49 protein-coding genes and 1 tRNA gene (2 of these 50 only partly in view) are annotated in these 55,887 nt (G+C 69.4%); 23 read left to right on the forward strand and 27 right to left on the reverse strand.

The window, feature by feature from the left end; translation table 11 throughout:
• Nucleotides 1–154, forward strand: the 3' portion of a protein-coding gene (locus tag AC3WOE_RS00520) for a sterol desaturase family protein (protein WP_492687543.1). It extends 722 nt beyond the left edge of the window; the window shows 154 of its 876 coding nt (coding positions 723–876); the start codon falls outside the window, past its left edge; its stop codon occupies nt 152–154.
• Here AC3WOE_RS00520 and AC3WOE_RS00525 read toward each other — a convergent pair.
• The 3 genes from AC3WOE_RS00525 to AC3WOE_RS00535 all read right to left on the reverse strand — a co-directional run bounded on the left by AC3WOE_RS00525 (nt 144) and on the right by AC3WOE_RS00535 (nt 3,535).
• Nucleotides 144–824, reverse strand: coding sequence for a glutathione S-transferase (locus tag AC3WOE_RS00525; protein WP_492688466.1), 681 nt, complete (start codon nt 822–824; stop codon nt 144–146). The two genes, AC3WOE_RS00520 and AC3WOE_RS00525, sit on opposite strands and share 11 nt — an antisense overlap.
• A gap of 57 nt (nt 825–881) precedes the next feature.
• A complete protein-coding gene (locus AC3WOE_RS00530; protein WP_492687544.1) occupies nt 882–1,364 on the reverse strand; it encodes a GreA/GreB family elongation factor in 483 nt (160 codons plus the stop codon).
• 161 nt (nt 1,365–1,525) lie between these two features.
• Entirely contained in the window at nt 1,526–3,535 is a 2,010-nt protein-coding gene (locus tag AC3WOE_RS00535) for a S9 family peptidase (RefSeq protein ID WP_492687545.1), read from the reverse strand.
• Nucleotides 3,536–3,654: 119 nt separating this feature from the next.
• Between AC3WOE_RS00535 and nadB the strand changes: the two genes are divergently transcribed.
• Nucleotides 3,655–5,256, forward strand: coding sequence for an L-aspartate oxidase (nadB, locus tag AC3WOE_RS00540; protein WP_492687546.1), 1,602 nt, complete (start codon nt 3,655–3,657; stop codon nt 5,254–5,256).
• Nucleotides 5,257–5,261: 5 nt separating this feature from the next.
• Here nadB and AC3WOE_RS00545 read toward each other — a convergent pair whose 3' ends face one another.
• Nucleotides 5,262–6,071: an AraC family transcriptional regulator gene (locus AC3WOE_RS00545; RefSeq protein ID WP_492687547.1), complete on the reverse strand. Its 810-nt coding sequence runs from the start codon at nt 6,069–6,071 to the stop codon at nt 5,262–5,264.
• Between the two features lie 69 nt (nt 6,072–6,140).
• On the opposite strand from AC3WOE_RS00545, the gene AC3WOE_RS00550 reads away from it, so the two are divergent.
• The 5 genes from AC3WOE_RS00550 (at nt 6,141) to AC3WOE_RS00570 (ending at nt 10,387) form a co-directional block, all read left to right on the forward strand.
• Nucleotides 6,141–7,400, forward strand: coding sequence for an MFS transporter (locus AC3WOE_RS00550; RefSeq protein WP_492687548.1), 1,260 nt, complete (start codon nt 6,141–6,143; stop codon nt 7,398–7,400).
• Nucleotides 7,401–7,464: 64 nt separating this feature from the next.
• Nucleotides 7,465–7,920 (forward strand): group II truncated hemoglobin, encoded by a 456-nt coding sequence (locus AC3WOE_RS00555; RefSeq protein WP_492687549.1) that lies wholly within the window; start codon nt 7,465–7,467, stop codon nt 7,918–7,920.
• 49 nt (nt 7,921–7,969) lie between these two features.
• On the forward strand, nt 7,970–8,383 hold the full coding sequence (locus AC3WOE_RS00560) for a hypothetical protein (RefSeq protein WP_492687550.1): 414 nt from the start codon (nt 7,970–7,972) through the stop codon (nt 8,381–8,383).
• Between the two features lie 56 nt (nt 8,384–8,439).
• A complete protein-coding gene (locus AC3WOE_RS00565; protein WP_492687551.1) occupies nt 8,440–10,179 on the forward strand; it encodes a thiamine pyrophosphate-binding protein in 1,740 nt (579 codons plus the stop codon).
• Nucleotides 10,172–10,387: an RNA-binding S4 domain-containing protein gene (locus AC3WOE_RS00570; protein WP_492687552.1), complete on the forward strand. Its 216-nt coding sequence runs from the start codon at nt 10,172–10,174 to the stop codon at nt 10,385–10,387. Before AC3WOE_RS00565 ends, AC3WOE_RS00570 begins: the two co-directional genes overlap by 8 nt.
• Nucleotides 10,388–10,439: 52 nt before the next feature.
• Here AC3WOE_RS00570 and AC3WOE_RS00575 read toward each other — a convergent pair whose 3' ends face one another.
• The 3 genes from AC3WOE_RS00575 to mfd are packed head-to-tail and all read right to left on the reverse strand — an operon-like array spanning nt 10,440 to nt 15,396.
• Nucleotides 10,440–11,174, reverse strand: a complete 735-nt coding sequence (locus tag AC3WOE_RS00575; protein WP_492687553.1) for a substrate-binding periplasmic protein — start codon at nt 11,172–11,174, stop codon at nt 10,440–10,442.
• Nucleotides 11,171–11,881, reverse strand: a complete 711-nt coding sequence (gene serB, locus AC3WOE_RS00580; protein ID WP_492687554.1) for a phosphoserine phosphatase SerB — start codon at nt 11,879–11,881, stop codon at nt 11,171–11,173. Before serB ends, AC3WOE_RS00575 begins: the two co-directional genes overlap by 4 nt.
• A gap of 56 nt (nt 11,882–11,937) precedes the next feature.
• Nucleotides 11,938–15,396, reverse strand: a complete 3,459-nt coding sequence (mfd, locus tag AC3WOE_RS00585; RefSeq protein ID WP_492687555.1) for a transcription-repair coupling factor — start codon at nt 15,394–15,396, stop codon at nt 11,938–11,940.
• A 122-nt stretch (nt 15,397–15,518) separates the two neighbouring features.
• Here mfd and AC3WOE_RS00590 point away from each other — a divergent pair, with 122 nt between their 5' ends.
• The 5 genes from AC3WOE_RS00590 to AC3WOE_RS00610 all read left to right on the forward strand — a co-directional run bounded on the left by AC3WOE_RS00590 (nt 15,519) and on the right by AC3WOE_RS00610 (nt 22,659).
• On the forward strand, nt 15,519–17,291 hold the full coding sequence (locus tag AC3WOE_RS00590; protein ID WP_492687556.1) for a DUF885 domain-containing protein: 1,773 nt from the start codon (nt 15,519–15,521) through the stop codon (nt 17,289–17,291).
• Nucleotides 17,292–17,414: 123 nt separating this feature from the next.
• Nucleotides 17,415–17,921 carry a hypothetical protein gene (locus AC3WOE_RS00595; protein WP_492687557.1) on the forward strand — a complete coding sequence of 169 codons (507 nt, stop codon included), beginning with the start codon at nt 17,415–17,417 and terminating at the stop codon, nt 17,919–17,921.
• A 236-nt stretch (nt 17,922–18,157) separates the two neighbouring features.
• Complete coding sequence (locus AC3WOE_RS00600; RefSeq protein WP_492687558.1) at nt 18,158–19,504, forward strand: MFS transporter; 1,347 nt, start codon at nt 18,158–18,160, stop codon at nt 19,502–19,504.
• Nucleotides 19,482–21,311 carry an ATP-binding protein gene (locus AC3WOE_RS00605; RefSeq protein WP_492687559.1) on the forward strand — a complete coding sequence of 610 codons (1,830 nt, stop codon included), beginning with the start codon at nt 19,482–19,484 and terminating at the stop codon, nt 21,309–21,311. The genes AC3WOE_RS00600 and AC3WOE_RS00605 overlap by 23 nt, the downstream gene beginning before the upstream one ends.
• On the forward strand, nt 21,298–22,659 hold the full coding sequence (locus tag AC3WOE_RS00610) for a sigma-54-dependent transcriptional regulator (protein WP_492687560.1): 1,362 nt from the start codon (nt 21,298–21,300) through the stop codon (nt 22,657–22,659). The genes AC3WOE_RS00605 and AC3WOE_RS00610 overlap by 14 nt, the downstream gene beginning before the upstream one ends.
• Nucleotides 22,660–22,690: 31 nt before the next feature.
• On the opposite strand, the gene AC3WOE_RS00615 is transcribed toward AC3WOE_RS00610, so the two are convergent.
• From AC3WOE_RS00615 to AC3WOE_RS00655, 9 genes are all read right to left on the reverse strand, one after another.
• Nucleotides 22,691–24,445 (reverse strand): sensor domain-containing protein, encoded by a 1,755-nt coding sequence (locus AC3WOE_RS00615; protein WP_492687561.1) that lies wholly within the window; start codon nt 24,443–24,445, stop codon nt 22,691–22,693.
• Entirely contained in the window at nt 24,445–25,062 is a 618-nt protein-coding gene (locus AC3WOE_RS00620; RefSeq protein WP_492687562.1) for a chemotaxis protein CheX, read from the reverse strand. The genes AC3WOE_RS00615 and AC3WOE_RS00620 overlap by 1 nt, the downstream gene beginning before the upstream one ends.
• A gap of 9 nt (nt 25,063–25,071) precedes the next feature.
• Nucleotides 25,072–25,452: a response regulator transcription factor gene (locus AC3WOE_RS00625; protein WP_492687563.1), complete on the reverse strand. Its 381-nt coding sequence runs from the start codon at nt 25,450–25,452 to the stop codon at nt 25,072–25,074.
• Between the two features lie 40 nt (nt 25,453–25,492).
• The gene (locus AC3WOE_RS00630) at nt 25,493–28,666 is read right to left on the reverse strand and encodes a CusA/CzcA family heavy metal efflux RND transporter (RefSeq protein WP_492687564.1); all 3,174 of its coding nucleotides are present in this window, start codon (nt 28,664–28,666) and stop codon (nt 25,493–25,495) included.
• A gap of 13 nt (nt 28,667–28,679) precedes the next feature.
• Entirely contained in the window at nt 28,680–29,843 is a 1,164-nt protein-coding gene (locus AC3WOE_RS00635) for an efflux RND transporter periplasmic adaptor subunit (protein ID WP_492687565.1), read from the reverse strand.
• A gap of 11 nt (nt 29,844–29,854) precedes the next feature.
• Nucleotides 29,855–31,075 (reverse strand): TolC family protein, encoded by a 1,221-nt coding sequence (locus AC3WOE_RS00640; protein WP_492687566.1) that lies wholly within the window; start codon nt 31,073–31,075, stop codon nt 29,855–29,857.
• A gap of 74 nt (nt 31,076–31,149) precedes the next feature.
• Nucleotides 31,150–31,503 (reverse strand): cation efflux protein, CzcI family, encoded by a 354-nt coding sequence (czcI, locus tag AC3WOE_RS00645; RefSeq protein WP_492687567.1) that lies wholly within the window; start codon nt 31,501–31,503, stop codon nt 31,150–31,152.
• Between the two features lie 87 nt (nt 31,504–31,590).
• Nucleotides 31,591–32,190, reverse strand: a complete 600-nt coding sequence (locus AC3WOE_RS00650; RefSeq protein WP_492687568.1) for a chalcone isomerase family protein — start codon at nt 32,188–32,190, stop codon at nt 31,591–31,593.
• Nucleotides 32,191–32,287: 97 nt separating this feature from the next.
• Nucleotides 32,288–33,325 (reverse strand): RNA methyltransferase, encoded by a 1,038-nt coding sequence (locus AC3WOE_RS00655; RefSeq protein ID WP_492687569.1) that lies wholly within the window; start codon nt 33,323–33,325, stop codon nt 32,288–32,290.
• Nucleotides 33,326–33,397: 72 nt separating this feature from the next.
• Between AC3WOE_RS00655 and AC3WOE_RS00660 the strand changes: the two genes are divergently transcribed.
• Genes AC3WOE_RS00660 through ispD form a run of 4 tightly spaced genes read left to right on the forward strand, consistent with a single transcriptional unit; the run spans nt 33,398 to nt 36,657 of the window.
• Nucleotides 33,398–34,147, forward strand: a complete 750-nt coding sequence (locus AC3WOE_RS00660; RefSeq protein WP_492687570.1) for a class II aldolase/adducin family protein — start codon at nt 33,398–33,400, stop codon at nt 34,145–34,147.
• Entirely contained in the window at nt 34,144–35,019 is an 876-nt protein-coding gene (locus tag AC3WOE_RS00665; RefSeq protein WP_492687571.1) for an alpha/beta fold hydrolase, read from the forward strand. Before AC3WOE_RS00660 ends, AC3WOE_RS00665 begins: the two co-directional genes overlap by 4 nt.
• The gene (locus AC3WOE_RS00670; RefSeq protein ID WP_492687572.1) at nt 35,016–35,957 is read left to right on the forward strand and encodes a bestrophin family protein; all 942 of its coding nucleotides are present in this window, start codon (nt 35,016–35,018) and stop codon (nt 35,955–35,957) included. The genes AC3WOE_RS00665 and AC3WOE_RS00670 overlap by 4 nt, the downstream gene beginning before the upstream one ends.
• 7 nt (nt 35,958–35,964) lie before the next feature.
• Nucleotides 35,965–36,657, forward strand: a complete 693-nt coding sequence (gene ispD, locus AC3WOE_RS00675; protein ID WP_492687573.1) for a 2-C-methyl-D-erythritol 4-phosphate cytidylyltransferase — start codon at nt 35,965–35,967, stop codon at nt 36,655–36,657.
• A gap of 39 nt (nt 36,658–36,696) precedes the next feature.
• Here the strand turns inward: ispD and AC3WOE_RS00680 are convergent, their stop codons facing one another.
• From AC3WOE_RS00680 to AC3WOE_RS00710, 7 genes are all read right to left on the reverse strand, one after another.
• Nucleotides 36,697–39,723, reverse strand: coding sequence for an MSCRAMM family protein (locus AC3WOE_RS00680; protein ID WP_492687574.1), 3,027 nt, complete (start codon nt 39,721–39,723; stop codon nt 36,697–36,699).
• Between the two features lie 20 nt (nt 39,724–39,743).
• Complete coding sequence (locus AC3WOE_RS00685; RefSeq protein ID WP_492687575.1) at nt 39,744–40,580, reverse strand: fimbrial biogenesis chaperone; 837 nt, start codon at nt 40,578–40,580, stop codon at nt 39,744–39,746.
• A gap of 68 nt (nt 40,581–40,648) precedes the next feature.
• Complete coding sequence (locus tag AC3WOE_RS00690; RefSeq protein ID WP_492687576.1) at nt 40,649–41,098, reverse strand: DUF4402 domain-containing protein; 450 nt, start codon at nt 41,096–41,098, stop codon at nt 40,649–40,651.
• A gap of 1 nt (nt 41,099) precedes the next feature.
• Nucleotides 41,100–41,534 carry a hypothetical protein gene (locus AC3WOE_RS00695; RefSeq protein ID WP_492687577.1) on the reverse strand — a complete coding sequence of 145 codons (435 nt, stop codon included), beginning with the start codon at nt 41,532–41,534 and terminating at the stop codon, nt 41,100–41,102.
• A gap of 23 nt (nt 41,535–41,557) precedes the next feature.
• Complete coding sequence (locus tag AC3WOE_RS00700; RefSeq protein ID WP_492687578.1) at nt 41,558–42,130, reverse strand: DUF4402 domain-containing protein; 573 nt, start codon at nt 42,128–42,130, stop codon at nt 41,558–41,560.
• 96 nt (nt 42,131–42,226) lie between these two features.
• The gene (locus AC3WOE_RS00705; RefSeq protein ID WP_492687579.1) at nt 42,227–44,431 is read right to left on the reverse strand and encodes a patatin-like phospholipase family protein; all 2,205 of its coding nucleotides are present in this window, start codon (nt 44,429–44,431) and stop codon (nt 42,227–42,229) included.
• 22 nt (nt 44,432–44,453) lie between these two features.
• Entirely contained in the window at nt 44,454–45,164 is a 711-nt protein-coding gene (locus AC3WOE_RS00710; RefSeq protein WP_492687580.1) for a substrate-binding periplasmic protein, read from the reverse strand.
• A 66-nt stretch (nt 45,165–45,230) separates the two neighbouring features.
• On the opposite strand from AC3WOE_RS00710, the gene ispF reads away from it, so the two are divergent.
• From ispF to AC3WOE_RS00725, 3 genes are all read left to right on the forward strand, one after another.
• Complete coding sequence (gene ispF / locus AC3WOE_RS00715) at nt 45,231–45,734, forward strand: 2-C-methyl-D-erythritol 2,4-cyclodiphosphate synthase (protein WP_492687581.1); 504 nt, start codon at nt 45,231–45,233, stop codon at nt 45,732–45,734.
• A gap of 112 nt (nt 45,735–45,846) precedes the next feature.
• Complete coding sequence (locus AC3WOE_RS00720; RefSeq protein WP_492687582.1) at nt 45,847–47,379, forward strand: Dyp-type peroxidase; 1,533 nt, start codon at nt 45,847–45,849, stop codon at nt 47,377–47,379.
• Nucleotides 47,380–47,459: 80 nt separating this feature from the next.
• On the forward strand, nt 47,460–48,128 hold the full coding sequence (locus tag AC3WOE_RS00725) for a hypothetical protein (RefSeq protein ID WP_492687583.1): 669 nt from the start codon (nt 47,460–47,462) through the stop codon (nt 48,126–48,128).
• Between the two features lie 59 nt (nt 48,129–48,187).
• On the opposite strand, the gene AC3WOE_RS00730 is transcribed toward AC3WOE_RS00725, so the two are convergent.
• Nucleotides 48,188–49,507 (reverse strand): ATP-binding protein, encoded by a 1,320-nt coding sequence (locus AC3WOE_RS00730; protein WP_492687584.1) that lies wholly within the window; start codon nt 49,505–49,507, stop codon nt 48,188–48,190.
• A 160-nt stretch (nt 49,508–49,667) separates the two neighbouring features.
• Nucleotides 49,668–50,402, reverse strand: coding sequence for an osmolarity response regulator transcription factor OmpR (gene ompR, locus AC3WOE_RS00735; RefSeq protein WP_492687585.1), 735 nt, complete (start codon nt 50,400–50,402; stop codon nt 49,668–49,670).
• Between the two features lie 139 nt (nt 50,403–50,541).
• Between ompR and AC3WOE_RS00740 the strand changes: the two genes are divergently transcribed.
• Nucleotides 50,542–51,234, forward strand: a complete 693-nt coding sequence (locus tag AC3WOE_RS00740) for an SIMPL domain-containing protein (RefSeq protein ID WP_492687586.1) — start codon at nt 50,542–50,544, stop codon at nt 51,232–51,234.
• Here the strand turns inward: AC3WOE_RS00740 and AC3WOE_RS00745 are convergent, their stop codons facing one another.
• A complete protein-coding gene (locus AC3WOE_RS00745; RefSeq protein WP_492687587.1) occupies nt 51,235–52,005 on the reverse strand; it encodes a 3-hydroxybutyrate dehydrogenase in 771 nt (256 codons plus the stop codon).
• Nucleotides 52,006–52,050: 45 nt separating this feature from the next.
• Here AC3WOE_RS00745 and AC3WOE_RS00750 point away from each other — a divergent pair, with 45 nt between their 5' ends.
• From AC3WOE_RS00750 to AC3WOE_RS00760, 3 genes are all read left to right on the forward strand, one after another.
• Nucleotides 52,051–52,932: an alpha/beta fold hydrolase gene (locus AC3WOE_RS00750; RefSeq protein ID WP_492687588.1), complete on the forward strand. Its 882-nt coding sequence runs from the start codon at nt 52,051–52,053 to the stop codon at nt 52,930–52,932.
• Nucleotides 52,929–55,193, forward strand: a complete 2,265-nt coding sequence (locus AC3WOE_RS00755) for a RelA/SpoT family protein (RefSeq protein ID WP_492687589.1) — start codon at nt 52,929–52,931, stop codon at nt 55,191–55,193. Before AC3WOE_RS00750 ends, AC3WOE_RS00755 begins: the two co-directional genes overlap by 4 nt.
• A 45-nt stretch (nt 55,194–55,238) precedes the next feature.
• Nucleotides 55,239–55,315 (forward strand) — tRNA-Val (locus tag AC3WOE_RS00760).
• A 110-nt stretch (nt 55,316–55,425) separates the two neighbouring features.
• Here the strand turns inward: AC3WOE_RS00760 and AC3WOE_RS00765 are convergent.
• A protein-coding gene (locus AC3WOE_RS00765; RefSeq protein WP_492687590.1) for a hypothetical protein crosses the window boundary here: on the reverse strand, nt 55,426–55,887 show its final stretch. 534 nt of this gene lie beyond the right edge of the window; 462 of the gene's 996 nt are visible here — the last part of the coding sequence; the start codon falls outside the window, past its right edge; it ends in the stop codon at nt 55,426–55,428.

Below are 55,887 nucleotides of genomic sequence, written 5' to 3' on the forward strand. Positions count from 1 at the left end.
CCCCTTCTACACACACAACCTGTTCTGGCTGAACGCCCACGAATGGCGCGCCATGTTCCACGACATGGCCCAGGAAAAGACCTGGGGCCTGCGCCTGGCGCACCTGTGGAAGCCGCCGGAGTGGCGGCGGCATTACAACGGGTTCAAGGGCTAGTTCGGTCCGGGAAGCGATGGATGCCTTCTGCAGGCAACTTGACCATGCAGGCAGCGAATAGCGGGTCGGCGAGCCAGCCATTCAGCCAGAACCGCAGCGACGGCAAGTCCAGCGTGGCAAACCACTCCGGGTCCACGCAGGCGAACTGACGTACGAAGGGCATCAGGGCCAGATCGGTGGCGCAGGGCGTGGCACCTCCTAGGTAGGGCGCGCTGTGCAGCCTTGCCTCCAGCGGTCGCAGCAGCACATGCAGCGCCCCGTCGCGGTGTGCGTCTGGCTTGAGAGTCTCACTTGCGTAGCGCTGGGGGTACTTCCAACGGTCCAGGTGGTGCTTGAAGTCGCCGTCGTTTCGCTGCAGCAGGTCAAGGTTCGCAGGCGACTGCGCTCGCGCCCACCAGCCCTGCGTATCGGGCGCGGCCAGTGCCCAGCGCATGATGTCCCAACTCTCTTCGATCACGCTGCCATCGGGCAGTTGCAGCACGGGTACCGTCGCCTTGGGCGACAAGGCCAGCAAGCTTGCCGGCTTGTCGCGCAAGCTGACCTCCACTGCCTCGAAGACCCGCCCGGCTTGCAGCAGCGCCATCCGTGCGCGCATTGCGTAGGGGCAGCGGCGAAAGGTGTAAAGCCTCGGCAACTGTGGAGCTGGCGGCAAGGGCGGTGCCTGCGGCATCAGTGTTGATGCATGCATGGGTCAGGTCTGTGCAGCCAACGTGAACTCGCTCGCGGCCTATTGAACCCGCAGCACCTCAAACTGCAGGCGGGTGGGAGCGATCAGTACCGACACCTCATCACCCTCGTGTTTGCCCAGCATGGCCCTGCCCAACGGGGCCTGGCTGCTGATGACCTGAACGAGCTCGGCGCCGCTGACCAACTTCATGCTGCCCCCGTCAGGGCCGAGAAAGAGCTGTTGCTGCTTGTCGTTGGCGTCGACCAGGCAGACCAGCGCGCCGAGTTGTATCCCCAGGCTGGCGTCGTAGGAGCGTGGGCGGAATTGGCGCCAATTGGCGATCGCCTGGCGGATGGCTTCCGCGCGACGCGCCTGGCCGGTGGCCAGGTAGGCGGCTTCGAGACCCAAGGTGTCGTATTTGTTTTCGGCGATGTTTTCTTCGTGAGTCGCCGTTTCATGTGCCACCCGTGCGGCCGCTTCGGCCTGCAGCAGATCCTCGGCGAGCCGTTCCAGCACCTGCTGTTGAAGCAAGAATTTATCCATGATGAAGCTTGGGCGTCTCGAACCAGCGAGGGGCGTCTCGATTATCGAGGGCGCCACCCGATCAGCTCAGTCGATGACTGCTTCGTGTTCCGGGGCGTGAGCCTGGCTGCCTGCCGCAAGAGACGGCAATCGCCTCAAAGCCGTCGTCCGCGGTGCGAGTCTCAAGGCTGCGCGGGGCCAAGATACTTGGCCAGGAACTTCTCCATCCTCTCCGCGAAGTCGACGCGGTTCTTCAGCACCGAGAACCCGTGGCCTTCGCCGGGGTAGGTCACCCAGACCGGGTCGTTGCCGGCCTCGTGCATGGCCTTGCGCAGGCGTTCGCCGTGGGCCAGGGGCACGCGCAGGTCGGCCTCGCCGAAGGCCAGCAACAGCGGCGCCTTGATGCGGGCCGCCTGCTTGACCGGTGAGTTGGCGGCGATCAGTTCCGCGTCCTTGACGGGGTCGCCCACCATCTCGGGCAGGGTGTACTGGCGGCCGGCCTTGCTGATGTCGTCGCTGATCCACCAGGAGCCGCTCAGGTAGAGGTCCAGGTCGGACAGCGCCACCCAGGCGACGCCGCAGCGATAGAGGCCGGGGTCCTTGATGAGGCCCATCAGCGTGCTGTAGCCGCCGTAGCTGGCGCCGGCGATGCAGGCCTTGTCGCTGGCGATGCCCTGCGCCTGGGCCCATTTCAGTGCGTCGGCCACATCGTCCTGCATGGCCAGGCCGAACTGCTTGAAGCCGGCGCGGAAGTGCGCCTCGCCATAGCCCGTGCTGCCGCGCATCTCGGGCTCGATGACGGCATAGCCGCGCGAGGCGAGGAACTGCGCATCGGCGTGCCAGCCCCAGTAGCTGCCCCGCACCCAGGGTCCGCCATGCACGAGGACGACGGCGGGCAGCGGGCCCTTGGCGGCGGGGTCCTTCGTGACCCAGACCGGCAGTTCGCGGCCGTCCCGTGCCTTGATGCGATGCAGGTCCTGCGCGGCCATCTGCTCCGCCTTGACGCCGTCGCGCACGGGGCCGATGGACGTCCAGGGCTTTTCGCCCGCGGGCGGTTGGGCCTGGTAGAGGTAGAGCCGGCCCGGATCGCGGTCGCTGGACGAACGCACCAGGGCCACCACGTCCGGCGCACCGCAGCGGCGGCAGCTGATGCTGTTGATGCGGTTGGGCAGCAGGCGATCGGTGCGCTCCTGCAGCGTCTTCAACGCCTCGTCGAACCACACCGTCGTCTCGCCGTCGACGAGCAGTCGCACGCCCAGCGTCTTGCCGCTGTCGTCGCTGACGATATGCCCGGTGAAGTCGAAGCCCGGGGTGACGACCAGCGGCTTGGCCTCGGGCGTGTGGTGCTCGAAGTCATAGCGCTTCAGCACGCGGTAGCCCTCGGGGCCTTCGCTGCGCGTCACGTAGAGGCCGCCGGCGTCGTCGGCGGAGACGACGCTGAAGGGCGTGTTGAGCAAGTCGCCTTCGTAGAGCTGGGTCCAGCCCTTGGCGGCGGCAGGGTCGCGCCAGAAGGCGGCCTGCCGGTCCTTGCTGCGCGTGAAGGCCACGCGGGGCTCGCCGCGGCTGTCCGTCAGCCAACCCACGGTGTTGGGAGGCGCGTTGAAGTCAGCCTCGCGGCTGCGGCCGTTGCGCGTGTTCAGCCACTTCGGCGTTTCGCTGTAGTTGTTGTAGTTCGGCGTGAACTCGACGACCAGCACCTCCTCGTTGACCGCGCCCGCACGCGGCGCCGGCACGCGCAGCAGGCGGTGATTCCAGCTGAGCAGGCGATCTTCCTCGCCGTTGGTGATGAAGGGCTTGCCCATGCGACGCACCAACTGGCGGAACTGGCTGCCGTCGGCATTGACGGCGTAGAGCCCCGGCGCACCGTTGGGGCGGCCGCTGCCGTCCGACAGGTCCATGACGCCGAACACCAGCCGGTCCTCGTTGACCCATTGCACGTGCCAGACGTCGCCATCGGTGAACTGCGCGACCCGCGTCAGCTTGCCGCCCGGCCCGAGTTCGAGAACGACCAGGCCGATGCGCTGCACGCCCTTGGCCGATGTGATGGCCAACCGCTTGCCGGAGGGCGACAGCACGGCCTCGGCGATGTCGGCGTCCTTGTAGAACAGCTCGGCCGGCGGTGGGGCGGCCTGCGCAAAAGTAGTGGCCAGCAAAAAGCCGGCAATCACGCCGGCCCAGTTGAATGTCTTCATGCGGTTCCTCGGCTGTTCCTCGTCGACAGCGGGCGCAGCATAGCGAGGAGGCAGGGTCGTCGATTGGGCAATCCTCACCTTGGTACAGGGCTTGCGCCCCTGCGGGACAATGCCCACTCATGACTGCTGCCCCCCAAGACGCCCCCGTCGTCATCATCGGCGCCGGCCTGGCCGGCCTCACCGTGGCCCTGCACCTGGCCGACAGCGTGCCCGTCGTCATCCTCGCCAAGCGCGAGCTCACCGAGGCGGCCACGGCCTGGGCCCAGGGTGGCATCGTCGGCGTGCTGGGCAGCGACGACTCCATCGAAAGCCATGTGCGCGACACCCAGGACGCCGGCGCCGGCCTGGTGGACGAGGCCACGGCCCGCTTCATCGCCGAGCGCAGTGCCGCCGCCGTGGGCTGGCTGGTCGAGCAGGGCGTGCCCTTCACGACCGACGACACCGGCCCCATGGGCCTGCACCTGACGCGAGAGGGCGGCCACGCGGTGCGCCGCATCGCCCACGCCGCCGACGCCACCGGCAAGGCCATCCACGACCAGCTGCTGGCCGTGGCCCGCAAGCACCCCAACATCACGCTGCGCGAGCGCTGGATGGCGCTGGACCTCATCACCTCGCGCCATGTGCAGCGCGATGAAGTCCCGCGCGTCTACGGCGCCTATGCGCTGGACATCGACGCCCAGCGCGTCGAGACCCTGCCGGCGCGTGCCGTCGTGCTGGCCACCGGCGGCGCCGGCAAGGTCTACCGCTACACCACCAACCCCGACACCTCCACCGGCGACGGCATCGCCATGGCCTGGCGGGCGGGCTGCCGGGTCGCGAACATGGAGTTCATCCAGTTCCACCCGACCTGCCTCTACCACCCGCAGGAGCGCAGCTTCCTCATCACCGAGGCGCTGCGCGGGGAGGGTGGCCACCTGAAATTGCCCGACGGCACCCGCTTCATGGCCGCCCACGACGAGCGCATGGAGCTGGCGCCGCGCGACATCGTCGCCCGCGCCATCGACTTCGAGATGAAGAAGCACGGCCTGGACCATGTGTGGCTGGACGCCACCCACCTGGGCGAAGCCTTCCTCATCGAGCATTTCCCGACCATCCATGCGCGCTGCCTGAAGCTCGGCATCGACATCGCCAGGCAGCCCATCCCCGTCGTGCCGGCCGTGCACTTCACCTGCGGTGGCGCCGTCACCGACTTGGCTGGCCGTTGCGACCTGCCGGGCTTGTATGCGGTGGGCGAGACCGGCTACACCGGCCTGCATGGCGCCAACCGCCTGGCCAGCAACTCACTGCTGGAATGCGTGGTGCTGGGCCAGACCTGCGCGGCCGACATCCTCGAGCAGGCCGCGCAGGAGTCCGCGCCCATCCCGGCCTGGGACGAAAGCCAGGTCGAGAACGCCGACGAGCAGGTCGTCATCGCCCACAACTGGGACGAGCTGCGCCTCTTGATGTGGAACTACGTCGGCATCGTGCGCACCACCAAGCGCCTGGAGCGGGCCCTGCACCGCATCGCGCTGCTGCGCGGCGAGATCGACGACTACTACGGGAGCTTTCGCGTCACGCGCGACCTGCTGGAGCTGCGCAACCTGGTGGAGTGCGCCGAACTCATCGTGCGCTCGGCCCTGATGCGGCATGAGAGCCGCGGCCTGCACTTCAGCCGCGACTATCCGCGCACCCTGCCGGTGAGCTTCCCGACGGTGCTGATCAGCGAGCGGCACCGGCGCTGAGCGCCTCAGGCCGCCGCGAAGAAGCGGCTCGGCGGCATGCCCACCGTGCGCGTCACCATGGCGGTGAAGGCGCTGGCGCTGGCGTAGCCGAGTTCGGTGGCGATATGGCTCATGGGCCGCCCGCGGGCGGCCAGGGTCAGGGCGTGGGCCAGCAGCAGCTGCGAGCGCCACTGCGCAAAGCTGGTGCCCAGCTGCTCGCGGAACAGCCGACTCAGCGTGCGCGGGCTGGCACCGGCCTCCAGAGCCCATGCCTCCAGGCCGGCGTGCCGCCCGGGCTCGTTCAGCATGGCCTCGCAGAGCCGGCGCAGGCGGGCGTCCTGGGGCAGGGCGACCCCCAGGGCCAGCGGACGGGCGCGCTGCAGTTCGATCAGCACCAGCCGCTCGATGCCGCGGCGGCGCTCGGCATCCTGCGCGCCCTCCGGCGGTGCCGGGTCGGGGACGGCCGGCAGGGCCAGCACCAGCTCGCGCAGCAGCGGCGAGACCTCCAGCACGCGGCCAGCGCTCCAGGCCTCGCCGGCCAGCAGCCCGGGCTTGAGGTAGAGGGTGTGCAGCTCGGCCTGCTCGATGGCCGTCACCGCATGGACGAGACCGGGCGGAATCCAGACGGCGCGCGACGGCGGCACGATATAGGTCGACACCTCGGTGTTGACGCGCACCGCCCCCGTCATCGAGAAGACCAGCTGGGCCCAGTCGTGACGATGCGGCTGGATGTCGGCCAGGTGTTCCAGCCGGCGCGACTTCGCCCGCAGCGGGCGCTCGGGCGTCGGCGCGAAAAGCTCCGGCGAGAAGGCGGGAAAGCTGCGGCGGCTGGGCATGACCGGATTTCGACAGAACTTGACGAACCATCGTAACTGCGCCGACCCGTCCCTGCCTACATTGAGGGCATGAGCACCGCCATTGCCGCTTCCCTCGACGCCAGCCAGCAGCGCCGGCGCGACGTCACGACGATCTCGACCATCGGCCTCGCCCACGGCACTTCGCATTTCTTCCACATGCTGCTGCCGCCGCTGTTCCCGGCCTTCATCCAGGCCTTTGGCCTGAGCTATTCCGAACTGGGCCTGCTGGTGACGACCTTCTTCGTCATCTCCGGCGCCGGCCAGGCGCTGTCGGGCTTCATCGTCGACCGCGTCGGTGCCCGACCGGTGCTGTTCGCGGCCATGGCCAGCTTCTTCCTCGCCTCCATCGCCGCCGGCCTGGCCCAGGGCTTTGGCGGCCTGATGCTGGCAGCGGCGCTGGCGGGCGTCGGCAACGCACCCTTCCACCCGGCCGACTTCACCATCCTGAACAAGCGCGTCTCGCAGCCGCGCCTGGGCCATGCCTTCTCGGTGCACGGCATCAGCGGCAACCTGGGCTGGGCCTTCGCGCCGGTGTTCTCCATCGGCATCGCCGAGGCGACCGGCAACTGGCGCCTGGCCTATCTCGGCACCGCCCTGGTGGCGCTGACGGTGATGGCGCTGCTGTTCTGGCAGCGTTCGGCAATAGATGACCGCCAGGGTTCCTGGGGCCACGCCAAGCCGGCGGCCGGTGCCAAGGTCGAGCACCCCATGGCCTTCCTGAAACTGCCCTCGGTCTGGCTGTGCTTCTCCTTCTTCTTCTGGAGCACGGCGGCCCTGTCGGCCATCCAGAGCTTTGCCAGCCCGGCCCTGCACCAGATCTACGGCCTGCCGCTGGCGCTGACCGCCTATGTCGTCACCGGCTACATGCTGGCGGGCGCGGCCGGCATGGTCTGCGGCGGTTTCCTGGTGGCCAGGGCCGAGAGGCTGGAGCGCACCATCGCGCTGGCACTGGCGCTGGCGGCAGCCCTGCTGCTGCTGACGGCCACCGGCTGGCTGCCCGGCACCCTGGCGGCCGTCGTGGCGGCCCTGGCCGGCTTCGGCACCGGCCTGGCCGGCCCGTCGCGCGACATGCTGATCAAGCGCGCCTCGCCGCCGGGAGCGACGGGCCGCGTCTACGGCACGGTCTATTCGGGCCTGGACATCGGCTTCGCGCTGGCGGCGCCGGTGTTCGGCGCCATCCTGGACCACGGCATGCCGCGCGGTGTGTTCGCCGGTTCGGCCGCGGCCCTGCTGATGGGCGTGGCGTCGGCAGGCCTGGTCGGCATGGGCCTGGCGCGGCGGCGCGCGATGGTGGCCGCCGCCACGTGACGAGCCCGGCTTGACGGGCGGCCCGACGCCGGTCATCGTCGCTGGCCTTTCGATGGAGGGAGCCATGCGACAAGAAAGCCTGTTCCACGCCCTCGGCGGCCAGGACGCCGTGCTGCGTCTGGCCCGGGCCTGGCATGCGCGGGTGTTGGCCGACGAGGTGGTGGCCCACGCCTTCAGCCACGGCTTCCATCCCCGGCACACCGAGCGCCTGGCGGCTTACTGGGCCGAGGCCTGGGGTGGCCCGGCGCTGTACAGCGCCGAGCTCGGCAGCCATTCGGCCGTCGTGCAGGCCCACAGCGGCAACGGCCCGCACGAGGAGATGGACAGCCGCGCCATCGCCTGCTTCGATGCGGCGCTGATCGATGCTGGTGTGTCCGATGAGGAACTGCGTCGCGTGCTGCACGACTACTTCGCCTGGGCCACGACGCAAGCCATGGCCGCCTACCCGAACCGCGGCCAGGCCGTGCCCGACGACCTGAGCCTGCCGCGCTGGTCGTGGCGGGGACTGGTGAAGGCGTAGTCGGGCAGCGCCGCTACAGTGGTGCCATCAGCTTTTCCGCATTGCCCTCATGTCGATTCGTGGTCTTGTCATTGGATTGCTGCTGGCGGCCGTTCTCGGCCTGGCCTGGCAGCAGCGGGCGCCTTTGCAGGCCTGGCTGGGGACATCGGCCGCCAAGGTCCAGAGCCTGGCCGATTCCTCGAGCAGCGCCGGCCCGGCGGGCGACGCCAAGGCCCGGCCGGGCGGCCTGCGCAAATGCGTCAAGGGCCAGGAGGTCTCCTACACCAACGCCGAATGCCCGCCGGGCTACCGCGACCAGGCCGTGACGGGCGGCGCCGTCACCGTGGTGCCCGCCACGCCCGTGCCCAAGCCCGACGAGGCCAGCAGCGGGCCGTCGGCGCTGCACAAGGCCCTGGGCGTCACGCGCGACGACACGCTCAAGGACAAGATGATCGAGCGCGCCGTCGAGAAGGCGACGCGTTGACGGCAAGCCCGTGCTCAGGGGACAGGCCCGCCGGCGTCGCCAGCTACAGTTCCAACATGACTAGACAAGCTCAAACCTCCCGTCTGGCCGGCCACAAGCTGGTCGAGGCGCTGATCGCCCAGGGCGTCGACACGGCCTTCGGCGTGCCCGGCGAATCCTTCCTGGCCGTACTGGACGGCTTCCACGAATACGCCGACAAGATCCGCTTCGTCGCCTGCCGGCAGGAGGGCGGCGCCGCCTTCATGGCCGAAGCCCAGGGCAAGCTGACCGGGCGGCCCGGCATCTGCTTCGTGACCCGCGGCCCGGGCGCGACCAACGCCAGCATCGGCCTGCACACGGCCTTCCAGGATTCGACGCCGATGATCCTCTTCATCGGCCAGGTCGCCAGCGACCAGCGCGACCGCGAGGCCTTCCAGGAGGTCGACTACCGCCAGATGTTCGGCCCTGGCACCCTGGGCATGGCCAAGTGGGTGGGCGAGGTGCATGACGCCGAGCGCCTGCCCGAATACGTGGCCCGTGCCTTCCACACCGCCATGCAGGGCCGGCCCGGCCCCGTGGTGCTGGTGCTGCCCGAGGACATGCTGACCCAGCCGATCACGGCGCCCGTCGTCGCCCCCGCTCGGCCCGCTGAAGCGGCGCCGACGCCCGGCGCGCTGGCCGAGCTGCGTGAGCGCCTGGCGGCCGCCAAGAAGCCGCTGGTCATCGCCGGCGGCGGTGGCTGGACGCCCGAGGCCACGGCGGCCCTGCAGCATTTCGCCGAAGCCTGGGGCTTGCCCGTCGGCTGCGCCTTCCGCTTCCAGGACCTGTTCGACAACGTCCACCCCAACTACGCCGGCGACGTCGGCATCGGCATCAATCCCAAGCTGGCCGCGCGCGTCAAGGAGGCCGACCTCATCCTGGCCGTCGGCCCGCGCCTGGGCGAGATGACGACCGGCGGCTACACGTTGCTGCAGGCGCCGCGCCCCGCTCAAGCGCTCATCCACATCCATGCCGGCGCCGAGGAACTGGGCCGCGTGTACACCGGCGAGCTGCTGATCAACGCCAGCATGAGCCAGGCCGCGCCGGCCCTGGCCCTGTTGTCGCCGCCGGCCGACATCGCCTGGCGCGACTGGACGGCCGCGGCCAACGCCGACTACCGGGCCAACCTCGTGCCGGCGCCAGTGGCGCCGCTCGACATGGCCGAGGTCATCCACCTCATCGACGCCAAGCTGCCCGAAGGCACGATCTTCACCAACGGCGCCGGCAACTACAGTGGCTGGCTGCACCGCTTCCACCGCTACACGGGCCTGCACCGCTTCGGAAAGACCCAGCTCGCGCCGACGTCGGGCGCCATGGGCTATGGCGTTCCGGCGGCCGTCGCGGCGGCCCTGCTGCAGGACCGCTGGGTCGTCAACATCGCCGGCGACGGCGACTTCCTGATGACCGGCCAGGAGCTGGCCACGGCCACCGGCTATGGCGCGAAGAAGCTGCTCGTCGTCGTCGTCGACAACGGCACCTACGGCACCATCCGCATGCACCAGGAGCGCGAGTACCCGGGCCGCGTGGCGGGCAGCGACCTCTTCAATCCCGACTTCGCCAAGCTCGCCGAGGCCTTCGGCTTCGCGGCCTTCAAGGCCGACAGCACGGAGCAGGTCGGCCCGGCCCTGGATGCGGCCATCGCCGCCGGCAAGCCGGCCCTGCTGCATCTGCGCCTGTCCAGCGACGTCTCCACCTCGCGCAGCACGCTGACCGCCATCCGCGAATCCGCGGAGAAGGCGAAGAAGGCGAAGAAGGCGAAGAAGGCCCAGCATGCTTGAGCTGACGCTGCGCGGCGACTACATCGAGCTCGACAAGCTGCTCAAGGCCATGGGCCTGGTCGAGAGCGGCGGGCGGGCGCGGGCCCTGATCACGGCCGGCGAAGTCCGGGTCGACGGCCAGGTCGAGCTGCGCAAGACGGCCAAGATCCGTGCTGGCCAGATCGTCGCCTTCGGGGACGCCCAGGTGAGGGTGCTGGCGGCCGGTTGAGGATCTCGCGGCGGTCCGGTCATTGCCGCGGTCGACAACCGAAGGTGCCGCCTCAGCGGTAGCGCGCCAGCATGCGAGCGACGCTGCCGTCGCGCACGAGGAGGTCCAGCACCGAGGCCACCTCGGGGAAGGGCACGCCCGAGCGGGGCGAGAAGGCGCAGCGCGCATCGAAGCGGTCGATGACCCAGGCGATGCGCACCGGCGCATCCGGCTGCTCGTGCAGGAAATATTGCAGCGAGGTCTTCTCCACGAGGGCGTAGCGCAGCTTGCCGGCGGCCAGGCGGCGCAGATTGGCTGCCATGCTGGGCACGTCGGCGCGCTTGAACGATTTGCCCAGGGCATGTTCAACGCGCGAGTAGTTGTAGCCCTGCACGGTGCCGAGCGGCTGGCCGGCCAGTTGCTCCAGCGTCCTGAGGGCCGGCGCATCGGCGTGGGCGGCGACCAGGCTGGCGTCGGGAATGAGGCCGCGCGTCCAGCGGAAATCGCCCTGCAGCCATTCGGGCAGCACGAAGCAGACCGCGTCGGCCTCGCCGGCGAGCAGGGCGGCACTGACCTGCTTGCCCGCCATCGGGATGAAGCGGGCCTGCCGGTCGAGGCCGGTGGCGATCAGTTCGCCCAAATCCTTGGCGATGCCGCCGACGAGCTGGCCCTTGGCATCGAAGTCGGCGATGGGCAGCGCGTTGTTGGTCGCCGCGACAAAGCGCAGCGGGGGCAGCGGGGGCGTCGACTGCGCCGCCGCCGTGCTGGTGAGCACGGTGGCCAGCAGCAGCGCCGCCAGCCGCTTCACGGCTGAAGCAGCTCCAGCAAGCGCGCCAAGCCGCCCTCGTTGATGGCGATGCGGGCCTGTTCGCGCACCTTGGGCTTGGCGTGATAGGCCACCGACAGGCCGGCAGCGCCCATCATCGGTAGGTCGTTGGCGCCGTCGCCGACGGCTATTGATCGGTCGGGCCGGCAGCCGATGGTTTCGCAGCACTGCAGCAGCATCAGCCGTTTCTGCTCGCCGTCGCAGATGTCGCCCCAGTCCTGCATGACGACGCGGCCGGTGAGGTTGCCGCCTTCGATCTCCAGTTCGTTGCTGCGCACGAAGTCCATGCCCAGCTCGGCCGCCACGAAGCGCGTGAAGAAGGTGAAGCCGCCGGAGACGAGCACCAGCTTGAGCCCGGCTGCCTTCAGCGCCGCGCAAAGTTCGCGGGCGCCGGGGTTGAATGTGAGTCGCTCGGCCAGCACACGGTCCAGCACGCCGGCCGGCACGCCGGCGAGGAGGGCGAGACGCCGGCGCAGGCTGTCCTTGAAGTCGGTGATCTCGCCGCGCATCGCGGCTTCGGTGATGGCGGCGACCTCGCTCCCCTTGCCCGCCAACGCGGCGATCTCGTCGATGCACTCGATGCTGATCAGCGTCGAGTCCATGTCGAAGGCAGCGAGCTTGAAATGCGAAAGCGGCGGCAGCGCGGGGCCGTCGCGCAGGACGAGGCCTTCAGAGGCAGGGGAGGTCACGGGTTCGGGATAGGGCGGGCCATCGATGCCCGCATTATCCCGGTGTGCCCGGTTTCCTAGCTTGCCTTGATGGGCTGGCCCAGCAGCCTCAGCACCTCGCGCACGGCCTGGGCGCGGTCCTGCGGGCTGCTGAGCGCCTTCTCGACCCGCAGCTTCTCGTTGCCCACCAGCTTGATGTTGCGGTTCTTCTGCACCAGCTCGATGACGCGCATCGGGTCGATGGGCGGGTCCTTGCGAAAGTTGATGTTGATGAGGGCCGGCGACGCATCGATCTTGCTGACGCCATAGGGCTTGGCCAGCACGCGCAGGCGATGCAGGTCGAAAAGGGTCTGGCCCTGGTTGGGCAGCTTGCCGAAGCGGTCGGTGATCTCTTCCAGCATCGAGTCGATCTGCTCGTTCTTCTCGGCCGTGGCCAGGCGCTTGTAGAGGGACAGCCGCACCTGCACGTCGCCGCAATAGGCGTCGGGCAGCAGGGCCGGGGCGTGCAGGTTGATCTCGGTGGTGGCCGCAAACGGCGACAGCAGATCGGGTTCACGCCCGGCCTTCAGCGCGCGCACGGCCTCGCTCAGCATGTCGTTGTAGAGCTGGAAACCGACTTCCATCATGTTGCCGCTCTGGTTGTCGCCCAGCACCTCGCCGGCGCCGCGGATCTCCAGGTCGTGCATGGCGAGGTAGAAGCCCGAGCCCAGCTCCTCCATGGCCTGGATGGCGTCCAGGCGCTGGGTGGCCTGCTTGGTCAGGCCCTGCATGTCGGGCACCATCAGGTAGGCATAGGCCTGGTGATGGCTGCGGCCGACGCGGCCGCGCAGCTGGTGCAGCTGGGCCAGACCGAACTTGTCGGCGCGGGCAATGATGATGGTGTTGGCGCTCGGCACGTCGATGCCGGTCTCGATGATGGTGGAGCACAGCAGCAGGTTGTGCTTGCCGGCGACGAACTCGCGCATGACCCGCTCCAGTTCGCGCTCGGGCATCTGGCCGTGGGCGATGACGATGCGCGCCTCGGGGACGAGTTCCTCCAGCTTCTGGCGCCGGTTCTCGATGGTCTCGACCTCGTTGTGCAGGAAGTAGACCTGGCCGCCGCGCTTCAGTTCGCGCAGCACGGCCTCGCGGATGGTGCCGCTGCTCTCGGCGCGGACAAAGGTCTTGATGGCCAGGCGGCGCTGCGGCGCGGTGGCGATGACGGAGAGATCGCGCAGGCCTTCCAGCGCCATGCCCAGCGTCCGCGGGATGGGCGTGGCCGTCAGCGTCAGCACGTCGACCTCGGCCCTAATGGCCTTCATGGCCTCCTTGTGGCGCACGCCGAAGCGATGCTCCTCGTCGATGACCAGGAGGCCCAGGCGGTTGAACTTGACCTCGGCGGACAGCAGCTTGTGCGTGCCGACGACGATGTCCAGCGTGCCGTCGGCAATGCCCTCCATCGCCGCCTTGATCTCCTTGGCCGAGCGGAAGCGGCTCATCTCCGCGACCTTGATGGGCCAGGCGCCGAAGCGGTCGGAGATGTTCTGGTAATGCTGCTCGGCCAGCAGCGTGGTCGGTGCCAGGATGGCGACCTGCTTGCCGCCCATGACGGCGACGAAGGCCGCGCGCAGCGCCACCTCGGTCTTGCCGAAACCCACGTCGCCGCAGACCAGGCGGTCCATGGGTTTCGGCGAAATCATGTCCTGGATGACGGCGTGGATGGCGGCGCGCTGGTCGGGCGTCTCCTCGAAGCCGAAGCTCGCGGCGAAGGCCTCGTAGTCATGACCCGAGTAGCGGAAAGCATGTCCTTCGCGAGCGGCGCGGCGGGCGTAGAGGTTGAGCAGCTCGGCGGCTGTGTCCCGCACCTGCTCGGCGGCCTTGCGCTTGGCCTTTTCCCACTGGCCCGAGCCCAGTTTGTGCAGCGGCGCTTCCTCGGGCGACACGCCGGTGTAGCGGCCGATCAGGTGCAGTTGCGCCACCGGCACATAGAGGGTGGCCTTGTCGGCGTATTCCAGGTGCAGGAACTCGCTTTTTTCGCCGTCGCCGAGGTCGATGTTGACGAGGCCCTGGTAGCGCCCGATGCCATGGTTGATGTGCACGACCGGGTCGCCGACCTTCAGTTCGGACAGGTCCTTGATCAGCGCATTGACGTCGCTGACCTGCTCCTGCTTGCGGCGGCGGCGCGTGGTGGGCGTCGTCGCGAACAGCTCGGTCTCGGTGATGAGCTGGACCGGGCGCTCGGCGTCGACCCAGAAGAAGCCCGCGGCCAGCGGCGCGGCGGTGATGGCGTATTTCTCGCCGCCTTCCCAGAACTCGGCGAGGCTGGCCACCGAGGGCGGGTCGATCTTGTGGTCGCGCAACTGCTCCAGCAGGCTCTCGCGGCGTCCTTCGCTTTCGGCCAGCAGCAGCACGCGGTGGGGCGTGGCCTTGATATGGGCTTCCAGCCGCGCCATCGGTTCTTGGGTGCCGCGCTCGACGCTGACGTCGGGCAGGGGGCGGGCGAAGTCCACCGGTTCATTGCCGCGCACCGACAGCACGGCATGCGGCTTGGTCAGGCCGAAGAAGTCCTCGGCCGTCAGGAAGATTTCCTGGGGTGGCAGCAGCGGCCGCTCGGGGTCGTGCTGCAGGAAGCGGTGCCGCTCCTTGGTGTCGGTCCAGAAGCGCTGGATGGCCTCGTCGACCTCGCCGTGCAGGGCCAGGCCCGCTTCGCCGCCGAGGTAGTCGAAGACGGTGGCCGTCTGCTCGAAGAAGACCGGCAGGTAGTACTCGATGCCGCCCGAGGCGATGCCGTCGCCGATGTCGCGGTAGATGCGCGACTTGCTCGGGTCGCCTTCCATCTTCTCGCGCCAGCGGTTGCGAAAGGCCTTGCGCGCCACCTCGTCCATCGGGAACTCGCGGCCGGGCAGCAGGCGCACCTCGGGCACGGGGTAGAGGCTGCGCTGGCTGTCGGGGTCGAAGGTGCGGATGGAGTCGACCTCGTCGCCGAACAGGTCGACGCGGTAGGGCACGGCCGAGCCCATGGGGAAGAGGTCGATGAGGCCGCCGCGCACGGCGTATTCGCCGGGCTGCACGACCTGGCTGACGTTGGTGTAGCCGGCCAGGGTCAGTTGCGAGCGCAAGGAGTTTTCATCCAGGCGCTGCTTCTGCTTGAAGTTGAAAGTGGTGCCGGCCAGGAAGCTGGGCGGCGCCAGGCGGGCCAGCGCCGTGGATGCCGGCATCAGCACCACGTCGATGCTCTTCGTCTTTTTGCTTTGCAGCAGTTCCCACAGCGTGGCCAAGCGCTCGGAGATCAGGTCCTGGTGGGGGCTGAAGCTGTCGTAGGGCAGGGTTTCCCAGTCGGGGAAGACGGCGACCTTGAGCTCGGGGGCGAAGAACTTCAGCTCATCTTCCAGGCGCTGGGTGTCGCCGGGCTCGGCCGTGAAGATGGCGGCCAGGCGGCCGGCGTCGCGCTGCTGCTGCACGAAGCGGGCGAGCAGCAGGGCGTCGGCCGAGCCGAGGGGGCGGGAGTGGGTGAACTTCTTGCCCGGCGCAATGGCGGGCAGCGAGGGCAGCGTCATGGGGCTCTACAAACGACAACAGCCCCGCAAGGGCGGGGCTCGGGCAAATTGTAGGCAAGCCATGTCCTTTGGGCTGTCAGCAGGGGCCTCGCTAGCATCGCGACTCTTCAACCGGAGATTCCATGCGCCGTCGTCACGCCCTGAGCCTGCTGGCCACCAGCCTCGCCCTCAGCCTGCCTGCCTTTGCCGCCTCGACCGAGAGCCAACGCTTCCACCAGTGGCTGGACGCCCAGTGGGAACTGACCCTGCAGCGCCAGCCCATCCTGGCCACGTCGCTCGGCGATCCACGCTACAACGACCGCCTCGTCGACACGACGACGGCCGCCTATCGGGCCCAGGCCAAGCGCGAGCTCCAGCAGACGCTGAAGGAGCTCGGCGGCTTCATCAAGGATCAGCTCGACCCCAAGGACCGCGTCTCCTTCAGCATGCTCAAGCTCGACCTCGAGCAGAGCCTGGCCGGCGAGCGCTTCCCCGACTGGATGCAGCCCATCAGCCAGATCGGCGGCATGCCCAGCTTCCTGGCCCAGATGGGCACGGGCCAGTCCATCCAGCCCTTCAAGACCACCAAGGACTACGACGACTGGCTCAAGCGCCTGGCCCTGGCCGTGCCGCTGTTCGACGGCAATATCGCGAACATGCGCGACGGCTTGAAAGCCGGCGTGACCCAGCCCAAGGCCGTCATGGAAAAGGTGCTGCCGCAGCTGCAGGCGTTTGCGGTGGATGACCCGGAGAAGAGCCTGTTCTGGGGCCCGATCAAGAATTTCCCCGAGGCCGTGCCGGCCGCCGACCGCGAACGCATCACCGCCGACATGCGCAAGCTGCTGTCGACCCAGGTGCTGCCCGCCTACGGCCGCCTGCTGGCCTTCGTGCGCGACGAGTACACGCCCAAGGCGCGCAAGACGACGGCCTGGTCGGCCCTGCCCGACGGCAAGGCCTGGTATGCCTACCGCGTGCAGCAGTCGACGACGCTGAAGCTGTCGCCTGACCAGATCCACGCCATCGGCCTGAAGGAGGTCGCGCGCATCCTGGGCGAGATGGAGGGCGTGCGCAAGCAGGTCGGCTTCCAGGGCGACCTGCCGGCCTTTTTCAAGTACCTTCAGGACGACCCCAAGTTCTACTTCAGCAAGCCCGAGGACCTGCTCGCCGGCTACCGCGACCTGCAGAAGAAGATCAACGGCCTGACGCCCAAGCTTTTCGACATCCAGCCCAAGGCCGACTACGAGGTCCGCGAGGTCGAGGCCTTCCGCGCCGAGAGCGCCGCGGGCGGGTCCTACCAGAGCCCGTCCAGCGACGGCTCGCGCCCGGGCGTCTTCTACGTCAACACCTTCAACCTGAAGGCCCAGCCCATCTTCGGCATGGAGACCCTGTCCCTGCACGAGGCCTCGCCGGGCCATCACTTCCAGATCTCCATCGCCCAGGAAGACCAGACCCTGCCCAAGTTCCGCCGCTACGGCAGCAACTACACGGCCTATGTCGAGGGCTGGGCGCTGTATGCCGAGAGCCTGGGCAAGGAGCTGGGCCTCTTCACCGACCCCTACCAGTGGTATGGCCGTCTGTCCGACGAGCAGCTGCGCGCCATGCGCCTGGTGGTGGACACCGGTCTGCATGCCAAGGGCTGGACGCGTGAGCGGGCCATCAAATACATGCTGGACAACTCGTCCATGGCCGAGAGCGACGTCGTCTCCGAGGTCGAGCGCTACATCGTCTGGCCCGGCCAGGCCCTGGGCTACAAGATCGGCCAGCTGGAGATCACCAAGCTGCGCGCCGAGGCCGCCGCCGCCCTGGGTGACAGGTTCGACGTCAAGGGCTTCCACCGCGTCGTGCTGACGGCCGGCCAGGTGCCCCTGCCGGTGCTGCGCGAGCTGGTCATGGACTGGGTCAAGTCCAGGCGCTGACGCGTCCGTCGGTCGGCCCTGCGGCCTGTCCCCGCCGCCGTGCAGCCCGTCGCGGGGCGGTCGCGGCCCGCGGGGGCGGCGCCTAACCTGAGCGCATTCGACAACAACGCTCAGGAGATCTCGATGAACCAGCGCCGCATCCTCGCCGGACTCGCCCTCGTGCTGGCCGCGTCAAGCGCCCTGGCCGGCGACGGCAAGGAATTCAGCATGGGCATTCAGGGCAATGCCCGCACCGAGGCGGCCGACGTCGGCCTGCCCGTCTACGCCGGCGCCGTGCCCTACAAGGAAAGCGCCGACGACAAGTCAGGCGTGAGCTTCGGTGCCTGGGCCGGCGGCTTCGGCCTGAAGATCCACGCGCTGAAGTTCCGCAGTGCCGCCGCTCCCGAGCGCGTCGCGGCCTTCTACGTGAAGGCCCTGGGCCGCTACGGCGAGGTGCTGGACTGCCGCGAGCCGGCCAACCGCATCAAGCCGCCCAAGGATTCGGACAAGCTCAGCTGCGAGGAAAGCGCGCCCAAGGCCGGCGCGCTGGAGTACCGCGTCGGCACGGCCAAGAGCTTTCGCGTCGTCAGCGTGAAGCCCGACGGCGAGGGCAGCCGCTTCGACATGGCGAGCATTGACCTGAAGTTCTGAGCTCGGACCGAGGACAGGCCCTGCGTGCCTGTCTGACGCCTGACGAAGGACGAGCGGCCTACCAGCCGCTCGGCATGACGGCGGATATCCGCCGCTGGCGGCCGCCTGATCCGCCTCGACGGCGCAAATCCGCCGGTGGCCGAGCCGGTGCAACGCGCCTTCCCCTGGGGCGGGAGGGTGCACAGGCCTGGCACACAAGCTGCTCATCCTGGGGCACACAACCCACAGGAGACAGCATGTCCGCGATCTTTCCTCCGGTGTCCTCGGCGCAGCCCGCGGTGGCGCCGGACCGCATCGAGCTCAAACGACTGAAGGCCATCTTCGTCGGCTCCATCGGCAACCTCGTCGAGTGGTACGACTTCTACTGCTACGCTGCCTTCTCGCTCTACTTCTCGGCGTCCTTCTTCCCCTCGTCGGACCCGGTGGCCCAGTCCATGTCCACCGCGGCCATCTTCGCTTTAGGCTTCTTCGTGCGGCCCATCGGCGGCCTGCTGTTCGGCTATCTCGGTGACCGTCACGGTCGTCGCAAGGCCCTGATGGCCTCGGTGCTGCTGATGTGCGGCGGCTCGTTGCTGATCGCCTGCGCGCCCACCTATGCCTCCGCCGGTGTCTGGGCGCCCGCCATCCTGCTGATCGCCCGCCTGCTGCAAGGCCTCAGCCTGGGCGGCGAGTACGGCTCCAGCGCCACCTATCTGTCCGAGATGGCCACGTCCAAGCACCGCGGCTTCTATTCCAGCTTCCAGTACGTGACGCTGATCGGCGGCCAGCTGACGGCCCTGGTCGTGCTGCTGGTGCTGCAGAACTTCCTGCTCAACCCTGCCGAATTGAAGGCCTGGGGCTGGCGCATCCCCTTCATCTTCGGCGCCTTCCTCGCCGTCGTCGCCCTGGTCATGCGCTCCGACCTGCCGGAGACCCAGGCCTTCGAGGCGCAGCGCAACAAGCAGGGCCAGGACCGCATGGGCGGCTTCAAGCTGCTGATGCAGCATCCGCGCGAATGCCTGATCGTCATCGGCCTGACCATGGGCGGCACGCTGGCCTTCTATGTCTACACGACCTATATGCAGAAGTTCCTGAAGCTGTCGGTCGGCCTCACGGACGCGCAGACGACGGCCGTCTCCGCCGCCAGCCTGGTGTTCGCGGCGATGCTGCAGCCCGTCTACGGCGCGCTGTCCGACCGCATCGGCCGCAAGCCGCTGCTGCTGGGCTTTGCCGTGCTGGGCACGCTGTTCACGGTGCCGCTGCTGAGCGCCATCCGTCATGCCCAGGGTCCCTGGGAAGCCTTCGGCCTGATCGCCTGCGCCTGGCTCATCGTCAGCGGCTACACCTCCATCAATGCCGTCGTGAAGGCCGAACTCTTCCCGGCCTCCATCCGCGCCACCGGTGTCGGCGTACCTTATGCGATCGCGGTCTCGGTCTTCGGCGGCAGTGCCGAATACGTGGCGCTGTGGTTCAAGCAGCAGGGCATGGAGAGCGGCTTCTATTGGTACGCTACCGCGGTGATCGCCTGCTCGCTGTTCGTCTATCTGTTGATGCGTGACACGCGCCGGCATTCCCGGATCGATGCGGAAGCCGCCAGTCACTGAAGCCTCAGCCCGTCGCCTGCGGCGCAGCCTGGCGCTGCTGGCGCTTGTCGTTCTGGGCGGCGCCGCCGTCGGCTACGCGGCCTGGCGGCTGTCGCTGGACCTGGCCCTGGCCCAGACCCGCGACGACGCCCAGCGCCATCTGCGTTTCGTCGCCCACGAGCTGACCAGCACGCTGGACAAATACGAGGCCCTGCCGCAGGTGCTGGCCCGGCACCCGGCCCTGTCGGCCCTGCTGGCCGAGCCGACCTCGAAGGCGCGCACTGCCGAGGTCAACGCACTGCTGGAAGGCGTCGCGCAGGACGCGTCGGCTGCCGCCATCTTCCTGATCGATGCCCAGGGCCTGACGCTGGCCGCCAGCAACTGGCGCGGCACCCAGACCTTTGTCGGCCAGAACTATGCCTACCGGCCTTATTTTCGCGACGCGATGGCCCGCGGCGGCGGGCATTTCTATGCGCGCGGCTCGACGACGGGAACGCCGGGCTATTTCATCGCCCACCGCCTGAACGGTCCGGCCGCGGGGGTCGTCGTGCTCAAGGTCTCGCTGGACGAGATGGAGGCCAACTGGGCTCGCAGTGCCGGCGATCTGATGCTGGCGGATGCGCGTGGCGTCGTCTTCCTCGCCAGCCGGCCGGAGTGGAAGTACCGCACGCTGCAACCGCTGTCGCCGGCCGAACGCGCCGAGCTGCATGACACGCAGCAATACGGCGACCTGCCGCTGACACCACTGGCTCGCGAAGCTTCGCGCCTGTCGAGCGAGTTGCGCGTCGAGCGAGTCGGCAGGCTGCGCGCCCTCGTCACCGAGCAGCCTGTGGAAGGCCGTGGCTGGCGGCTGCTGTCCTTCACCGAGATCCGCGGCGCCGAGCAGATCGCCGCCGGCCGCGCCTGGGCCGCGGCGCTGGCCTGGGTATCGCTGCTGCTGCTGCTGGCCTATCTGCAACTGCGCCGCCGCCGCGCCCGCGAGCGCCTGGCCGCCCAGGGCGAGCTGAGGGCGGCCTACGACAGCCTGGAGACCCGCATCGCCGAACGCACCCAGGAGCTGCAGGCCCGCGTCGACGAACTGCACCGCACCGAGCAGACGCTGCGCGCGACCCAGGACGAGCTGGTGCAGGCCGGCAAGCTCGCCGTGCTGGGTCAGATGGCGGCCAGCATCACCCACGAGATCAACCAGCCCCTGGCCGCGCTGCGGGCGCTGAACGACAACGCCCGCGTCTTCCTGGAGCGCGGCATGCAGGCCGACGCCGAAGGCAATCTGGAGGCCATCGACGCGCTCACCCAGCGCATCGCCGCCATCGTGGCCCAGCTCAAGGGCTTTGCGCGGCGCGACGAGCTGCGCGTGCAACCGGTGTCGGTGGCCACGGCCTTCCAGGCTGCGGTGGCCCTGGTCAGCGCCGAGGCGCGCCGGCAGCGCGTGACGCTGGACTGCCCGCCGCTGCCCGAGGGCCTGGCTGTGCTGGGCCAGCAGGTGCGCATCGAACAGGTGCTGGTCAACCTGCTGCGCAACGGCATCGACGCCAGCGCCGAGAAGGGCGGTGGCACTGTCACGCTGCAGGCCGAGGTCGAGGGCGATCAGGCGCTGCTGCGCGTGACGGACGACGGCCCCGGCTTGAGCGATGAGGTGCTCGCCCGTCTCTTCGAACCCTTCTTCACCACCAAGCGCCGCGGCGACGGGCTGGGCCTGGGCCTGTCCATCTCGGCGTCCATCGCCAACGCGCTGGGTGGCTCGCTGCAGGGCGCCAACCGTGCCGAAGGCGGCGCCCGGTTCACGCTGCGGCTGCCCATCACACAATCCCGGTATGGGCCCGACTGATTCCACCGATGTGCTGCTCGTCGAGGACGACGAGCATGTGCGCCTGGCGACGACCCAGAGCCTGCGCCTGGCCGGCCTGTTGACTCACGGCGTCGACTCTGCCGAGGCTGCCCGGGCCTGGCTCAAGCCCGGCTTTGCCGGCGTCGTCGTCTGCGATGTGCAGCTGCCCGGCGACAGCGGCCTGCAGCTGCTGCACGCGCTGAAGGAGCTGGACCCCGAGCTGCCCGTCGTCCTCGTCACCGGCCACGGCGACATCGGCATGGCCGTGGAAGCCATGCGCGACGGCGCCTGGGACTTCATCGAGAAACCCTTCTCGGCCGAACATCTCGTCGAGGTCGTGCGCCGCGCCCTGGCCCAGCGCCGCCTGGTGCTGGAGAACCGCCGGCTGAAGGCACAGCTGGGTGGCGGCCCGGCCGATGGCCTGCTCGGCGCCAGCCCGGCCATGGAGCAGTTGCGCACGCTGATCCATACGCTGGGCCCGGCGCGTGTGGATGTGCTCATCCACGGCGAGACCGGCGCCGGCAAGGAAGTCGTCGCGCGCGCCCTGCATGCCGCCAGCGGCGCGCGCGGGGCCTTCGTCGCCATCAACTGCGGCGCGCTGCCGGAGAGCGTCTTCGAGTCGGAGATTTTCGGCGCCGAGGCCGGGGCCTACACGGGCGCCAACAAGCGCCGCATCGGCAAGCTGGAGTTCGCCGCCGACGGCACGGTCTTCCTCGACGAGATCGAGTCCATGCCTCTGGCCCTGCAGGTCAAGATGCTGCGCGTGCTGCAGGAGCGCAGCGTCGAGCGCCTGGGTGCCAACACGGCCGTGCCGCTGGCCTGCCGCGTCGTCGCGGCGACCAAGGTCGACCTGCTGGCCCTGGCCAGGGAAGGGCGTTTCCGCGAGGACCTGTTCTACCGCCTGGACGTGGCCAGCCTGGTGCTGCCGCCGCTGCGCCAGCGCCGCGAGGACATCCCGCTGCTGCTGAGCCACTTCTGTGCCCAGGCCGCCGAGCGCCTGCAGCGTCCCGTGCCCGCCTGGACCGCCGCCCAGCTGGCTGCCTGGGCAGCGCGCGACTGGCCCGGCAATGTGCGCGAGCTGCGCAACTTTGCCGAGCGTTGGGTGCTGGGCCTGGTCGGCGATGCAGCGCCCGTCGCTGTGCCCGTTTTCAGCGGACCCGCGGCCCTGCCCGAGGCGCCGCTGGACGAAGCCCTGGCGGCTGTCGAGCGGCAATGGATCGTGCAGGCCCTGCAGGAGAGCGGCGGCAATATCGCCAAGGCCGGCGAACGCCTGGGCCTGGCGCGCAAGACCCTGCACGACCGCATCCGCCGACTGGGCCTGGACGCCGACGCATACCGGGGGATGTAGGGCCCCTGGGTGTTGCAGGCGGGGCTACCGCTCAGGCCGGCTGGTTGCGGCCGCGGGCCGCGCGGTCGGCGCGCTTCGCGGCGTACATGGCGGCGTCGGCGTCGCGCAGCAGCGCATCGGTGTCGCGGCCCGCGCCCAGGTAGAGCGTCCAGCCGATACTGGCGCTGCCACGGTGGCGGATGGCCCCGAACACATAGTCGTCGCCGAGGCCCTGGCGCAACTTGCCGGCCACTGCCTGCACGGCGGCTTCGGCCTCCTCGGCCGTGCCGCCGAGCTCCTCCAGGCTGACGACGAATTCGTCGCCGCCCAGCCGGGCCACCGTGTCGGTGTCGCGCAGGGCCACGCGCAGGCGCCGGGCTGCCTCGACCAGCAGCTGGTCACCCACGGCATGGCCGTAGTTGTCGTTGACGAACTTGAAGTGGTTCAGGTCCAGGAACATCAGGGCGCCGAACTGCTGGTGGCGATGGCTGCGCAGCACCGCCTTGTCCAGCAGCTCGATCAGCAGGCGCCGGTTGGGCAGGCCTGTGAGGGTGTCGATGAAGGCCAACTGGCGCACGCGCTCCTCGCTGCGCTTGAGCGCGCTGACATCGGTCAGGCCCATCGCGACCTCGGAGATGTGGCCCTCGGTGTCGAAGATCGGGAAGGCGTCGCAGTTCAGCCAGATCGGTGCCTGCGAATCGCCATGCTGGATGGAGAACAGCAAGTTGCGCAGCGGCGCGCCGGTGCGCAGCACCTCCTCGCGCGGGAAGGCGCTGGAGGGCAGCAGCGAGCCGTCCGGAAGGTGGCAACGCAGCACGCGGTCCATGCGTTCGGCGCTGACGATCTGATCCGTGGTCACGCCCAGCTGGGCACAGGCCGTCTGGTTGGCGAAGATCAGCTCGCCGTCGGGCTTGCGCACGATCACACCGACCGGAATGTTGCCCATCAGGTGGCGAAAGCGCTGCTCAGCAGCGTGCCGCGCGGCCTCGGCCGTCTTGCGGCGGGTCACGTCCAGGTGGGTGCCGGCCAGGCTCAGGGCCACGCCGGCTTCGTCCCGCCCCACGACGCGGGCGCGGCTGTGAATCCAGACCCAGCTGCCGTCCTTGTGGCGCATGCGGAATTCCTGGTCGAACTGTTCCCGCTCGCCCTGGATCACCCGCAGGCTGGCGGCCTCGCTCGGACCCACGTCATCGGGGTGCACCAGGCGGCGCCACAGGTCGACCCGCAGCTCGCCGAGCTCTGCGAGCTGGTAGCCCAGCATCTCGGCCCAGCGCTCGTTTAGCTCCAGCTGGTCGGTGCGCAGATCCCATTCCCAGGCGCCCGCGCCGGTGGCTTCCAGCACGTTGTGCAGGCGCTGCCGCTGCGTGCCCAGCGCCTGCTGCTCGCGCTTCAACGCGCGCTCCTTGGCCACCGCCGCTGACACGTCGGTGATCTCGACCAGCGTCCTGCGCTCGCCCTTGGTGCCCAGTGGTGCCACCCGGATCAGCTGCTGCAGGCGCTCGCCGCGTGCGGCCGCCGCGGCGTCGGCGAACAGCGGCAGCGAGGTCGGGTTCAGCGAACTGGACAGCATGGCAGCCATGCCCTGGCTGCGGGCGGCCTGCACGGCCGCCGGCAGGCGCCCGGCCAGCATTGCCGGGAAGGCTTCGGCCAGGGTCTGGCCGATCAGCTCGGACGCGCTCCGCTGCGCGCGCTGGCACAGCCACAGGTTGAGCGCTTCGATGCGGTCCTCGCCGTCCAGCAGCAGCAGCCCGAGTTGCAGGCGGTCAGCCAGGCCGGCCGGCCAGGCTGCGCGCGTCGTGTCCGGCATCAGGACAGCCCTTGCAGGAATTCAGCCAGCCGCAGCCGCAGCCCGTGCGTCGAGCTCAAGTCGAGCAGGAAGGCCAGATAGCCGTGGATGCAACGCGAGCTCAGTTCGAAGTCGATCTGCAGCACCAGCACCGAGCTGTCGTGACCCTCGGCCTGGGCCTGCGCGCCGAAGAGGCGGTCGCTCGACACCACGTCCACGGCGGGCAGGGAGCCGTCGAACTCCAGGCTCAGCATCTCGCCCAGCCTGGCCACGACCGCGTTCAGGATCACATTGCCGATCTCGGCCATGGCCTCCTGCTCCATCTCGGTCAGGTGCTCCAGGCCCATCTCGTCGCCCACCATCATGCGCACCAGCTCCAGGCTGTTGCGCTCCGGGAACATCAGGATGGCTTCGGTGCTGACCTCGCCGCTGTAGGTCTGGCGCACGGCACACAGCGGCTGCGCCGGGCCGCCGGTGATGTGGCCGCCGGCGTCGGCCGGCGAGCAGAAATGGATGCGTGGTACCGACAGCAGCACCGACTCGCGCACCATCTGGCTCAGCACGTCCGCCGCCGCCCCCACGCCGACATTGAAGATCTCGACCAGCGCGTCGCGCTCGATGTCGGTCATGCTGTCCATGTGGCGGCCTCAGGCCAGGAAGATCTGGTTCACCTGCTCCAGCGAGCCATCGGTGACGGGCTTGCTGACGAACTGCACATGCAACTGCCGCGCGAGTTCGCGGCTGCTCTCCTGGATGTTGGCGGTCAGCATGCAGATCCGCGTGCGGTCGTTCAGCGCCAGGATCTTCTCGGCCGCCTCGAAGCCGCTGATGCCCGGCATGTTGACGTCGAGGGTGACGAAATCCGGCCGCTCGGCGCTGACCTGCGCGATCGCCTCGTCGCCGTTCTGCGCTTCGAGAAGCGTCCAGCCCGGCTGGCGTTTGGCGAAGAACGTCCGGATCATCATGCGCGAGACCCGGCTGTCGTCGACGATCAGGAGCTTGCGAACGGGCGTGGCGGCATCGGACATGGAAAGGCGCTTTCTGACGACGGTAAGCAGGGAAATTTCACTATAGCAACCCCTCGGCGATCAGATCTGATGGTTGACTGTCCCGGTCAGCGCCGCGCTCGCGGTGAGCCCAGCGATAGAGCAGGGGCAGCACCAGCAGGGTCAGCGCCGTCGACGACAGGATGCCGCCGATGACGACGGTGGCCAGTGGTCGTTGCACCTCGGCGCCCGTGCCCGTCGCGATGGCCATGGGCACGAAGCCGAGGGACGCGACCAGGGCCGTCATCAGCACCGGCCGCAGTCGGGTCAGCGCGCCTTCCCAGAGGGCGTCATCCAAGCTCTTGCCTTCCTCGCGCAGGCCGCGGATGAAGGACAGCATGACCAGGCCGTTGAGCACCGCGACGCCGGACAGCGCAATGAAGCCGACCGCCGCCGAGATCGACAGCGGGATGCCCCGCAGCCACAGGGCCAGCACGCCGCCGGTGAGCGCAAAGGGGATGCCCGTGAACACCAGCAGCCCGTCCCTGACATTGCCGAACATGGTGAAGAGCAGCGCGAACACCAGGCCCAGCGCCAGCGGCACGACGAGCTGCAGGCGCTGTGATGCCGACTGCAATTGCTCGAAGCTGCCGCCCCAGGCCGTCCAGTAGCCCGTCGGGATCGGTACGCTGGCAATCGCCACCTGCGCATCGGCCACGAAGGAGCCGAGGTCGCGGCCGGTCACATTGGCACTCACCACCACGCGGCGCTTGCCGTTCTCGCGCGAGACCTGGTTCGGACCCGGCGCGACGTCAAACGTCGCCAGCTCGCCCAGCGGGATGTACGCCGCTCGACCTTCGCCGCCGCTCTTCGGCAAAGGGATGGGCAGGCGCTTGAGGGCCTCGACGTCCTGGCGCACCTCGTCGGGCAGGCGCACGAGGATGTCGAAGCGCCGGTCGCCCTGGAAGAAGGTGCCGGCCTCACGACCGCCGACGGCCGTTGCCACCGCCTCCTGCACTTCGGTCATGTTCAGGCCGTAGCGCGCGGCCTTGGCCCGGTCGATGTTGACCGACAGCATGGACAGGCCCGTCGTCTGCTCGACCTTGACCTCGGTGGCGCCCGCCACCTTCTGCAGCGTCGCGGCCATCTTGTTGGCCGTCTCATTGAGCACATCGTTGTCGTCGCCGAAGACCTTGACGGCCACGTCCGAGCGCACGCCGCTGATCAGCTCGTTGAAGCGCAGCTGGATGGGCTGGGAGAACTCGTAGTTGCTGCCCGGCAGCTTGGCGGCTTCCTCGCGGATGGCCGCCAGAAGCTGGTCGCGCGTCTTGCGCGGCTCGGGCCACTGGTCCATCGGTTTGAGCATGATGTAGCCGTCGCTGATATTGGGCGGCATCGGGTCGGCCGCGATCTCGTCCGTGCCGGTGCGGGCGAAGATGCGCTCGATCTCGGGAAACTTGCTCTTCAGCGCTGCCTCGAGCTGCTTCTGCATCGCCACCGACTGCGTCAGGCTGGTGCCGGGAATGCGCAGGGCCTGGATGGCGAAGTCGCCCTCGTTGAGCTTGGGCACGAATTCGCTGCCCAGCCTGGTCGCCACGACGACGGACAGGGCCACCATGACGGCCGCGAAGGTCATCACGACGGGCGCGTTGCCCAGCGTCGCCTTCAGCGCCCGCTCGTAGACGCGCCTGGCCCAGGCCATCAGGCGGTTTTCCTTCTCCGTCACGCGCTCGCCGATGAAGAGGGCCACGGCGGCGGGGACGAAGGTCACCGACAGCAGCATGGCGCCCAGCAGGGCCAGCAGCACCGTGTAGGCCATGGGATGGAACATCTTGCCCTCCACGCCGGTGAGGGCCAGCATGGGCAGATAGACCACCATGATGATGAGCTGGCCGAACAGCAGCGGCCGGCGCGCCTCCTTGGCGGCTGCGAACACCTCTTGGAAGCGCTCGGCGCGCGTCAGCGCTCGGCCGTGCAGGGCCTGAAGATGGGCGAGGCGCCTCACCGCGTTCTCGATGATGACCACGGCCCCGTCGACGATGATGCCGAAGTCCAGCGCGCCCAGGCTCATCAGGTTGGCACTGATGCCATAACGGACCATGCCCGTGAAGGTGAACAGCATGGACAGCGGGATGACCAGGGCCGTGATCAGCGCCGCGCGGACGTTGCCTAGGAAGGCGAACAGCACGGCGATGACGAGCAGGGCGCCTTCGACCAGGTTCTTCTGCACGGTGCGGATGGCTCTGTCGACCAGCGTCGTGCGGTCGTAGACGGTGACGGCCTTGACGCCGGCGGGCAGCGTCTTGTTGATGGCCTCCATCTGCCGGTCGACGGCGCGCGAGACGGCGCGGCTGTTCTCGCCCGTCAGCATGAAGACCGTTCCCAGCACGACCTCCTCACCGTTTTCGGTGGCGGCCCCGGTGCGCAGCTCGCGACCCAGCTCCACGGTCGCCACGTCGCGAACGCGGATGGGCTGGCCTTGGGCCGTGCCGATGATGACGTCGGCGATGTCCTCGACGGACCGGAGCTGGCCCGGCGCACGCACCAGGTATTGCTCGCCGCGCCTCTCGATGTAGCCGGCGCCGAGGTTGGCGTTGTTCTTCTCCAGCGCGTTGACGACGTCGGCCAGGCTCAGCCCGAAGGCGCCGAGGCGTTCGAGGTTGGGCGCCACGACGTACTGCTTGGCAAAGCCGCCGATGGCGTTGATCTCGGTGACGCCGGGCACATGGCGCAGCTGCGGCTTGACGACCCAGTCCTGGATCTCGCGCAGGTCGGTGGGCGTGTAGGCCGTGCCGTCGGCCTTCTTCGCGTCCTTCGCGGCTTCGACGGTCCACAGATAGATCTCGCCGAGGCCGGTGGAGATGGGGCCCATGCTCGGCATCACGCCGGCCGGCAGTCGCTCGCGCGCCTCCTGCAGGCGCTGGTTGACGAGCTGGCGCGCGAAATGGATGTCGGTGCCCTCCCTGAAGATGACGGTGACCTGGGACAGGCCATAGCGCGACAGCGAGCGCGTCTGCTCCAGCCCCGGCAGGCCGGCCATGACGGTCTCGATGGGGTAGGTGACGCGCTGCTCCGTCTCCAGCGGCGAATAGCCGGGAGCCGCGCTGTTGACGACGACCTGGACATTGGAGATGTCGACGACGGCGTCGATGGGCAGCCTGGTGTAGCTGTAGGCGCCAAGGCCGGCCATGGCCAGCACGGCCAGCATGACCCCCCAGCGCTGGGCGATGCAGAAGCGGATGAGACGTTCAAACATGCTTCCCCCCTTCTCAATGCTCGTGACCGGCGCTGGCCTTGCCGAGCTCGGACTTGAGGACGAAGCTGTTTTTCACCGCGACCTGATCGCCGGCGTGAAGCCCGCTCAGCACCTCGACCACATGGCCGTCTGAACGTCCGACCTTGACCGGCGTTGCCTCGAAGCCGCCGGGGACGGCCCTGAAGACCATGGCCTGGTGCAGGGCCTCGGCGGGAACGGTCAGCGGCAGCTCCTGGTTCTCGCCGAACACCGAGACGGTGACGAAGAGGCCGGGGCGCCAGGCGCCATCCGGGTTGGTCAAAGTCACCCGCGCGCGGGCGCTGCGGGTCTGTTCGCCCAGCAGCGCGCCGACGTAGGAGATGCGACCCGCCACCTTGCTCTCGAAGGCCGTCGACGAGACCGAGACGCGCTGGCCGACGCGGACCGTGGCGAGGTCCTTGGGCGCGACGTTGAACTCGGCCCAGACCGTGCGCAGATCGGAAACGGTGAAGATGCTGGCGTCTTCCTTGACCGCTTCGCCCAGGGCCAGGTGCTTCTCCACCACCGTGCCGTCGAAGGGCGCGCGCAGCTCGAAGCGGCTGAGGCTGGCCGAAGAGCCGGTCGCGCCGACGGCGGCGAGCTTCTGGGTGGCGTTGCGCACGGCGATGTCGGCCTCGCGCAGCGCCGATTGGGCCCGCAGATAGTCCTGCTCGGCGGAAATCCTGTCCTGCCAGAGTTTTCTCTCGCGCTCGTAGGTGATGCGGGCGGCATCGCGGCGCTCCTGGGCGGTCAGCAGCTCGCTGCGCTGCTCGGACAGGGCTTGGCTGGCGATGACGGCCAGCAGCTGGCCCTTGCGCACGGTCTCGCCGAGATTGGCGACGACCTGTTCGGCCACGCCGGCCAGGCGCGGCACGACGTGGGCGGTGCGGTCCTCGTTGAAGCGGATCTCGCCGCTGAATTCGGTCGCGGTCTGCAGTGGGGCAGGCCCTGCGACCTGCACGGCGATGCCGGCCTTGGCGATCTGCTCGGCATTGAGCTTGACGAGGCCTTCGTCGTGTTCAGCCATGGGCTTGTTGGCTTCATGGTCGTGGCCGTCTCCGGCTGCGTGCCGGCCACTCAGCAGCAGTCCGCCGCCGGCCAGCAGGCCGACGAGGACGATGACGGCCATCGCGACGCGCTGTTTCTTCGTGATTTCCATGGGCTTGTTCCTTAGCGACCGAGCAAGCGGTCGATGGCCGTGGCGGCCTGGTGAGCGTTGTTGAGCGCGCTCAGATAGCGCGCTCGTGCTTGCAGCAGGGCACGCTGCGCGTCGATGACGTCGAGGAAGCCGAACTTGCCGGCCTCGAAACCCTGGCGGGAAGAGTCATAGGCCTGTTGAGCCGCGGGCAGCACGGTCGACTGCAGGGTCTGCAGCGAGGTGCGGGCGATGGAGAGTCGGATGGCCGCCGTTTGCAGCTCGTCCCGGACGCGCAGGCGTGCCGCCTGATACTCGTCTTCCGCCTTGTCGGCTCGCTTGCTGGCTTCGTGCACAGCGCCCTGGTTGCGGTCGAACAGGGGCAGCGGGATGGACAGGCCGACGATGGCCTGGGTGCGGCCCCTCTCGTTGTCACGCTTGGCGCCGACGCTCAGCGTCACATCGGGCACCGCTTTGCTGCGCTCGACGTCCACCAGGGCCTTGCGCCGGTCGACCTCGGTGCGTGCTGCCAGCAGGGCCGGCGCCTCCTCCAGCCGGCCCATCAGCTCGTCCAGGGGCGCTCGCTCGGGGATGGCGTTGACGTCTCCCGCCACGCTGTCGAAGCGAGGCTGGGTGTCGCCCCACAACGCCGCCAGCGCATGGCGGGCCGTCGTCAACTCGGCTTGCGCTTCGACAGCTTCCAGCCGCGCATTGGCCTGGTCGACCTGGGCGCGCGTGGCGTCCACCGGCGAAACCTGGCCGGCAGCGACCCGCTTGGACACAGCCTGAGCGCCGCTCGTGGCGAGTTCGGCCGAGTCGGCCGCCAGCTTGGTGCGTTCCTGCGCGGCAAGCACCGCGAACCAGGCAGCGATGGCCGACGAGCGCACCTGGGCCTGGGCATGGGCCAGCTCGACCTGGGCGAGGTCGCGCGAGCGCTGGGCGGCGTTGACGCGCGCGGCGCGCTTGCCACCGAGCTCGAGCGGGATGTTCAGCGTGGTGGTCGTGGTGCGCGTCGCGCTGCGCGTGTCCTCGACGCCCGCGGCCAACTCGGGGTTGCGCCGGGCGCCGGCCTGCCGGACGGTGCCGTCCTGGGCTTCCAGTTCGCGCCGCGCGGCCGACACCACGAAGCTTCGTGATGTCGCCAGGTCCAGCGCCTGGTCAAGGGTGAGGTCCGCGGCCTGCTGGGCGTGGACGGAAAGAAATGGGCAGAGCCATGCGGCCGCCAGGCCGAGCGGCCGAAGAAGATGTCTTCGCATCGAATCTCATCAGGTTGAAACCAGGGATTCGGCGAGACGGGCTGGGGTGGGAGCTCCTCCTGTCGTCTCGCCGGCTAGGCGAGACGCAGCCACTGAGGGCGGTCGGGCGCCCGGGCGGGCGCGGACGCCTGGGCGTCGGAGGTGGGCAGGTCAGGGCGGTCGCCCAGGGCCAGGCCTTGCAGGCCGGGCGCGACCGCGGGGGGCATGACCGAGCAGGTGGCATGACAGGCCGAGCAGTCGCTGTCGACGGCGAGCTTGGCGGTGGCGGGCTTCTTGGCCGCCTCGTCCGCCTGGTGCTCGTGGGCGTGGTGGCCGACATGCTGGGACGTCTGCGCGCCGGTCTCGTGCCCGCAGTAGGCCGCGGCCACGCCCCAGGCGAACTGGAGCGGCAGCAGCAAGGCGAGCAGCAGGGCGACGAGCCGTGTCATGGAGGAATTATGTCTGGGGCCCTGCGACGGTCGGGGCATGCCCGGCATTTGAAACCCTGGAGCCGGTCCAGGGTCAAGCCCCGTGCTTCAGTTCTTGCCGCCGTCCAGCAGCGCGTCGCGCAGATTGCTGTCGGCCGGCGACTCGCCGAACCAGATCTTCAGCACCATGACGAAGAACTCGTCGTCGCCGATGGGCTCGCCCTGGGGCTGGCCCTGGATGTAGAACTGGGTGCCCTTGCCAGGCACGAAGTCCATCGTGAAGGTGTCGCCGGGCATCAGCTTGGCCTTGCCGGAGAAGACCTCGATGAGCCGGGTCGTGGCCAGCGTGTGGCGGGTCATCTGCTGGCTGGGCGTGTTGTCGCTGATGCCGCGCAGGAAGAGGCGGCCCAGGTCGGTGCCGGGCAGTTCGCGCAGGGCCGTGAACTGCAGACGCTTGGGGCCGGGCAGGGCCAGCAGCTCGGCGGCGCTGCCGACATGCCGGGTCGTGTACATGCCCATGTCATAGGCCTTGAACACCAGACGCACGCGGGTGCCCTTGCCGTTGAGCAGCAGGGTGCTGCCGCCCAGCTGGGTCGTCGTTTCGAACTTGGTGGCCGTGGTGGCCGCCGAGGCCTGCAGGCACAGGGCCGTGCCGGCGATCAGGGTGGCGAGGCGCACGCGCGCGGCGAGCGTCTGGGGCTGGGTCATGGGGTCTCCGAGGTGGCTCTTCTCGTCGCAGCTTGGCTGCGGCGCCGCGATTCTGCGGGTGGAACCGCATGTATCCGGCTTGCCGGATACCCTCGAATCAGGCGTGAATCCTTACCACGCGAGCGGGGCGACCGACGGCTTCGCGGGCTCGCAGCTGGCCGCAGCCGCCGTCGACATCCTGGCCGGCGGAGTCACGCAGCTTGGTCAGCACGCCGCGGCTGCTCAGCTCGGCCGCGATGGCCTTGGCGCGTTCCCAGCTCGGCCGCGTGAAGGGCAGGCCGGGGGCGCTGTTGAAGGGGATCATGTTCAGCAGGCCATAGCGGCCCTTGAGCAGGCGCACGATGCCGTCCAGTTCCTCGGCGCCATCGTTGACGCCCTCCAGCAGCGTCCATTGGTACTGGATGGGGTAGCCGCTGGACCGGCCATAGGCGTCGGCGGCCTCGACCAGATCCTCGGGCGAAAGACGTGGCGCACGCGGCAGCAGCTCGGCACGCTTGGCAGCATCCGTCGTGTGCAGGGACAGGGCCAGGGCCGGCTTCACCTCCGCGGTGTTCAGCGCTTCGAAGGCGCGCTCGTCGCCGACGGTGGAGAACACCAGCTGCTTGTGGGCGAAGCCGCCCTCGCGGCCCAACAGGGTGATGGCGTCCAGCACATTGGCGAGGTTGTGCGAGGGCTCGCCCATGCCCATGAAGACGACCTTGCGCAGCCTGGGCTGCTTCTTCCGCGCGATGACGACCTGGGCCACGATCTCGGCGCTGCCGACCTGGCGGATCAGGCCTTCGGTGCCCGTCATGCAGAACCGGCAGCCCACCGCGCAGCCGACCTGGCTGGACACGCAGACGCCTTCGCGCGGCAGCAGCACGGTCTCGACCGTCTGGCCGTCGTTCAGCCCCAGCAGCAGCCGGGCCGACTGGCCGTCGCTGCCGGCGTGCTCGCTGCGCAGCGTAACCAGCCCCTCCAGCTCAGCCATCAGCCCGGGCAGGGCCTCGTAGACGGCCTTGGGCAGCCAGCCTTGCAGCGGCCGCTTGCCACCCTCGATGGGCAGGGCCTGCACCCAATGGCGCAGCACGCGGCTTTCGTGGGCGGGGTTGGCGCCGAGGGCGCGCAGGCGCTGGCGGAGATCGGCAATCAGCATGGGAACGCAGGTGACAGAAGCGCCCCGATTGTCGGCGCTATGCTGGCTCGACCCTTTTTGTGAGGAGACACCATGGCCAAGCCCGAGCACATCAGCGCCGATGAATGGGCCGTCCGCTGCGATCTCGCCGCCCTCTACCGGCTGGCCGCCCTGCAGGGCTGGGACGACCTGATCTTCACCCACATCTCGGCCCGCGTGCCGGGGCCGGAGCATCACTTCCTCATCAACCCCTACGGGATGATGTTCGAGGAGATCAGCGCCAGCAGCCTCGTCAAGGTGGACCCCGCCGGCGAGAAGGTCGTGCCCAGCGACTACAACGTCAACCCGGCCGGCTTCATCATCCACAGCGCCGTGCACGAGGCGCGCGACGATGCCCTCTTCGTCATGCATCTGCACACGGTGGCCGGCGTCGCCGTCAGCACCCAGCGCGAAGGCCTGTTGCCCATCTCCCAGCACAGCCTCTTCCCGTTGGCGAGCCTGAGCTATCACGACTACGAAGGCGTGGCGCTCAACCCCGACGAGAAGTCCCGCCTGGTGCGCGACCTTGGCAGGACCTCGCTGATGATGCTGCGCAACCATGGCCTGCTGACCCTGGGCCACAGCGCCGCCGACACCTTCCTCAAAATGTTCATGCTGCAGCGCGCCTGCGAGATCCAGATCGCGGCCCAGGCCGGCGGTGGCGAGCTGATCCGCATTCCGCAGCAGATCCTGGCCGGCATCCGCGCCCAGAGCGACAAGGTCATGCGTGGCTCGGGTGCCGAGCTGGCCTGGCCCGGCCTGCTGCGCCGCCTGGCACGCCAGAACCCCGGGCACGACGCGTGACGCCCGACATCGAGACCTGGCGGGAGCAGGGGCGCTACTTCCAGTTCAAGGGCCAGCGCGTCTTCCTGCGCACCGACGGTCCGGCCCGCGCGCCGGCCCTGCTGCTCATCCACGGCTTCCCGACCGCGAGCTGGGACTGGTGCAAGCTCTGGCCCGACCTGGCCCAGACGCATCGCCTCGTCGCCGCCGACATGCTGGGCCTGGGCTTCTCGGCCAAGCCGCGTGGGCATCGCTACACGGTGGCGGAGCAGGCCGATCTGTTTCTTGCGGCCCTGGCCGAGGCCGGCGTCGGCGAGTGCGCCATCCTGGCCCATGACCTTGGCGACACCGTCGCCCAGGAGCTGATCGCCCGTGCCATGGCTGGTCGCCTGCCGGTCAAGCTGCGCAGCGTCATCCTGCTCAATGGGGGGCTCTTCCCGGAGACGCACCGGCCGGTGCTGCTGCAAAAGCTGCTGCTGTCGCCGCTGGGCCCGCTGATCGCCCGCCTGTCCAGTCGCGCCAAACTGGGTGCGAATCTGACGGCGATTGCCGGCGACGTGAAGCCGACGGCCGCCGAGCTGGACGCCATGTGGCAATTGATGAGCCGCGACGATGGGCGCCTGGCGCTGCCCGGGCTCATCCGCTACATGGTCGAGCGCCGCGAGAACCGCGAGCGCTGGGTCGGCGCCCTGCAGCGCTGCCCCGTGCCGCTGACCGTCATCAACGGCAGTGCCGATCCCATCTCGGGCGCCCACATGATCGCAAGGCTGCGCGAGCTTCAAATCCCGGCCAGCATTGTCGAGCTGCCGCGCGTGGGCCACTACCCGCAGGTCGAAGCGCCGCAGGCGGTGCTGGCCGCGGTGCAGCATGCGCTGGCGACAATGCCGGCATGATTCTTCGCGAGCGGCCCTCGGGCCTGAAGCTCTTCTTCGTGCTGCGTGGCTCCATCCTGGCGCGCATCCGCGGCACCCTGCTGGCCAATGTGCTGCTGGCCATCGTCGTGACGGCCACCCATCGCGCCTTGGTCGACCACCGCGCCGTCCTCGTCTCCACCATCCCTTTCACGCTGATGGGCCTGCCCCTGGCCATCTTCCTGGGCTTTCGCAACGGCGCCTGCTATGACCGCTACTGGGAGGCGCGCAAGCTCTGGGGCGAATTGCTGCTGCGCTCGCGCAATCTGGCGCGCCAGGTGCTGCACCTCGTCGATTGGCCCGCGCCGCTGGCCGACTCGCGCGACCTGGGCGATGCGCGCGTGCGCCTGCTGCTGCGCGCCGTGGCCTTCAGCGTCACCTTGAAAGGCCTGCTGCGCGACCAACCCGATGACGGGCTGGATGGCCTGCTGCTTCCGGCCGAACGCCAGGCCCTGGGCAGCGCACGCAATCGGCCCGCCGCCCTGATGATGAGCCAGGGCGCCGACCTGGCCCGGTGCCGCCGCGACGGCCTGCTCGACAGCCAGCGCGCCGTGCAGATCGATTCGACGCTGTCTGCCATGACGGCCGCTGCAGCCAGCTGCGAGCGCATCAAGAACACGCCGCTGCCTTTCTCCTACACCTTGCTGCTGCACCGCACGGCCTATCTCTACTGCTTCCTGCTGCCCTTCGGCCTCGTCGACACGCTGGGGCTGGTGACGCCCTTGGTCGTCGCCATCGTGGCCTACACCTTCTTCGGCCTGGACGCCCTGGGCGACGAGATCGAGGAGCCCTTCGGTACCGAGGCCAACGACCTGCCGCTGGACGCCATCTGCCGAGGCATCGAGATCGACCTGCGCCAGGCCCTGGGCGACGCCAACCTGCCGCCGGCCCTGGAGCCGGTCGACTACCTGTTGCTCTAATCCGCGGATGACTGTCTCCTCCCCACGCTGCTTCGCCCTGGTGCCCGCCGCCGGTATCGGCGAGCGTTCCGGTGCCGGCATGCCGAAGCAATATGTCGAGATCGCCGGCCAGCCCATGCTGGCCCACACCCTGGCGGCGCTGGCCGCCGTGCCGCGCATCGTGCAGACGCTGGTCGTGCTGTCGCCCGCGGACGACCGCTTCGAAGCCGCCTTGCCGCGCCATGCCGGTTGGATCGCCCGCGTCGGTGGCGCCAGCCGCGCCGAGAGCGTGCTGGGCGGTCTGGCCGAATTGCGCCGCCGTGGCGCCAGCGACGACGATTGGGTGCTGGTGCATGACGCCGCCCGCTGCCTGCTGCAGCCGGCCTGGGTTGACGCCCTGATCGATGCCTGCCTGCCCGACACCGTCGGTGGCCTGCTGGCCCAGCCTATTGCCGACACCTTGAAGGCCGGTGACGCTGCAGGCCGCGTCACCGCCACCATCGACCGCCGCGACAAATGGGCCGCGCAGACGCCGCAGATGTTCCGCCTCGGGCTGGTCGAGAAAGCGTTGACCGCCATGGGTGCCGCGGCCACGGACGAAGCCAGCGCCGTGGAAGCCCTCGGCCTTGCGCCCCGGCTGGTGCGGGCCTCGATGGCCAACTTCAAGGTGACCTGGCCCGAGGATTTCGAGCTGGCCGAGCGCTGGCTGAGGGTCTGTTAGCGCTACGGCAATGGGTCCATTGCCCAGCGCTAACAGACCCTAAAGCCTGAGCTCGAGGTCCTCGCCGCTGAGGAAGTCGCCGTTGGCCGGCACGTCCAGGACCCGCTCCAGCGCCCCCTTGAGCTTGAGCTTGGCGGCCTGTTCGGGCGCGATGCGCAGGCGCAGCGCGCCCGGCGTGACCTGGTGGAAGAGGTAGTAGCCGTCGGCGGAACTCGTCGTCGTCGCGACCACCTCGCCCTTGGCATTGACCAGCTCGACCTGCGCATCGCCGATGCCGCGCTTCCTGCCCTTGGCCTCGACGAGGTAGATGGTGCCCTCGACCTCGGAGGTGACGATGACGGGGAACTCGAGCTGTTCCACGCGGCCCGGGCGCGGCAATACGCGCACGCCGGGTGTCAGCGGTTTCCACTGGGGGTCTTCCAGCGTGGCGGGGTCCAGCGCGATGTCGGCATAGCGGCCCGGGGCCAGGCGGTTCAGCAAGGCCAGGCCCCCGGCATCGGTCAGGCGTGGGTGGCGGCCGCCGCCGTTGAGGATGAAGCCGGCATTGGGCACGAACTCCTCGCCGGGGTCGCGGATGCCGTTCATGTTGCGGTCGACGAAGGCGCGGGCCGACACGGCGCCGGTGCCGGCCAGGGGCTGGCCGTCGAACTGCCAGCGGCCGCTGCGCGGGTCGCGGTCCAGCGCGACGAAGAGCTGCAGGCCCAGGGCCAGCTCGCGCTGGCTGGAATAGCTCGCGCTCAGGGCCAGGCCGAAGCTGCCGAGGTTCTTGGCCAGGCCGGCCGACACCAGGGTCAGGCCCGAGTCCATGCTGCGCAGCAGGCCGGCGCTGAGCTGGTAGCCATCGGCCAGGTTGCGGTCGGCACTGATGGCCACGGCCTGCAGGCTGCTGCCGGGCTGCAGCCGGTAATTGAACTGGGCGTTCAGCCCGATGTCGGCGACGCGGCGGCTGATCTGCAGCGCGCCGTCGGTCGTCGTCTGGTCGCCGCTGTGCTGCCAGCGCAGGCTGTTGGACAGGGCCGTGCCCCACAGCATCAGCGAGGTGCGCAGGCCCAGCTGCAGGTCGTTGCCGCCGTAGTCCATGGTGTTGCGCAGGGCCGTGATGTCCAGCATCAGCCGCGGCAGGCTACCGAGCTTGACGCCGCCCTGCAGCTTCAGCTCGTCGCGCCGGCGCACGCTGAACTGGTCGTTGACGAAGCCGCCCTGGCGCTGGGTATGCAGGGCGTCCAGGGCGAAGCCGCCGAGGCGCGTCTTCAGGCCGACCTCGCCCAGGGCGCCGCCCTTCATGCCGGTCAGCTGGCCGCTGAGGATCATGGCGTCGAGATAGGCGAGCAGGCCGAGCTGGCCGTAGTCCAGCGATTCGGTCGCAACGCCGCCGACGATGCGCGGCCGGCGCACCAGGCCGAGCTTGCCGGTCAGCTTCTGCCCCAAGCCGATGTCGGCCTGGGCCACGCTGCGCACCGAGCCGTCGTCGGCGATCTGCGAGGCTAGGGTGTAGAAGACCTCGCCGGGTTTCACGCTGGCCTGGTCGAGCAGAAAGCTCTGCTTCTCGACGCGCAGCTGGCCCAGCGGGCCGTGGAAGACGAGGCGGAACTCGTTGGGGCCGAAGGACAGCGGCAGGTCGTCAAAGGCGTACTGGCCGTCGGCGCGCGAGGACTGGTAGCCCAGCAACTGGTCGTTGTAGTACAGGGTCACGTCCCAGCCCGGCGGCAGGTCGCCGCGCAGGCTGTGGCGGTCGAAGCTGTTGGGCTGGTCCAGCGGCCGGTTGCTGACGGCCACGCCATTGCCCTTGGCGCTGCCCTGCATGACGTTGCGCACGCTGGGCAGAGCCAGGTTGCCCAGGGCCACCGAGCGTGCCTTCATGGGGCCGAGCAGGCCGGCGTCGGGGTCGTTGCGGGCCAGGGTCACGCGCAGGTCGGGCGTGGCCTTGCCCTGGGTCTTCAGCACGTAGGCCGAGCCCTCCATGCCGAGCAGGTCGCTGGTCAGATAGGCCGTGTAGGCGCCCTTGTACTGGCGCGAGTGCTTGCCGAAGCGGGCATCGGCGCCCAGGGATTGGTCGATGGAAGGCACGCCGATGAGGCCCGGCGTGGACGGTGCGTAGGGGTAGTTGGGCCGCTCGGCGGCCTGCATGCCGGCCAGGTTGGCGGCCAGACGCTCGCGTTCCAGCCTTTCCTGCAGCGGCAGCTTCTCGCTCGGCACGACCTTGAGCTTGAGGGTGGACAGATCCAGCTGCAGGTCCAGGGGCAGCCAGCGCGTCAGCAGCTGGCGCGACACATAGATGTCGTCACCGACGACACCGGCCAGGCGCGGTTCGAAGTTGAGTTCGCGGCCCCCCACGCTGACCAGGGCTTCGGGCAGGTTGAGGGCGAAGGCGCGGTCGCGCGGCAGGCGGCCCTCGGCACTGCCGCGGTCGGGGCGCACCTGGATGGACAGGGTCAGCAGGCGCGACAGCTCGCCCAGCGGCAGCAGGGTCTGGGTGCCGTCCTGGTAGGCGGAGAAGCTGTCCGAGATGACCTGGCCGTCCAGCATCACCTCGAGCACGAGCAGGTTGTTCTCGTCGATGCGGGCCGGCCCGCGCGGCGGCGACGGCGGCGCTGCCTTGGTGGCGACGGCATCGCGCGCGCGCAGGCGCAGCTGCCAGTGCGGCAGGTCGACGGCCAGCTCGAGGTTGAGCCAGCGGGCCAGCAGCTGGGTCGACACATAGATATCGCTGCCGATGGCCTGGGCCAGGCGGGGCTCGAAGCTCAGGCGGCGCTCGCCGATGCGCATGCTGGACTCGACGAGGTCCAGGCAGAAGGGCTCGCCCGAGCCGGGCAGGGTGCCGGCGGCGCGACCGGTGGCGGACTGCACGCGCACGTCCAGGCCGAGCATGCGCGACACGGCGGACAGCGGCAGCAGCACCTGGTAGTCGGTCTGGAAGACGTCCACCGGCTCGGCCAGCTTGCGGCCGTCGACCTGGACTTCCAGCTGGCGCAGCGGCGTGGGCGCGTCGTCCGGCCCGGCCGTGGCGAGCCGTGGCCATGCGGCCAGGGCTGCGAGGGCGAGGTGGAGGAGGGCGCGGCGGGCCATGGCGCGCGGGCGCCGGCCCGTCAGGGGAGGACGAGGGCGGTCTCGGCCAGCAGCTTGCCGCCGGACTCGGGCCGCTCGCGGAAGGCCAGCTTCAGGGTGCCGGCGGGCAGGGCGTTGCCGGAGGGCAGCTGCAGCGGCAACTGCACGCGCCGGCTGGCATTGGGCACATAGACGGCGACACCGCCGGCGCGCGCGACCTCGAAGGTCACGCCGGCCGTGGTCGTGAAGGTGGCGAGCAGGTCGCCATAGACCGAGCGGTTGCCGTCGCGCTTCATCTGGAAGGACAGCAGGCCGGGGCCGCCTGCGGCCGGCGGCTGCACGGCGAGGTCGGACAGGTCGAGCCTCGCGGAGGTGTCGCCCTGGCGCACGATGACGGGGATGGAGGCGCCGACCAGGGCCTGGATGCTGACGCCGACGTCCTGTACGCCGCGCTTGGCGACGTCCTCGACGCTGCTGGCGCCGCTGGCTTCGGCGACGCGGTCGAACTGCAGATGGGAGCGGTACTCACCCGCGGCGAGGTCCTCGGGCTTGCGCAGCAGGATGCGCACGGTCTGCGAGCCGCCGGGCGGGATGGTGACCTGGCGCGGCGAGTAGCGCAGCATGGCATCGGCGAACTGCTCGCCCGGGCCGGGCTGCTCGATGGCGATGAACTCGCCGTTCGGGCCCATGCGGCGGTTGACGAGGTTGATGCGGTAGGTCTCGGGCGTCTTGCCCTGGTTCATCAGCTCGACCTGGGCGGCGCGCTGCTGCTTGTCGAAGACGATGCGGGTCGGGAACAGCATCAGGTCCGCGAAGGCGGCGCGCGACAGCAGCAGCCCGAGGGCCGCCAGCAGGAAAAGCTTGGGTGTTGCACGCATGCCGGCATGGTCGCCAGGACTTGAGGGCCGCAAAGCCCGCAAAAGCACCGCAATCGCGGGGCAATTCGCTACTGGTAGTTGACCGTGACCTGGAAGGCGCCGCTGTAGGCGCCCGTGCCCTGCAGGTTGCCGACGCTGAGCGTGGCACCGACATTGATGGTCTGGGTGCCGCCGCCGGACAGCACGCCCGTCGCCGACGGGCTGCTGGTGAAGCTGTTCAAGGCCATGCTGCCGCTGCCGCCATCCGTCAGGAAGGTACTGCCGTCGATGGGCAGGGAGATGACGAACACGGCGTTCGGCGTGCCGCTGATGGTGAACTGCGCGGCGCTGGCCGTGCCGGCCTGGTTGACGAGGATGACGCTGCCCGTCTTGATGCGCCCACCGCCGGGTGCGACGGTGATGCTGCCGCCGCTGCCGGCCGTGAAGGCGCCGAAGGACAGGGCGCCGTTGTTGACCAGCGTCTGCGCCTGCGCGGCCGCGCAGGCCAGCAACAGGGCCCAGGGCAGGCAGCGCTTCATGTCAATTGAAGGCGATGGTGATGACCAGGGGCGGCTCGTCGTCGCCATCACTGCCTGCCGCACCGAAGGAGATGGCCGCCGCCGGTCCACTTGGCAGCAGGGCCGAGCCGGCGGCGGCGACGATCTCCATGCCGAAGGCCTGGCGCGACTCCACGGCGGCCGTGATCCACTGCGGCAGGGCGCGCAGCGCGGCAGGCGTGGTCGGGCTGACGATGCGGGGCACCAGGGCACCGGTGGCGGGGCCGGCGGGCGCGTCCTGGGCCCGCAGCAGGTCCTGCACATTGATGGGCACGCCCAGCCAGGCTGTGACCGTGACCGGCACGACGACGGTGGCGCTGGCCTGGGCCGAGGCCGTCGCCGCGAGGGCGGGGGCCAGGGGCGTGAAGGCGCACAGCAGGCCAGCGGCCGCGCACAGGGCGCAGGAGGCGCGCGTCATGGCTGCGAGGATGACAGCCGCCTTCAGTTGTAGGCGACGGTGACCTTGACGACGCCGGTGTAGCTGCCGGCTGCCTGGGCTGCACCGACGGTCAATTTGCCGCCCACGTAGATGTAGGCGGCGCCCGAGGCCAGGGTGCCGGTCGCGGCATCGGTGGTCGGGTCGGTCTTGCCGGTGGGTGAGGCGGTGGCGACGGCCTCGGTGATCCAGTCGACGGCCATGGTGTTCAGGCTGGCGTCGGTCAGCACGGTGTCGCTGCCGGTGTAGTCGATGGAGAAGGTGTTGTTGCCGGAGCCGGTCACGTCGAAGCGCGCCGCGTTGGCCGTGACGCCGGTGGGCAGGGCGGTCGTGCCGCTCTTGGTGCGGGTGCCGTCGGTGGCCACCGTCACGTCGCCGTTGCCGGCGACCACGTTGCCGAACACCAGGTCGGCCGACTTGGCCACCGCGATGGGCTGCAGCACGACGGCGGTCGCCGAGGCGGTCGCGTTGTCGGCGGCCTGCACCGCGCGCATGCCGGTACCTCCCAGCAGCACGAGGGTGCCCAGGGCCAGCAGGCCACGGACGTGGGCGGTCTTCTTCAACGACGCGGTCATCATGGTTCTTCTCCTGAATGCCCGATGGGGGCCAGCCTGCATGCTGCAGGGACTCTCGCCGGACTTATCGACCAAAGAAGCCGTGGCTTGAATGCCAATTCACCACGTCGGGCCGAGCAGCAGGTAGGCGGCGGTCTCGCCGCCACGCGTTGCGCCCAGGGCCAGGAAGAAGGGACCGAAGCGCGTGTCCACGCTGAGGAAGCCGCTGACGGCCTGCTTCCAGCCGCTGCTGGGGAGGTTGGACAGCTTGAGCCCGGAGCCCGCACCGATGGCCCCCGTCTCCAGCGAGAAGCCGATGCGCACCGCATGGCCCAGGCCCACCGGCATCTCGCCGATGCGCCGCGCCATGACGACGCGCAGCAGGGTCATGTTCTCTCCCACCAGCGACGCATCGGGCGTACCGGACAGGCGCAGATAGCCGCCCAGCGAGCGTGCCTGGCCGCGCTCCGCGTGGGCCGCCTCGCCATAGAGCTGGCCGGCCCATTCGCCCAGGCGGAAGGCCGACAGGCCGATCAGCGAGGCATTGATGACGCTGTCTTCGCCGCGCGGGTGCAGCCATTCGATGCGGGCCGTCGTCCACTGGCCGCGGCTGGGGAAGGCGAGGGAGTCCAGCGTGTCGGTGTGCAGTTCCAGGTATTGCTGGCTGTAGAGCTGGGAGCGTCGGCCGCCGCCGGGCGGCGCCGGCAGGATGACTTCGTCCGCGGCCCGCAGGCGGCCGACACCGAAGCGCAGGTCGCCCAGGCCGGCGATGCGGTGACCCAGTTCAAGCTGGGCGTTGGCCAGGCTGCTGGACAGGCGCAGCGCGCGCTGGCCCTGATTGAAGACGTCGTTGCTGCCGGCCTCGAAGCCGGCCTTGGCCGCGGCAAACCAGCTGGAGCCGGGGCCCAGCGGTTGATAGAACTCGGTGTTGAGGCCGCGGGTCGAGCCGATGCGGGCGACGGTGCGCAGCTCGGCCCCCCAGCGGTTGAGCCAGTTGGCGACATGCATGCCGACCAGGGAGTAGCGATTGGCGTCGGCGAAGTTGCTGTAGAGCTCCAGGCCGAAGCGCACGCGGCTGGCGGCCCAGTCGGCCTCGGTGAGCTTGAACTCGACGAAGCGACGCCCGTCGCGGTCGTCGATCTCGGTCTCGATGCGCTCGAAATCACCTGTGCCGTCCAGGCGTTCGACGGCGCGCGTCAGCTCGGGGCGGCCGACGGCCTCGCCCGGCTGCAGGGCCAGCTCGGCACGCAGGGCCTCGACATTGACGCGCTGGGTGCCGCTGATCTTCAGCTCGGCCAGGGGCAGGGCGGACAGGGCGGACTCGGGCGTACCGAGGCGTTTGGCCTGCAGGGCGGCCTGGGCGGCGGGCGAGGCGAGGGCGGCCAGGCGCGAACCGGCGGCCAGGGCGGCGCGCCGGCCCGTGGCCATGGCCTCGTCGGCGCGGTAGAAGTCCATGAAGCCCATGCCGGGGAGGTCGGGGTCGATGACGATGTCCTGGGGCTGCAGCTCGCGCAGCGAGCGCTGCACGTTCTGCTCGGTCAGGATCTGCAGCATCTGGTTGGCCACCATGACGGCACTGGTGATCTCGCGGTCTTCCAGCAGCGGCGTGCCGACATTGACGGCGATGACGATGTCGGCGCCGAGCTGGCGGGCCAGGTCGATGGGCAGGTTGCGCACCAGGCCGCCGTCCACCAGCGGGCGGCCGTTGACGCGCAGCGGCGCGAACACGCCGGGCACGGCCATGGAGGCGCGCAGGGCCTCGAAGAGGGGCGTGTCGGCCTGGTCCAGCATGGCGCCGGACAGCAGGTCCGTTGCGACGGCGCGGAAGGGGATGGGCAGGCGGCGCAGCGGGTCGTCGGCGCGCGTGGCCGGGATCAGCGAGGACAGCGTCGCCTCCAGCTGGCCGTTGGCGGCGGCGCCGCCGGGCAGCAGGGCGCCACGCTGCGGCGTGTAGCCGAACTCGATGCGCGAGGGCAGGCGTTCGTCGTCCTCGCGGCGACGGATGGACAGGCGCTCGCGTGCCGGCCGGTCGGCCAGGATGGCGTTCCAGTTGGCGTTCTTCACCAGGGTTTCCAGCTCGTCGACGCTGCGCCCCGAGGCATAGGCCCCGCCGACGACGGCGCCCATGCTGGTGCCGACGATGAGGTCCACGGGAATCTGCATCTCTTCCAGCACGCGCAGCACGCCGATATGGGCCAGGCCGCGGGCACCGCCGCCGGACAGGACCAGGCCGATCTTGGGACGTTGTCCCGGAGGCGGTTCGGCGGCCAGCGCGGAGCCGGCGATCAGCAGCAAGACGAGGAACGGGAGGAGCAGGCGTTTCATGGCGGCCCGCACCATAGCAGCGTCAGCGCAGGCCGAACTCCGCCAGCTCGCCCTGGCGGCGCAGCTTCTGGATGGTCTGGTGCAGTTTCTCGACCGACGCCGAAGGCGTGGCGAGGTGGCAGGCCACGTAGGCGTCGACGCGGCGCAGCGTCAGCTGGGCCTTGACCGGCACGCCGCCCTCGGCGCGGATCACGGGCTCGGCGACCAGTTCGTTGGAGAACCAGAAATCGGCGCGGCGCGCCTGCAGCATGCGCAGGGCCGCCACCGAGTTGTTGGTTTCCTGGGCGGCAATGTTCTGCTCGCGCAGCCAGGTGGCCGCTGCGGATTCGCGCTGCACGACGACGCCGTGGCCGCGCAGGTCCAGCGGGCTCTGCAGGCTTGCGGTCTCGTCGGCGCGGGCGTAGATGACCAGGGCGCCGCTGGCCAGCGGGCCGGCCCAGAGGTAGCCCGCTTCGCGTTCCGGCGTGCGCGACAGGCCCACCAGGCAGGCGTTGGGCGTGGAGGCGGCGGTGGCCAGCGCGCGCGGGATGGGCAGGGCCTGGATGCTCAGCTGCAGCGCGCCCACCCGGCCCAGCTTGGCCAGCAACTCGGCGCCGGGTCCGCCGACCGTGCCGTCAGGGGCCACGTCGAAGAGGCCGGGGTTGGGAAAGACCAGCAATTGCAATTGCTGAGCCCGGGCCGAGCCACAGAGCAGCGCCAGCAGCACCGGCAACAGACGGACGCCGAATCTCATTCCTCTCCCTGAAGTCGCGCGCAGCGTAGCGCGCGGCCGCCCGCCTGTCTCCCCGACAATCCCTGCATGACCATCCCGACTGCCTTGACCTCCTTGCGTATCGGCGAAGGCTGGGACACCCACCAGCTCGTCACCGGCCGCCCGCTGATCCTCGGCGGCGTCACCATCCCGCACAGCCATGGCCTGCTCGGCCATTCGGATGCCGACGCGCTGGCCCATGCCATCACCGATGCGCTGCTCGGTGCCGCGGCCCTGGGCGACATCGGCAAGCTCTTTCCCGACACCGCCGTCGAGTTCAAGGGCGCCGATTCCATGGTGCTGCTGGCCGAGGCCTACCGGCGCGTGCGCGAGGCGGGCTGGCAGCTCGTCAACCTGGACACCACCATCATTGCCCAGGCGCCCAAGATGGCGCCGCACGTCGGCGCCATGCGCGCCCGGCTGGCCGAGGTGCTGGGCGTGGACGTCGGCCAGATCAATGTGAAGGCCAAGACGGCCGAGAAGATGGGGCCGGTGGGCGAGGGCCGGGCCATCGAGGCGAGGGCCGTCTGCCTGCTTTGCGCCCTGGCCTGAAGCCTGGAGCGTCGTCGGCCGGGCTCCGCAGAATTTGGGATGACCCGGCCGGGGCCCTCGGCAAATATCCGCCCCTGGAGCGCGCGGCGCTCCATCCAACCGGGGAGCAGCCATGGCCACACTCAAGCTCGATGACATCCAGGGCAATGTCATCGGATCCTTCAACAAGGATTTCCAGGACTTCGTCGTCCTGAGGTTCAAGCATCCCGCGGCGGCGCGCGCCTGGATCCAGGAGATCGCCGACGAGGCCAACGAGTTCGGCATCGCGGTGTCCAGCAGCGAGAACGTGCTCAAGTTCAACGCCCAGTTCAAGGCCTTGAAGGCCGAAGGCAAGGAGCCCGAGCGCTTCATCGAGGCGGAATGGACCAATCTGTCGATCTCCTTCGCCGGCATGACGGCCCTGGGCCTCGCGGCCGCCGATCTGGCGAGCTTCCCGCCGGCCTTCCGTGATGGCATGGCAAGGCGCAAGACGCTGCTCAACGACACGGGCAGCAGCGACCCCGCGCACTGGATCGCACCCTTCAACGCACCGGGGGGCGTACACGCCCTGATGTGCGTCGCCGCCGATTCGGAGGCCCGCCTCAAGCTGCGCCTGGCCAATATCCGCGCGACGGCGGCCTTCATTGCGGGCGTCGACAGCCTGCTGGTCGTCGAGGGGCGCACGCGCATGGACTTGCCGGGCCAGGCCGGCCATGAGCATTTCGGCTTCAAGGACGGCGTCTCCCAGCCGGGCATCCGCGGCATCAACTTTCCCGACGATCCCGTGGCCAACCCCGACCAGGGCCACCCGGGTCAGGATCTGCTGCACCCCGGCGAGTTCGTGCTCGGATACCCGACCCAGATCCCGGTGGCCCGGGGGCCCGGCGAAGACGGCATGAATCCCGAGCCCGGCGCGCCCAGCACGTCGGGCCCGGTCTGGACGGAAAACGGCTCCTACCTCGTCTTCCGCCGGCTCGCACAGGACGTGCCGGCCTTCCAGAATCACGTCGTGACGCTGGCGGCTCAGAACGGCCTGCACCCGCATCTGATGGGTGCCAAGCTGGTCGGCCGCTACAAGAGCGGCTGCCCGCTGGAGAAGCGTGACTACCAGCCGGCGCCTTTCCGCGTCTCGCCGACCGACCCCGAAGCTTTCCAGCCCGGCGTCGCCGACAGCGATGCCCTCAACAACAACTTCGAGTTCGGGGATGACCCGCTGGGCGCCGTCTGCCCGATGGCTTCCCACATCCGCAAGGCCTATCCGCGCGACGAGGAGACGCCCGCGGGCAAGGCCAACAGCGAGTCCGACACCCAGACCCACCGGCTGCTGCGCCGCGGCATCCCCTTCGGCGGATCCTTCGGCGCCAAGGTCGGCGGGCTGGCCGGCGATCCGCGTGGCCTGGTCTTCCAGTGCTACCAGCGCAGCATCGAGGACCAGTTCGAGTTCGTGCAGAGCGCCTGGGTCAACAACCCCAGCTTCCCGCCCAACGCCAACGGGGGCCAGCCCGGTGAAGACCCCATCATTGCCCAGAGCGCCAGCGGTCCCTTCCAGCTCGATCCCGCCAAGCCCAATATCCAGGTCCAGCATTTCGTGACGACGACCGGCGGGGAATACTTCTTCACGCCGTCCATCTCGACCCTGCAGAAGATCGGCGCAGGCCAGCTCTGAGCGTCCGCGGCAGGGCGCGCGCTTCGCGGCGGCGGAGTCGCTAACATCGCGCGCCCTCTGACTCTGCAGCCCGCGTCGCCATGCATGTTGAACCGCCGACCCACGCCCCGACCAACCTGAAGGAACTCGGCATCCACTACGTGATGATCGTGCTGGGCATCCTGACCGCCCTGGGGCTGGAAGCCGGCTTCGAGGCCTTGCACCACCACAAGCTGGCGCGTCAGACCATCGAGCAGGTGGAGGTCGAGCTGCGGACCAACCTGGCCGAGTCGCGCCAGACCCTGAAGCAGAACCGCGAGTCGATGGAGCAGTTGAACGGGGTCTACGCCGAGGTCAAGAAGCTGATCGAGCAGGGCCAGGCCAAGCCGGCGGCCCTGTACACGCTGCTGACCGGGAAGCTGCGCATCAGCGTCTCCATGCCGGGCCTGCGCCGCGATGCCTGGGACACGGCCCTGGCCGACCAGGCCCTCATCCACATGCCGGTCAAGGACCTGCGCCGGCTTTCCGAGGCCTACACGTCCCAGCGGGATGCGCAGCAGTCCATCCAGACCACCTTCAGCTCGATCGCATCGTTCTCGCGGCTGACCGACGCCACCGTGGATGCCGAGTTCGGTCGTGGCGACCCGGTGGACCTGCTCAAGGCCCTGCATTCCTACCATCTCACCTTGAACGCCGTCATCAGCGTCGAGCAGGAGCTGGAGAGGCAGCTGGCGCAATCCCTGGGCGAGGCGCCCGCCGCCGCGCACTGAGGGGGCGGCGCACGCCGACGCCGGCCAGCTCGGCGTTGCGGCCTGTGGCCCCGATTCCCTCAGGCGGCCTGCAGCTTGAGCACCGTGATGAGGCCGCCGCCCTGGGCGTTGCTGATGGACAGCGTGCCGCCCAGCCGCTGCACCGACTTCTCGACGATGGCCAGGCCCAGGCCGGCGCCGCTGGCGGCCGTACGGGCGGCGTCGCCCCGGTAGAAGGGCACGGTGAGGCGCTGCAGGCGGTCGGGCGGCACGCCGGGGCCGTGGTCGCGCACCTTCACCTCGACCCAGGAGCCCTGGCGCGAGGCGCTGACGTCCACGCGGGCCGGCTCGCCTTCGGCGTGGCCGTAGCGGCGCGCGTTCTCGAACAGATTGAGCAGCACGCGGCCGAGCTCGGTGTCGTCGACGAAGACCTTGAGGGCCTCGCTCACCTGCACGCGGAAGCGGATCTGGTCGGGGTCGCGGAAGCCCTGCACCTCGCGTTCGACGATGTCGGTGAGCCTGGCCTCGCGCAGCTGGGTCTCGTTGGGCCGCGCGTAGTCCATGAACTTGCTGATGATGGCGTCGAGCTGGTCGATGTCCTGGGCCATGAAGTGACGCGCCTGCTCGTCATTGACGCTCATCTCCGTCTCCAGCCGCAGCCGTGCCAGCGGCGTGCGCAGGTCGTGGGAGATGCCGGCCAGCATGACGGCGCGGTCTTCCTCCAGCTTGGCCAGCTCGCGGGCCATGCGGTTGAAGCCCATGTTGACCTCGCGGATCTCGCTGGTCATGGTGTTTTCGTCCAGGCGCGAGTCGTACTCACCCTCGCGGATGCGGCCGGCGGCCTCGGCCAGCTCGCGCAGCGGCTGGTTGATGAGACGGGCGATCAGGGCCGAGCCGACCACGGTGGCCAGCAGCGCGATGACCACCCACCACCAGTTGCTGGCCAGCGAGATGGACAGCGGCGTGGCGCTGGTCCTCAGCCAGAAGGCATCCTCGCCGACGACATAGCGCACCCACAGGCCCGACACGTCGTTGACGCTGCGCGCGACGACCGTGTCCTGGCCCAGCGTGCTGCGCAACTCGGCGGCGAGCTGCTTGGCGAAGGGGCTGGTGTCATAGGGCAGCCAGCGGTCGCTGGTCTCGGCCACCCGCACCTGCACCGTGTCGCCGCGCGACATCGAGCTGATGACGGCGACGCGGTTGATGGGGTCGGTGTGCTCCAGCGCGATGCGGCTGAGCTTGACCAGGCCGGCCAATTGCTCGGCCGACTCCAGCGCGCGCGGCTGGGCCTCCAGCAGCTTGAAGGTGTACTGCCAAGCCAGCACCGCGCCGGCCAGCAGCAGGGCCAGCCAGGCGAAGGTGCGCCAGAAAAGATTGAGTGCGAGATGAGGCCGGGCCATCAATCTGTTGAATGGTGTTGGGGCCGAGCGCCGGGCCGCCCCTAGCCGGCCCGTTTGGCGATGTACTTGCCGGTCGAGCCGGCAAGTATCGCCGTCCCCTCGGGGGACCGACCAGGCTTGACTGCGTTCAGCAAGTCAAGGTTGGGCGAGGGGCTCACCGTTAGGTGTTCTCGTCAGGCACAAAGACGTATCCGACGCCCCAGACGGTCTGGATGTAGCGCGGTTGGGCCGGGTCGGCCTCCAGCATCTTGCGCAGGCGCGAGATCTGCACGTCCAGGCTGCGGTCGAAGGGCTCGAACTCGCGGCCACGCGCCAACTGGGCCAGCTTGTCGCGGGACAGCGGCTGGCGCGGGTGGCGCACCAGGGTCTTGAGCATGGAGAACTCGCCCGTCGTCAGCGGCAGCTGCTCGCCGTTCTTGGTCAGGCGGCGCAGGGCCAGGTCGAACTCGAAGGGGCCGAAGGTCACCGTCATCGGTTCCTTGCTCGGCGCGCCCGGGGCTTCCGGCGGCGGGCGGCGGCGCAGCACGGCGTTGATGCGGGCCAGCAGTTCGCGCGGGTTGAAGGGCTTGGCCAGATAGTCGTCGGCGCCGACCTCCAGGCCGACGATGCGGTCCACGTCCTCGACCTTGGCGGTCAGCATGATGATGGGCGTCTGGTCGTTGGCGGCGCGCAGGCGGCGGCAGATGGTCAGGCCGTCCTCGCCGGGCAGCATCAGGTCCAGCACGATGAGATCGACGGTCTCGCGGGTCAGCTGCTTGTTCAGCGCGCGGCTGTCTTCGGCCAGCAGCACTTCAAAGCCTTCCTGGGTCAGATAGCGGCGCAGAAGGTCGCGGATGCGGGCGTCGTCGTCGACGACGAGGATTCGATTGGGACGGGGTGTCGCGCTGCTGTTCATCGCGGTTCCTGAATTTGTAACAGCGGCATTGTGAGCAGGTTTTGAAACCCCGCCGTGTAGGACATCAGGCAGCAGTTACAGCTCGTTGCCAAACACCCGGGGTAATCTGGGCTTTCCCTCCTTGCAAAGAGAGTTCCCCATGCGCGCAGTCCTCGCCCTCTCCACCTTGGCTCTGAGCTTGTCGGCCCATGCGGCCAACGATGGGCCGCCGCGCGAGCGGCTCAGCCTGTCGGCCAGCGCCAGCGCCGAGGTGACGCGTGACGTGCTGGGCGTCGCCTTCTCGACGACGCGCGAGGGGGCGGACGCCGCCAGCGTGCAATCGGGCCTGAAGCAGGCCCTGGACGCGGCCCTGGCCGAAGCGCGCAAGGTGGCCAAGCCGGGCCAGGTGGACGTGCAGACGGGCAGCTTCTCTCTGTATCCGCGCAACGACCCGCGGACCGGCAAGCTCAACGGTTGGCAGGGCAGCGCCGAGCTGCTGGTGGAAGGGCGCGACACCGCGACCATCGCGCAGCTGACCGGCCGCATCACGACCCTGGGCATCGCCCGCGTCGGCTACAGCCTGTCGCGCGAGGCTCGCGAGAAGGCCGAGGGTGACATCACCGCCCAGGCGATCTCGCGCTACCGCGCCAAGGCGTCCGACTACGCCAGGCAGTTCGGCTATGGCAGCTACGTGGTCGGCGAGGTCAGCATCAACAGCGAAGAGGCCGGGCCGCGGCCGGTCATGGGCTTGATGCGCATGAAGGCCGCGGGCGGCGACGAAGCCCTGCCGACCGAGGCGGGCAAGGCGACCGTGACGGTGAATGTCAGCGGCAGCGTTCAGCTCAACAAATAGTCAAACCGCGGTCCAGCCGCCGTCCATCGCCCAGGCCTGGCCGCGGACGTTGATCGCAGCGTCCGAGCACAGGAAGACGGCGAGGGCGCCCAGCTCGTCCGGCGTCGTGAATTGCAGCGAGGGCTGCTTCTCGGCCAGCAGGCGGCGCTTGGCCTCGTCGTTGTCGACGCCGTCCTTGGCGGCCAGCGCGTCGACCTGCTTCTGCACCAGCGGCGTCAGCACCCAGCCCGGGCAGATGGCGTTGACCGTGACGCCACTCGTGGCCGTTTCCAGCGCAATGCTCTTGGTGAAGCCCACCAGGCCGTGCTTGGCCGCCACATAGGCCGACTTCTGCGCCGACGCCACCAGGCCGTGGGTGGACGCGATGTTGATGATGCGGCCCCAGCTCTTCTTCAGCATGCCGGGCAGGGCCAGCCGGGTGGTGTGGAAGGCCGAGGTCAGGTTGATGGCGATGATGGCGTCCCACTTCTCGACCGGGAAGTCCTGCACCGGCGCCACATGCTGGATGCCGGCGTTGTTGACCAGGACGTCGATGCCGCCGAACTCGGCATCGGCGTACGCCACCATGGCGGCGATGTCGCCCGGCTTGCTCATGTCGGCACCGTGGTAGCCGACCTTGACGCCCAGGGCCGCCACTTCGGCCTTGGGGCCTTCGACATCGCCGAAGCCGTTCAGGATGATGTTGGCGCCTTCACGGGCCAGGGAGAGGGCGACACCGAGACCGATGCCGCTGGTCGAGCCCGTGACGAGGGCGGTCTTGCCTTTCAACATGGAGGGTCCTTCTGGGTTGCTACGATCGTTTCAAAGGATTGCATCATGACCCAGCCTCAACTGCGCTTCGTCAATTGCCTAGACAGCACCGGCCTGCACCGCATGGCTTACTGGGAATGGGCCGGCCCCAGCCCGGACGCTCCCGTGCTCGTCTGCGTGCACGGCCTGTCGCGACAGGGTCGGGATTTCGACGCCCTGGCCCGCGCCATGGGCGACCGCTACCGCGTCATCTGCCCCGATGTCGTCGGCCGCGGCCATTCGGACTGGCTGCGCTCGCCGGCCGGCTACCAGATCCCGAGCTATGTCTCGGACATGATGGCCCTGCTGGCGCGCCTGGATGTGGAGCAGGTGGACTGGGTCGGCACCTCCATGGGCGGGTTGATCGGCCTGGGCCTGGCTTCGCTGCACCGCCCTGACGGTGTCGCCAGCCCCATCCGCCGCCTGGTGCTGAACGACGTCGGCCCGGCCATCCGCCTGGAGGCCCTGCAGCGCATCGGTGCCTATCTGGGCAAGCCGGCGCGCTTCAAATCGGTGGAGGAGGGCGCGGCCTATCTGCGCAGCATCTCCGAGGGCTTTGGCCCGCACACCGACGAAGAGTGGCTACAACTGTCCGAGCCGCTGTTCCGCCAGGACGGCAGCGACTGGAAGCTGCATTACGACCCTTCCATCGCGCTGTCTTTCTCGGCCGTGACGCCCGAGCTCGTGGCCGCCGGCGAGGCCGCGCTGTGGGCTGCCTATGATCAGCTGCGCTGCCCGACGCTGCTGATCCGTGGTGCCGAGTCCGACCTGCTGACCGCCGAGACCGCACGTGCCATGACCCAGCGCGGCCCGAGCGCCCGCCTGGTCGAGCTGCCCGGCGTCGGCCACGCCCCCACCCTGATTCACGCTGACCAGATCGCCATCGTGAGGGACTTCCTCAGTTCATGAAGACCGGCTTGATGCCCGAGGGCGCCGCCACGGCGCCCATCGTCGCCCTGCTGGACGCGGGCGCGGAACATTCCAATGCCGAGGTGGTGCGGGCCCGCGCGTTTGCCGAGCCCCTGCTGGCCGGCGAGCTGCTGGACACGGGAGAGAACGCGCTGTCGCATGCCGACGGCGTCGCCGCCATCCTGCATGCCGTGGGCAGCGCCCAGGAGCTGCAGGCCGCGGCCTATCTGGTCTATGCGGCGGATTTCCTCAGCAAGCCCGAGGAGGTCGTCGCCAAGGCCTTCGGCGACAGCTATGCCAGCCTGGTCACGCATACGCGCCGCCTGGTGCAATTGCAGCGCGCCGCACGCGACGCCAAGGTGCAGACCGACCGCCGTGCCGACATCCGCGCCGAGCAGACCGAGCGTGTGCGCAAGATGCTGCTGGCCTTCTCGCGCGACCTGCGTGTCGTCATGCTGCGGCTGGCCTCGCGGCTGCAGACGCTGCGCTGGTATGCCGCCAGCAAGCAGCCTTGCCCGCCGGAGCTGGCGGCCGAATCGCAGGCGGTGTTCGCGCCGCTGGCCAACCGGCTGGGCATCTGGCAGATCAAGTGGGAGCTGGAGGACCTGGCCTTCCGTTTTCGCGAGCCCGAGGCCTACAAGGCCCTGGCCAAGGGGCTGCACGAGACCCGCGTCGAGCGCGAACAGCGCGTCGAGGCCGCGCGCGCGGCCCTGCAGGCCGACCTCTACGGCCAGGGTATTGCCGCCGAGGTGCAGGGCCGGCCCAAGCATCTGTACAGCATCCACAAGAAGATGCAGGGCAAGGATCTGTCCCTGGACCGCGTCTTCGACCTGCGGGCCCTGCGTGTCATCGTCGCCAGCGTGGCCGACTGCTATGCGGCCCTGGCCCGTCTGCACGAGGTCTACACGCCGGTGCCCGGCGAGTTCGACGACTACATCGCCAAGCCCAAGGCCAACGGCTACCAGTCCCTGCACACCGTCGTGCTCGGCGCCGACGGCAAGGCCATGGAAGTGCAGATCCGCACCCGCGAGATGCACGAGCATGCCGAGCATGGCGTGGCGGCGCACTGGGCCTACAAGGAGGCCGGTGCGCGTGGCTATGCCGGTGTCAGTGCGGCCGGGGAGTTCGAGGAACAGGTGGCGCGGGCCCGCAAGGCGGTGCTGAACCAGCTGCTGGCGTGGGAGCGCGACGCGACCCATGCCGAGGGTGCGCCCAGCTTCGATGACCGCATCTATGTCTTCACGCCCCAGGCCACCATCGTCGAGCTGACGGCGGGCGCCACGCCGGTGGACTTCGCCTACTCGGTGCACACCGACCTCGGGCACCGCTGCCGCGGCGCGCGCATCGACGGCCAGATGCTGCCGCTGAACACGCCGCTGCACAGCGGCCAGACCGTGGAGATCATCGCGACCAAGGAGGGCGGGCCGTCGCTGGACTGGCTCAACCCCGAACTCGGCTATCTGCAGAGCCAGCGCTCGCGCGCCAAGGTGCGCGCCTGGTTCAATGCCTTGCAGCAGACCCAGACCATCGCCAAGGGGCGCGAGCTGGTCGAGAAGCTCTTGCAGCGCGAAGGCAAGACGGCCCTCAAGCTCGACGAACTGGCCGCGCGCCTGGGTTTCAAGGGTGCAGACGCGCTGTTCGAAGTCGTCGGCAAGGACGAATACTCGCTGCGCAATATCGAGCTGCTGCTGCGCCCGCCCGAACCGGTGCCCGACGAGAACGAGTTGCTGGCGCAGCGGCATACGCGCAGTGCCAGCGGCAACCGGGGCGGCGTGCTGGTGGTGGGCATCGACTCGCTGCTGACGACGCTGTCGCGCTGCTGCCGGCCCGCGCCACCGGATGCCATCGAGGGCTTCGTCACCCGCGGCAAGGGCGTGGCCATCCATCGCAGCGATTGCAGCAACCTCGCCGAGATGAAGCGCCGCTCGCCCGAACGCGTCATCGCGGTGGAGTGGGGAGGTGGGGAGGGCGCGGGTGGATCGGGAAAAAACGCGCCGGTCTATCCCGTCGACGTGCTCGTCGAAGCCGGCGACCGCCAGGGCCTGCTGCGCGACGTGCTGGAAGTGTTCGCGAAAGAGAAGATGAACGTCGTCGCCGTGAACACGCAGTCCATGAAGCCGGGCGCCGTGAAGCCCAAGGCCGGTGGTGGCGACACGGCCTGGATGAGCTTCACGCTGGAACTGTCCGATGCGTCCAAGCTCGCCAAGGTGCTGCGCGACCTCTGCGCGATTTCGGGCGTCCGTTCGGCGCGTCGGAAGTGAATCTGGACGAGACCCAAAAATCCATGCTATAGTGCGCAGCTCTTCAGGCGCGTAGCTCAGTTGGTTAGAGCACCACCTTGACATGGTGGGGGTCGTTGGTTCGAATCCAATCGCGCCTACCAAATTGGTAGGTCAAAAATGCCTCGGGTCCTTTCGGATCCGAGGCATTTTTCCATTCCGCGCCGGCGTCCTGCCGGCATGGGCCTCAGTGACCTGACGCCCCACTGGTACGTCACGGCGGCATCTCGATTCGCACGCCCACGATGGCCGGGGCGGTCCAGGCGCTTTCGAGCAGCAGGGCCTGGCCTTGCGTCCCGTCCGTGGGCGAACGCCGGACCGGCACCCCCATCGCCAGCACCGTGCTCGCCTGGTCCAGGGTTTGTCGAAGGGCGCCCGGGATAGGTGCCGCCGCGGTGAAATCGAAGCTGGGGCTCAAGGCCACATAGAAGGCTGCGACCCGGCCTGCCATCAGGCCATTCGGGCCGAAGAACGCGCTGGGGTCAGGCAGCAGGCTGCGGCCCAGCGCCAGCATCGACGCGTCATACCAGCTGCCGGGATAGACGAACACCTGGTCCCAGCACGCCGCGGTGATCGTCACCGTGTCCAGCGTCGCCGCGGGCAGCGGCAGATCGCTGCCGTCGGCGCCCAGGGCGCGCAATGGCGCAGGCGACTGAACGCCCCCGCCCGGTACTTC

Source organism: Roseateles sp. FW305-36, assembly GCF_058787015.1.

Excerpts from the sequence above, each read along its gene's own strand:
- ispD (WP_492687573.1), top strand. The coding sequence starts at position 35,965 with ATGACTGTCTCCTCCCCACGCTGCTTCGCCCTGGTGCCCGCCGCCGGT.
- AC3WOE_RS00590 (WP_492687556.1), top strand. The coding sequence starts at position 15,519 with ATGCGCCGTCGTCACGCCCTGAGCCTGCTGGCCACCAGCCTCGCCCTC.
- AC3WOE_RS00570 (WP_492687552.1), top strand. The coding sequence starts at position 10,172 with ATGCTTGAGCTGACGCTGCGCGGCGACTACATCGAGCTCGACAAGCTG.
- AC3WOE_RS00600 (WP_492687558.1), top strand. The coding sequence starts at position 18,158 with ATGTCCGCGATCTTTCCTCCGGTGTCCTCGGCGCAGCCCGCGGTGGCG.
- AC3WOE_RS00635 (WP_492687565.1), bottom strand. The coding sequence starts at position 29,843 with ATGGAAATCACGAAGAAACAGCGCGTCGCGATGGCCGTCATCGTCCTC.
- AC3WOE_RS00535 (WP_492687545.1), bottom strand. The coding sequence starts at position 3,535 with ATGAAGACATTCAACTGGGCCGGCGTGATTGCCGGCTTTTTGCTGGCC.
- AC3WOE_RS00650 (WP_492687568.1), bottom strand. The coding sequence starts at position 32,190 with ATGACCCAGCCCCAGACGCTCGCCGCGCGCGTGCGCCTCGCCACCCTG.
- AC3WOE_RS00550 (WP_492687548.1), top strand. The coding sequence starts at position 6,141 with ATGAGCACCGCCATTGCCGCTTCCCTCGACGCCAGCCAGCAGCGCCGG.
- AC3WOE_RS00640 (WP_492687566.1), bottom strand. The coding sequence starts at position 31,075 with ATGCGAAGACATCTTCTTCGGCCGCTCGGCCTGGCGGCCGCATGGCTC.
- AC3WOE_RS00525 (WP_492688466.1), bottom strand. The coding sequence starts at position 824 with ATGCCGCAGGCACCGCCCTTGCCGCCAGCTCCACAGTTGCCGAGGCTT.
- AC3WOE_RS00740 (WP_492687586.1), top strand. The coding sequence starts at position 50,542 with ATGCGCGCAGTCCTCGCCCTCTCCACCTTGGCTCTGAGCTTGTCGGCC.
- AC3WOE_RS00705 (WP_492687579.1), bottom strand. The coding sequence starts at position 44,431 with ATGAAACGCCTGCTCCTCCCGTTCCTCGTCTTGCTGCTGATCGCCGGC.
- AC3WOE_RS00730 (WP_492687584.1), bottom strand. The coding sequence starts at position 49,507 with ATGGCCCGGCCTCATCTCGCACTCAATCTTTTCTGGCGCACCTTCGCC.
- AC3WOE_RS00695 (WP_492687577.1), bottom strand. The coding sequence starts at position 41,534 with ATGACGCGCGCCTCCTGCGCCCTGTGCGCGGCCGCTGGCCTGCTGTGC.
- AC3WOE_RS00660 (WP_492687570.1), top strand. The coding sequence starts at position 33,398 with ATGGCCAAGCCCGAGCACATCAGCGCCGATGAATGGGCCGTCCGCTGC.
- AC3WOE_RS00755 (WP_492687589.1), top strand. The coding sequence starts at position 52,929 with ATGAAGACCGGCTTGATGCCCGAGGGCGCCGCCACGGCGCCCATCGTC.
- ispF (WP_492687581.1), top strand. The coding sequence starts at position 45,231 with ATGACCATCCCGACTGCCTTGACCTCCTTGCGTATCGGCGAAGGCTGG.
- AC3WOE_RS00625 (WP_492687563.1), bottom strand. The coding sequence starts at position 25,452 with ATGTCCGATGCCGCCACGCCCGTTCGCAAGCTCCTGATCGTCGACGAC.
- AC3WOE_RS00605 (WP_492687559.1), top strand. The coding sequence starts at position 19,482 with ATGCGGAAGCCGCCAGTCACTGAAGCCTCAGCCCGTCGCCTGCGGCGC.
- AC3WOE_RS00545 (WP_492687547.1), bottom strand. The coding sequence starts at position 6,071 with ATGCCCAGCCGCCGCAGCTTTCCCGCCTTCTCGCCGGAGCTTTTCGCG.
- AC3WOE_RS00750 (WP_492687588.1), top strand. The coding sequence starts at position 52,051 with ATGACCCAGCCTCAACTGCGCTTCGTCAATTGCCTAGACAGCACCGGC.
- AC3WOE_RS00560 (WP_492687550.1), top strand. The coding sequence starts at position 7,970 with ATGTCGATTCGTGGTCTTGTCATTGGATTGCTGCTGGCGGCCGTTCTC.
- AC3WOE_RS00620 (WP_492687562.1), bottom strand. The coding sequence starts at position 25,062 with ATGGACAGCATGACCGACATCGAGCGCGACGCGCTGGTCGAGATCTTC.
- AC3WOE_RS00670 (WP_492687572.1), top strand. The coding sequence starts at position 35,016 with ATGATTCTTCGCGAGCGGCCCTCGGGCCTGAAGCTCTTCTTCGTGCTG.
- AC3WOE_RS00530 (WP_492687544.1), bottom strand. The coding sequence starts at position 1,364 with ATGGATAAATTCTTGCTTCAACAGCAGGTGCTGGAACGGCTCGCCGAG.
- AC3WOE_RS00690 (WP_492687576.1), bottom strand. The coding sequence starts at position 41,098 with ATGAAGCGCTGCCTGCCCTGGGCCCTGTTGCTGGCCTGCGCGGCCGCG.
- AC3WOE_RS00630 (WP_492687564.1), bottom strand. The coding sequence starts at position 28,666 with ATGTTTGAACGTCTCATCCGCTTCTGCATCGCCCAGCGCTGGGGGGTC.
- AC3WOE_RS00700 (WP_492687578.1), bottom strand. The coding sequence starts at position 42,130 with ATGATGACCGCGTCGTTGAAGAAGACCGCCCACGTCCGTGGCCTGCTG.
- AC3WOE_RS00685 (WP_492687575.1), bottom strand. The coding sequence starts at position 40,580 with ATGCGTGCAACACCCAAGCTTTTCCTGCTGGCGGCCCTCGGGCTGCTG.
- AC3WOE_RS00655 (WP_492687569.1), bottom strand. The coding sequence starts at position 33,325 with ATGCTGATTGCCGATCTCCGCCAGCGCCTGCGCGCCCTCGGCGCCAAC.
- AC3WOE_RS00710 (WP_492687580.1), bottom strand. The coding sequence starts at position 45,164 with ATGAGATTCGGCGTCCGTCTGTTGCCGGTGCTGCTGGCGCTGCTCTGT.
- ompR (WP_492687585.1), bottom strand. The coding sequence starts at position 50,402 with ATGAACAGCAGCGCGACACCCCGTCCCAATCGAATCCTCGTCGTCGAC.
- AC3WOE_RS00610 (WP_492687560.1), top strand. The coding sequence starts at position 21,298 with ATGGGCCCGACTGATTCCACCGATGTGCTGCTCGTCGAGGACGACGAG.
- AC3WOE_RS00555 (WP_492687549.1), top strand. The coding sequence starts at position 7,465 with ATGCGACAAGAAAGCCTGTTCCACGCCCTCGGCGGCCAGGACGCCGTG.
- mfd (WP_492687555.1), bottom strand. The coding sequence starts at position 15,396 with ATGACGCTGCCCTCGCTGCCCGCCATTGCGCCGGGCAAGAAGTTCACC.
- AC3WOE_RS00745 (WP_492687587.1), bottom strand. The coding sequence starts at position 52,005 with ATGTTGAAAGGCAAGACCGCCCTCGTCACGGGCTCGACCAGCGGCATC.
- nadB (WP_492687546.1), top strand. The coding sequence starts at position 3,655 with ATGACTGCTGCCCCCCAAGACGCCCCCGTCGTCATCATCGGCGCCGGC.
- AC3WOE_RS00720 (WP_492687582.1), top strand. The coding sequence starts at position 45,847 with ATGGCCACACTCAAGCTCGATGACATCCAGGGCAATGTCATCGGATCC.
- AC3WOE_RS00725 (WP_492687583.1), top strand. The coding sequence starts at position 47,460 with ATGCATGTTGAACCGCCGACCCACGCCCCGACCAACCTGAAGGAACTC.
- AC3WOE_RS00595 (WP_492687557.1), top strand. The coding sequence starts at position 17,415 with ATGAACCAGCGCCGCATCCTCGCCGGACTCGCCCTCGTGCTGGCCGCG.
- AC3WOE_RS00680 (WP_492687574.1), bottom strand. The coding sequence starts at position 39,723 with ATGGCCCGCCGCGCCCTCCTCCACCTCGCCCTCGCAGCCCTGGCCGCA.
- czcI (WP_492687567.1), bottom strand. The coding sequence starts at position 31,503 with ATGACACGGCTCGTCGCCCTGCTGCTCGCCTTGCTGCTGCCGCTCCAG.
- AC3WOE_RS00615 (WP_492687561.1), bottom strand. The coding sequence starts at position 24,445 with ATGCCGGACACGACGCGCGCAGCCTGGCCGGCCGGCCTGGCTGACCGC.
- AC3WOE_RS00565 (WP_492687551.1), top strand. The coding sequence starts at position 8,440 with ATGACTAGACAAGCTCAAACCTCCCGTCTGGCCGGCCACAAGCTGGTC.